Below are 57,671 nucleotides of genomic sequence, written 5' to 3'. Positions count from 1 at the left end.
TTGCCAAGCGCGTCAGTTTCGAAAATAGCCAGGTACGGCTACAGGGCTGGACCACAAATGGCGAAATTCTCTATGCCACAGACAATGCCCAAGGGCCGGCGAACTACTGGGTGCTGCGTTCGGTAAACCCGGATACTTTGACAACCCGCGATCTGCCGCTGGCCGATGCCATAGAAGGCGTGGTTGACCCAGAAGGTGAGTATGTCTACTTCACCCGCTTTGGGCTGCAAACCACAGGGGATAATGCCAAGGTGTACCGCGGCGGCGCCATGGGCGAACTGTGGCGTTATCAACTGGGGCAGGACAAAGAGGCCGTGCGGCTGGCCAAAGAGCATCAGGGCTCTCTGCGTCATCCCATGCTGTGGCAGGGGCGGGTCTATTTTGTCTCGGATGCCGATGGCAATGCCAACATCTGGTCTATGGCCAGCGATGGCTCAGATCTTAAACAGTTGACTCAATATCGTGATTTCGAAGTGCGCAGCCCCTATCTGGACGGCGGGCGCATAGTGTTCCAGCTGGGTGCCGATATTCACATGTGGGACCTGGCTTCCGGGCAGGAGCAGAAGCTGGATCTGCGTCTGGCCTCAGACTTCCCCGAGCGGCGTGAACATTGGGTTAAAGATCCGCTCGATTTTGCCACCAGTGCCAGGTTGGCCCCGGCAGGAGACAAGGTGGTCATCACTGCCCGCAGCCATGTGGCGCTGGCGACTACAGATGGTTCCCGCCTGGTAGAGTTGGACTCGGACGGCAAGCATAGAATGCGCAACGCACTGATGAGCCATGACGGCCGTTGGGTCTATGCCATCTCGGATGCTTCCGGTGAGCAGGAGATCTGGCGTTATCCCGCCGATGGCAGCGCTGGCGCCAAGCAGCTGACCCAAGATGGCAACACACTGAGAATGAGCCTGGAGCTGTCGCCCAATGGGCGTTATTTGGCACATGATGACTATGCCGGTAATTTATGGCTGCTGGATCTCAAAGACGGCAGTAACAAGAAGATAGTGACCAACAACGAAGGTCTCGGCCCCTATGCCGATATCCGTTGGTCGCCGGATAGCCGCTTCCTGGCCTTGACTCGCTCGGAAGTCGGTGCCCAGCGCAGCCAGGTAATGCTCTACTCGCTGGAATCTGCCAAGGGCGAGATGCTGACCAGCGACAAGTACGAGTCTTTCTCGCCCAGCTTCAGCCCGGATGGCCAGTGGCTCTATTTCCTGTCAAACCGTGAGTTCCAGGCCACTCCATCTTCGCCTTGGGGCGATCGCAACATGGGCCCCGTATTTGACAAGCGTAGCCAAATCTTTGCCCTGGCATTGAGTCAGGATGCCCGTTTCCCATTCCAACGTCCCAACGAGTTGCAAGGCGCTGTTGCCGGTGATGACAAGGCCGCTGACGATAAGCTGCAAGTGGATTGGCAAGGCCTGAAGTCGCGGCTGTGGCAAGTCCCCATAGAGGCGGGTAACTACCAGAATTTGCAGGTGCTGGACTCGGGACTCTATCTGCTCGATAGCGATATCACAGGCGAACAGTCGGCGCTCAAGCTGGTAAGGTTTGACCCTTTGAGCCCCAAGCTGGAAACCTTCGCCGATGATGCGCGCGATTATCAGCTCTCGGCCGATCAGAGCAAGGTATTGCTGCGTAAGCAGAGCAATCCCAAAGAGATGGTGATAGTGCCAGTGGGTGACAAACTGCCGGGCGATCTCAGCAATGCCGTGGTGCAAACATCCCAGTGGCAACTCGCCATTCAACCGCATCAGGAGTGGCAGCAGATCTTTGAAGATGCTTGGCTTATGCACAGAGACTCCTTTTTCGACAAGAAGATGCGCGGGGTCGATTGGCAAGCCGCCAAGGCCAAATATCAGCCATTGCTGGACCGGCTCACCGACAGACATGAGCTGAATGACATCTTCACTCAGATGATGGGTGAGCTCGATGCGCTGCACTCTCAAGTGCGCGGCGGTGACTTTGCCAAGGATCCCGACATGCCCAAGGCCGCCGAGCTGGGTGCACGTCTGAGTCAGGTGAAAGATGGTGTCAAGGTCAGCCATATCTATCGCACCGACCCTGAACTGCCGATGCAGGCCTCACCGCTGGCGCGTCCCGGAGTCGATGTCCGCGATGGCGACATCATCACCCATATCAATGGCCGTAAACTGGCTACCCTGGCGAAGCTCACCTCTATGCTCCGTAATCAGGCCGACAAACAAGTGCTTTTGGGCCTCAAGCGCGGCAGCAAGCAGCACAAGGTAATAGTGCAGGCCATCAGCAACCGTGATAACGCCAAACTCAGGTATCTCGATTGGGTCAATGCCAATGCCGATAAGGTGGCCAAGGCCAGCGATGGCAAGATAGGTTATCTGCATCTGTATGCCATGGGCAGTGGTGATATTGAGAGCTTTGCCCGCGAGTTTTACGCCAACTATGACAAGGAGGGGCTGGTTATCGATGTGCGCCGCAATCGTGGCGGTAATATCGACAGCTGGATCATTGAAAAGCTGCTGCGTAAGGCCTGGGCCTTCTGGCAACCCACAACAGGCGCGCCTTATGTCAACATGCAGCAGACGTTCCGCGGCCACCTGGTGGTGCTGACAGATCAGTTGACCTACTCCGATGGTGAAACCTTCTCAGCTGGCATAAAGGCCCTGGGACTGGCGCCCTTGGTGGGTAAACAGACGGCGGGCGCCGGGGTTTGGCTCTCGGGCCGCAACAGCCTCACTGACAGGGGCATGGCTCGGGTTGCCGAGTATCCTCAGTATTCCATCGATGGTCGCTGGGTACTTGAAGGCCGAGGTGTCAGCCCGGATATCGAGGTAGACAACCTACCTCTGGCCACTTTCAATGGCAAAGACGCCCAGCTTGAGCGGGCTATCAGTTATCTCAAGGATGAACTGGTACGCGAACCGGTACCAGCATTGAATGCTCGCCCCATGCCCCCCAAGGGCGAAGCGGACGATATTAAGTAAGCATGCAGTGATAAAAAACAGGGGATGCATTTGGCATCCCCTGTATAGGTGTTAGGGTGTTACCGGCCAAGTGGTTCCCGGGCCGGTGGCACCCGTTTTTATTGCTCAGAAATTGATTTCCACTTCGGTATCTGCCGCCAGTGAGTTGGCGATAAAGCAGTTAGCATGTGCCTTTTCGTGGATCTTTTCCAATGTTTCCCTATCTATCTCAGCACCTTCGGCAAAAGTCACTTCAGGATTCAGAATCATGCGGGTCACGGCGATTTTACCCGACTCTTTTTTGCCGATTTCTGCGGTGGCGTTATCCCGGTAGCTCTCGACCGGCAAACGCTTCAAGTGAGCTATGGTCAGGAAAGTCAGCATATGGCAGGACGATAATGCCGCCAGCAGGCTCTCTTCCGGGTTGACCTTGGCTTCATTGCCTTTGTATTCGGGGGCTGCTGACGCCAGCAGTTGTTGGCCTGTACCAAAGTCTATCTGATGATCGCGATTGAACTCTCCCTCGGGCGCCGGGCTGGTTTGCCAGGATACGGTCAGATGAAAACTCAATTGGATGCTCCTTGAGACGGTTTGCTAAGTAGCGGCCACTATAGCCTATTTGCCAAACCCTTGTCTGCCACTGGCTATCAGGATCCCACCTGGCTGGATTTTTCTCAATAAAATCAAGAAGGGTGTAGTGTTAATTCATTGTTTTTAAAGATGATTGTATAAATTCTCGTCATTAGTTCTTTGGTCTTAATTCTTTGGTCATTCCACCTACTTTAGTCTTGCATCTCAAGTCTGGCGGCGCTATAACAACAGTGTATGTAAATACATTGTTTCATATGTTAATAAAAATAACGTTTCGAGATAGATCGAAATACTGATCAAAGACAAATTGCAGGAGAACATTATGCAGGCATTTTACAAGCCCCTCGCAGCAGCGGTCACCCTGGCGCTGTGCGTCGGTGCACAGGCTGCAGATAATGAGCGTTATATCGTTAAGTTCAAGGAGGGGAAAGGCCCCAGCACTATGGCGCAGATGAAGGCCATGGGCGCCAAAATGGAACTGGATTTGTCGGCCCACAACGCCGCCGCTTTTTCTATTCCGGCCCAGGCTCTCAAGGGCCTGGCCAGCAATCCCAACGTGGAATATGTCGAAGCGGATGTGAAACGTTTCCCGCTTTCACAGATAATGCCTTATGGTATTCCCATGGTGCAGGCCGACCAACTCAGTGACGCCCAGACCGGCAATATGAAGGTCTGTATCATAGACTCAGGTTACCAGTTGGCCCATGAAGATCTGTCGGGCAACAATGTCGATGGCACCAATGATCCCGGTACCGGTAACTGGTACACAGATGAAAACCATCATGGTACCCATGTGGCCGGGACGATTGCCGCACTCAACAATGGTGTTGGTGTGGTAGGGGTTAACCCCAACGGCAATCTTAACTTGCACATTATCAAGGTGTTCAATGCCGATGGCTGGGGTTATTCATCCAGTCTGGTTGCCGCACTGGACAAGTGTGAGCAGGCCGGTGCCAAGGTCATCAACATGAGTCTGGGCGGCAGCTTGAAGAGCCGCACCGAGGACCGCGCCTTTGCCGCCGCCGACAGCCGCGGCATTCTGAGTATTGCCGCCGCCGGTAACGACGGCAATACCCGTCACTCCTATCCGGCATCTTATAACTCTGTGGTGTCGGTTGCCGCAGTGGATGCCAACAAGCAGCATGCGGATTTCTCACAGCGTACCAGTCAGGTTGAGCTCTCCGGCCCGGGTGTCGGCGTACTTTCCTCCGTGCCTATGGGCACTGCGTTGGTAGCTGCTGCCGCTGTTGCCGGCAATGGTTACGAAGCCATAGGTATGGAAGGCTCACCTACAGGTAGCGCCGCCGGTACTCTGGCTGACTGTGGCACAGGTGAGAGCCAGTGTGATGCCGCCGGTAAGGTGTGTTTAATTCAGCGCGGTAATATCGCCTTCTCCGACAAGGTGCTCGCCTGTGAAAATGGCGGTGGTGTTGCGGCCATTATCTACAACAATGAGCCGGGGGCCTTAAACGGGACTCTGGGTGAGGTGGTTACCGCCATTCCGTCTGTGGGTGTGAGTGATACTGATGGTGCGGCCATGTTGGCGGCAGTCGGCAGCAATGCAAGCGTTGATATCGGCGCGGGTAACTATGCTTACTTCGACGGTACTTCGATGGCGACACCTCATGTGGCCGGGGTTGCGGCCTTGGTGTGGAGTCATTTCCCTCAGTGCAGCAACAGTGACATTCGTGCGGCATTGCGTGCCACCGCCGAAGATCTCGGCGCTGCCGGCCGTGATGACGAGACAGGTTATGGTCTGGTGCAGGCCAAGGATGCAGTGGATTACCTGACCGCCAACGGTTGCTCGGGCGGTGGTACCGGCGGTGGCGGTGACACAGGTGGTTGTAAGGGCAAAGGCTGTAAGAGCCCTAAAAATCCTCGCTGATTGCTGGCTTTATTTTGAGATACGCACTAAAAAGCGCTGCAGTTGCAGCGCTTTTTCATGGCAGAGTTTGAGCCAAAATTGGTTAGATAAACCAACCCACAACAAAAACAACCGGCGCCAACATAAGCGCTTTAGGCAGACTGCGACCGAGATAGCTAAGCTGTAAAACCACAGGCAGGGCAGCCAGCGTCATCAGGCCGAAAAACAGTATGCTGCCATAACCCCAGCCATACCCCATGCCACAAAGCACAAAGCTTGCCAGCAGGGCCAACCAACCGCCCGCATACAGCAGGCGGCTTTCCAGAGTTTTGGGAGCGCGCCCCATGGCTTCACGGAAATGACCAAACATGGACATGGCCAGCAGGCCAAAGGCGAGATAAGTCAACGCAATAAGTGCAATCATCATCCGCGCACCGCCTGGAGTTTTTGGGCCTTGGCCGTTTGTTTCATTGGCTGCCTCCCCAAACGCTTGAAGGCAAATAAGCCAAGGGCAGCAAAAGTCAGCGCCAGCAGATCAAATCCCGCCAATTGCCACTGACCGGCCGCGAGGTTGCTCAGCAGGTTGGCTGGCGAGGTCAGGGCGTTCAGCAGCGGCAAGAACGCCAGTGCGGCAGTCAGCGCCGCCAGTTGAGCGCGCCACATGGCTCTGTCTCTGCGCCAGATAGCCAGCAAGCCACTGATCAGCAGCAGAATAAAGAAACTGTGAACCTCCCATTGACTGCGGCTAGGCAAAGAGGTCGGCAGCAGGCGATTGGCATAGAAAAAGGCCACTGTACCCAGAGGCAGACCGAGGATAAACATCAGGTTCAGCGTTTCCACCAGGCGCAGACCCAGGCTGGGCTTGGCGCCCTGACTGATGGCTTTTTGTTGTTTCTGGCGAATCTTTACCGCCCACATCAAGGTGCCGCTGGCTATCATCACGCAGCCGCTCAGCCCCAGAAGGAAGAAGAGCCCCCGCAGTGCGGGGCCGGAGAAACGGGCGGTGTGCAAGGACATCATGGCGTCGTGAGTCGCCTTGGCGGCGCTGATGTCATTGTTTGTGCTGTAGATAAGATCGCCATCAGTACCGCTGAACACCATAAATAGCTCCCGTTCTGTGACTTGCTCGCCTGTGTTGAAAGTGACCATGACCCGGCTGTTGGCATCATCCGGGTTGATCACTGACACCGACTTGAGCGGCAGTTCGGCAAAGGTTTGCTGCACCTTGGGCAGGAAGCTTGCCAGTGGCAATTGAGGCGCGGCTTCATTGGCGGCAGCTATGCGGGTAAAGCTGCTGCCGGGACGGGCTTCATTGATAAATTCCCGGCGGTCACTGTCATAGTTGACCAATATGCCCCAAGGCATATAGATGATCATCAGGGTGATAAGCCCGGTATAAGTGATCATCAGATGAAACGGCAGCGCCAGTACCGAGCTGACATTATGGGCATCGAGCCAGGAACGGCTACCCTTGCCGGGACGGAAGCTGAAGAAGTCCTTGAAGATGCGCTTATGGATCACTATTCCTGAGATGATCGCCAGCAACATAAACATGGTGCAGAAACCGACAATCCAGCGTGCCGTGATGGCAGAGATATAGTGCAGATCGAAATGCAGGCGGTAAAAGAAGTTACCGCCGCGGCTCTCCCGCACTTCAGTCACATAGCCGCTGTTATCGGCCTTGACTAGATGTTCACTGAAGGCGCCGCGGCGCTGCCCCGGCTCCGGCGGCTGTTGCCAGCCATAACTCAACATGGGGTGGCGCTCTGTGGGGAATTCAATCAGCCAGCGCTGGGCGTTGACCGCATTCTGCCTGAGATAATCCTCGCCCAGACTCAATTGCTCAGCAAGGCGGGTGTTATCGTAGGATTGGAACACCTCCTTGTGTAGCTCGGGCTGATTCCACAGGCTGATTTCATGGCGATAGTAGCTCAGGGTTCCGGCAAAAAACACCAGTAGCAGCACCCAACATACCAGCAGACCCACCCAGGTGTGGAGCCAGGTCATAGTTCGGAAAAAGCTGTCTTTCATCTCAAACCCCCAGCAGTTTCAGTGTGCCAAACAAGGCGACAGCCAGCAGCAGGATTTCTTGCCAGGCCCGCAAACTGCGTTTGACGCAAAATACCCTGATAACCACCAGGGCGTAGATCAGAAAAGACAGCATCATGGCGCTTACTGTACTGTCGATACGGCTCATAGGCAGGCTTACAGCCAATAGGGCACAGGCCAAAGAAGCGATAAGATAACCGCCCAAAATGGATGCCAGCGCCCTGCTGATAATGGTCAGGGCTTGGGGATGGCGCCTGGGAAACTGTAACAGAGATAGAGATTTCATCATTGTTGCGGATAGTGCATTGGCCACTAAGGGAAACTGGTGCGCTGATTCTAGCTTAATAATAATTAATGATAAACATTACCATTCGTGTTTTACCTGTAAATAACTTAGGGCCCAACCTAACCCGGTTTGATATTAAAGAGGCGAAGTATTGGTCTAATGAGCTCGGAAACCAATATAGATGGCTCAAACGGAAGTGACATCGGGGTCACCATTGGTGCAAAGCTGTTCAAAAAGATGAACTCTGGATTAATTTTGACCAAATGAGAGAGGAATAAGGCACTTATTTGAACATTGGCCCTTGTGTTTTACGCTGAAAGCCCCAAGCTCTATAAGTGAATCAGCAGAAAAAAGGAAAACCTATGAAAATTCAGCTTTCAGGTCATCATGTTGAAGTCACAGCAGCAGTACGTAGCCATATCGAAGAGAAGTTTTCCAAAATCGCCAAGCATTTTCCCAGCCTGATCGGCTTGGACATCATCATTGCCAAAGAGCATGGCGTACATCAGGTTGATATTCGAACTAATTACGAGGGGGTGGCAGTCGCGGCCTCCGGCAAGAACGAAGTCATGTATCCGGCCATCGCCGAGGCAGGCAAAAAACTGGAAGCGGCGCTTAAGCACAGAAAGGGGCAACTCAAGGCCGATCTTCATGAAAAACCCGAGGTGACCACGCCGGAAATAGCCCACGAGATCATCCAGGAAATGGAACTGCGTTAATTCAAGAACTTAACCTTGATGCAGAAATAGAAAAGGGACCAGATGGTCCCTTTTTCATATTCTAAATCTTTGAGATTATTCGATGATCTCGGCGTTGTGATAGACATTTTGCACGTCATCACAGTCTTCCAGTGCGGCAATAAACTTGTCGAACTGGGCGACATCTTCACCGGACACTTCCACCATGTTCTGTGGCACGAAAGTGATCTCTTCCATCTCAAAGTTGATCTCGGGGAAGGCTTCCAGCAATGCCGTCTTGGCCTTGTAGAATTCTGTGTTGGGGGCGTAGACACTGATCATGCCGTCTTCTAACTCGACATCGGCAACATCGACATCGGCCATCATCAGGGCCTCGAGCACCACTTCATCATCTTCACCGGGGAAGACAAATACCGCCTGGTGATCGAACATGTGGGCCACAGTGCCTGGGCCACCCAGCTTGGCATCATTCTTCACAAAGGCCTGACGAACCTCGGTGAAGGTGCGCTTGCCGTTGTCGGTCAGACAGTCGACGATCACCATGCAGTTACCCGGGCCGAAACCTTCATAGCGGGCAGTATCATAGTCTTCACCGCCACCGCCTTTGGCCTTGTCGATGGCCCGGTCGATGACGTGTGCCGGTACCTGATCTTTCTTGGCGCGCTCAATCAGGCGCCGCAGTGCCAGGTTACCGTCGGGATCGACACCGCCACCCTTGGCACACACGTAGATCTCTTTCCCGTAACGGGAGTAGACCTTGGTCTTCTGTGCGGCCGTTTTGGCCATGGATTCCTTGCGGTTTTGATATGCTCTGCCCATCTTTGCAATGTCTCATCAATGCGTTGAAAAAGAGTGGCAGATTCTAGCAGCTTTCCCACGCTAAATGCACCTGTCGGCCCGTTGGGCTGCCGGCAGTGTGAAGCCACGCCTGATCATGCTTACCGTCTCCGGCCGTAGAAGTTCATAGCCTCACTATAGACTTATGTCCAATTCGGCAGAGCGCCATGCTTTGGGTTATGCTGAAAACTCAAGGATCCCTTATTTGGTGCAAACCAACAATAAGGATAGGAAGGGAGGCTGCATGTCTGAGGAAAACCGTATTTGGCCTATGCTGGCGGGTTTGCTGCTCGGGGCGCTGGCGCTGGGTTGTGTCCAGTTGGCTTTAAGTGCCGACAATCTATTGCTTTCACTGTTTGGATGGTGTCTTGCGCTTATTGGCCCTGTATTGGCGCTGCGCTGGGCTTCCCGCCCTGTGGTTCAAAATGCCAAGCAGGCATCCAGCAAGAGCGCAGGTGATGACAAGGCGGCGCAGCAACTGGGCCGGGATGCCAGTCGTATTGCTATCGGCGCTGCCGAAGTGTCTCACTTTGTTGACCAACTTAAATTCACTCTGGATTCCAGCGGCCAGCAAGCCGGGCAAATTGCCGTGGCGGCCAATCAGCTGAGTCATACTACCGTGGCCTTGAGCGAACATGCCGAAGTGGTGCTCAATCAGGCACAGGCATCGCGCAGTGTCAGCATCGAAGGGCGTCAGTATGCCGCTAGCGGTTTTCGTGCGGTTGAAGCCTTGAGCCAGGATGTCGACAAGGCCGCCTCCGGCGTGGGGCAACTCAAGGCGCAGGCCGATGCCATAGGCAAAATCACCGAAGTGATTGACAGTGTTGCCGCCCAGACCAATCTGTTGGCGCTCAATGCCGCCATTGAAGCCGCCAGGGCCGGAGAGGCGGGTAGAGGCTTTGCCGTGGTGGCCGATGAGGTGCGCAGTCTGGCGGCCAAGACCGCAGAGGCTACTCAGAATATTGCCGCCATGTTGACCCAGATTAGAGAGCTGACCGATGGCACCTCACAGCTAATGAATCAGGTGGTTAGCCAAACGGCCGGCGCCGTGGATGCCATGAATTCACTGGAGCAGAGGTTTGACAGTATCGCTTCGGGTGTCGAGGATTCGGCGCAGGCGTTGGAGCAGATTGAGGCCGCGTTGCGTGAATATCGCGGCACGACGGCAGATATTTCCAATGCCATTACCCATATCAGCGAGTCGCTGACAGATACAGGTCGTCGCAGCGAGCAGATCTCCCGTCAGGCCTTTGGGCTGTCGCAGACCACAGAGGGTATGTTCCGGGCGCTTTCCCATTGGGATACCGGCAGTTTCGATCAGCTTATTCTCAAAGAAGCGCAGCAGGCCGCCAAGGCTTGCGGCCAGGCGCTGGAGCGAGGGTTGGTGGAAGGCAAGTTTACTGAGCAGCAGCTGTTTTCGCCGCAATATCGGCCGATAGCGGCGACTGAGCCGCCCAAATACAACACCGCCTTTGACGGTTTTACCGACAAGCACTTTCCGGCCTTGCAGGAACCGATACTGGAGCGTCACCGGGAGGTGATTTACGCCGGTGCGGTCGATAAGAAGGGCTACTTTCCTACTCACAATCAGCGTTTTTGCCAGCCGCTGACCGGCGATAGGGAGCGGGATATGCTGCAAAACCGCACCAAGAGATTGTTCAACGACCCCACAGGGATCCGCTGCGGCCAGCACACAGAGCCGGTGCTGCTGCAGACCTACAAGCGGGATACGGGGGAGGTGATGCACGATCTCTCTGTGCCCATCTATGTTAAGGGTAAACACTGGGGTGGCTTTCGGATAGGCTTCAAGGCCCAGTGATGCTGTAGTGCGACTGCGCCTTGGGCGCTCAAGGCTGGCGGTAGGCTCAGAGACTCAGATGCTCAAACAGCTCTGTGGCCAGAGCGCTGAGTTCGTCGGCGCTCGGGTGAGTGTGGGCATAAGTGCGCAGGCCATAAATACCCATCATCAGAAAGCGGGTCAGCTGCGCCGGATCTTTATCAGCGGCCAGTTCACCTTGCACCTGGGCTTGCTGCAGTATCTGCTGCAACGCCGTTTGCCATTGCTGTAGATGTTGGCTCACTCTCTGTTGTACAGCCAGATCTTGCTCACCCACTTCGCTCAAGGCCTTGACCAAAAGGCAGGCCTGGCTGGCATCACAGCTGAGGCACTCGCTGACTATGTTGTCCAGATAACGCCGCAGGCACTCGAGTCGTGAACCCTCGGCCGGGAAAAAGCTTTGCAGTTGTTGCTCGCGATCGGCGTGGTACTGGTCAATCGCTGCCAGAAACAGCCCGTGCTTATTGTCAAAGGCACAATAGATAGACCCCGGATGCAAGCCGGTTGCCCGGGTCAGATCCTGCATACTTGTCTTGCTGTAACCCTTGGCCATAAAGGCATTCATGGCGCTGCGCAGCACTTTCTCGCGATCGAATTCGGCGTTTCTCATAAGATGATTTCCCACTGTGATGCGCCGAGTTTACTGCAATTTGAATATTTGTTCAAAAAAGGCTTGAATGATCATTCAACAATCTTTATCTTGAACGAACATTCAAATAGGGGCTCAGCTCCTCAGGCTCTGAATAAGGCGAATGCCAGTGACTGAGCCGTTAACTCGCCAAGGGCAGGAACCATGTACCAGAACTTGTTTGAACAGTATCGTCTCAATGACAGCATCACACTCAATAACCGCTTTATGATGGCGCCGCTCACCCGTTGTATGGCCGATGCCGATTTGGTGCCGACCGATGCCATGTTGGCTTACTACGCCCGCCGCGCCGAGGCTGGGCTGATCATCAGTGAAGCCACCATCATTCGCCCGGATGGGCAGGGCTATCCCAACACTCCTGGGCTCTTCACCCAGGCTCAGATTGCCGGTTGGCGCCGGGTAACAGATGCCGTGCATGAAAAGGGCGGTAAGATTTTTGCCCAGCTGTGGCACACAGGCAGGGTCGCGCATCCGCACTTCTTTAATGGTGAACATGTGTTGGCGCCATCAGCCGTGGGCGTTGAAGGTACAGTGCCGAGAATGCGCGAGCTGAGCTACCAAACCCCAAAGGCGGCCAGCAAGGCCGAGATTGCTGAACTGGTGCGTGATTACGCCAAGGCGGCAGAAAACGCCATTGAGGCCGGTTTCGATGGTGTGGAGATCCACGGTGCCAACGGTTATCTCATCGATCAGTTCCTGCATTACGACAGCAACCGACGTGAAGATGAGTACGGTCAAACGCCTGAAAACATGAGCCGCTTTGCCCTGGAAGTTGTGGATGCCACCATAGCCGCCATAGGTGCAGATCGCACGGCGCTGCGTTTGTCACCCGGGGCATACTTTAATATGAGCGCCGATCCCCGTGACCGTCAGGTGTTTGATTATCTGCTCGCCGAGCTTGGCTGCCGCCGATTGGCCTATCTGCACGAGGGCATGTTTGACGACAACATGCGCTTCGACTTCCTCGATGGCCGGGTATCGGACTACATGCGCCGCCACTACCAGGGAAATCTAGTGGGTGTGGGTGGCTACAGCCCGGAAACGGCCGCCGAGGCGATTGCTGCCGGGCGTTTTGACTTGGTCGCCATAGGCCGTCCCTTTATTGCTAACCCTGACTATATCGCCAAGGTTCGCAGCGGCGAGCGCCTGCAGGATTACTCGGATGAGATGCTGGCCACTCTCGACTGAAGCAGAACATCCCGTTCGGAGTCTTATCCTTAACCCGCTTAGCCATGGCGCCATCGAGATGCAGTATTGGCGACGCCCGGCGTCCTTGTAGAATTGCCCCATATTTGGCGAGTATTTTGGCATACTCGCCGTTTTTTTGATTGTCTCCAGTCCTAGATTGAACTACAGCATTAATTCAGGGACATCTGATTTCAAACAATAAATTTGTTGAGAATGGCATCTTGTTCCCTGACATGCTCGGTCTGGGTCTGCATCGCCGAGTTGGCCTGCATTGCCGAATCAGATACCTGTACCGATAGATCCTTGATCCTGACAGTGTTGTTGTTGATCTCTTCGGCCACCAGACTCTGCTCTTCGGCGGCCGAGGCAATTTGCAGATTCATGTCGGTGATCTGTTGAATGGCATCGCGGATCCGGTTCAATGCTTCGTTGGCGCCTTCGGCCTTGGTAACGGCTTCTTGAGTGGTGTCCTTACTTTGATTCATCACATCGGCCACGGCGCGGGAACCGGCCTGCAACTGCTCTATCATGGCGCGAATTTCTGTGGTGGATTCTTGGGTACGCTGTGCCAGAGTGCGCACTTCATCGGCCACCACGGCAAAGCCGCGGCCCGAGTCTCCGGCCCGGGCGGCTTCGATGGCAGCGTTGAGTGCCAGTAGATTGGTCTGATCGGCAATATCATTGATAACACTCAGAATCGTTGCGATATTGCTGGTGGCGGTTTCCAGTTCTTTGACCTCTTGTACTGCCATATCTATCCGCTCTGATAGGGCGTTAATTGCATCTGTAGTGGCGCTGACCACTTGAGTACCAACACTGGTGGCGCTGTCGGCGTCTTTGGCCGCGGTGGCTGCGCCCTGGGCATTACGAGCCACATCCGATGAAGTGGTGGCCATCTCATGCATGGCGGTGGCAAGCTGCTCCAATTCATGCAGCTGGGACTTCATGGCGTTTGTGGATTGCTGCAGTTCGGCGGAGGTCATTTCAGAACTCTGCAATATCTGCTGTCCTATGTTCTTGGACTGGGTGATGAGTTGCTGCAGACTGGCGGTAAAACTGTTGAAACCAGATGCCAGAGCCGAAAACTCGGCATCAGTGTCTGTATCCAGTCTCTGGGTCAGATCGCCTTCGCCTGAGGCCACGTCCTGTATCGCCTTGTTGAGGGTTTCCAATGGTCGCATCAGGGCTTTGATCAACATCAATAACAGTGAAATACTGATGATGACGGCGATAATGCTATACAAAACGGAACTGTTGCGTAACTCGCTGACGGCGGCATAGGCGATCTCTTCATCCAGCAGGGCGCCAACATACCAGTTTTCACCGCTAACCTTGGCAAAATCCAGAGTATAAGGTTTTCCATCAATTTCTATTGATTGGTTGCCTTCGGTCAACGTCACTTTCGGTAGAAAATGACTCATGGGCTTACCGTTAAACTCGGATTTGGGGTGAGCGACGATAGTGCCATCGCCGGTAACGATAAATACGTAACCGGCATTGAAGAGTTGTACTTCGTTAACCAGGTTGGCCAGTCGAATCAAACTGACATCGTAGAAGATGGCGCCGATAAATTGTCCTGCATCTTTTACCGGAGTGGCAATGGAAACCAGCATTTCCCCGGAAGCCGCATCGGTATAAGGAGAGGTGATGATCAAGCCATTGGCTCGCTTGGCATCTTTATACCAGGGGCGAGTCCTGGGATCCCAATTGGCGCCAGGATCCCAGTTGGGATCATTGTTGATGTTCGAACCATCGCTTTCATAACCGAAACCCACCAGTAGAAAACTGTTTTTTATTACGGGACGGGTGATCACATCGCGGATGTGCTCAGGCGAGAGATCGGTTTCCAGCAAGCTGGTTGAATAGGCGGCCAGTTTCTTGCGCGAGTCCAGCTCGGCAGAAACCGTGTTTTTGAGTCCATCCATGATTTCGGTCACGCTGGCTCCTACCTGAGCCTGCAGCTGTTCCTGAACTGCAAAGTATTGTTTGCTGGAAAGCAGTGCAACTGTTACCAATAGCAATGCAGAGGAGGCGGCGACAATCTTGTGGCTGAACTTCATTGTTTATCCTCTGATATTTGATGTATCCCATAAATATATAGACAGAAATCAGCCCACCAGCCATTGCAGCCAGGACAATAGGCGATATTTGTTTTACAAGAATAGTGCAAGCCGAATATTGCTGCCGAGATGCCGAGGCATTGAGTGCGGTTGGTATTGAATCTTGTCCCAGGTTAGCCCCTCGCTCTGTTGAACAAGGGGCAGCATGGGTTATTGGTTATCGTCTGCCATCTGCTTGATAAAGTTAGCGACATTTTCACCGGCTATGCGACCAAAGACTATGGTATCGGCTATCGCATTACCCGCCAGGCGGTTGGCACCATGGACACCACCAGTGACTTCCCCTGCGGCATAAAGTCCTACAATAGGCTTGCCGTCTTTAGTCAATGCCCGGGTGTCAGTGGCGATTTTAAGGCCGCCCATAGTGTGGTGAACCGCAGGCTTAACCTGCACGGCATAGAGCGGGAAATGCAGATCGTCGGCCATATTCTTGCGGCCAAAATCGCTGTCCTTGCCACTGGCCTGAAAACCGTTATAGCGTTTGACGGCGGCGGCTGCCGTTTCGGCATTCATTTGGGTTTTGACGGCTAGCTCTTTGGCATCGGCGGCTTTGTAGATGATACCCAGCTCCAGCATGCCCCGCAGTTGCCCCAGACGTTCAAACACGGTTTCATCAAATACCAGCCAGGCGTCTTTTCCGGGTTGAGCCCAGATGCACTCGGAGACTTTGTCCCTGGGGCCCATCTCGTCACAGAATCTGGCACCATCGCGGTTCAGCAATATGGCACCGGCGCCGCGTGCTGTGCCGGAGATGACCATTTTACCGGCCGCTGCTGTAGGGAAGGCCTGGATTTGGTCGATATCTACAGTATCCACGCCAATGGCGGTGGCAAAGGTGAGCGCATCGCCAACATTACCTGGGTTATTGGTAGAGTCCACCCCCTTGAGATCCGGTCTGTATTTGGCGACCAAGGCATTGTTGCGGGCAAAGCCGCCGGAGGCGATCACCACGGCCTTGGCTGCCAACAGGTTCACCCCACTGTGTTTCCCTTGCACCAGTACTCCGGTGATTTTGCCTTGTTTATCTTGCACTAAGCGTATCACCTTGCTGTTGGTACGAGTTTCAACTCCAAGTTTTTCGGCCGCATTTTTCAAGGTATTGATGATTTCCGGGCCAGACTTGGCGCCGCCGCTGGGCCGGTGCAGACGTTCGGCACTGTGGCCACCGGCACTGGCCGCGGAAGTCATATCTGCGCCCAAGGCCATCAACCAATCGATACCGGCACTGCCGTTGTTGATCAGGGTATGCACCAGATCCGGGTTATTGAGTTGGTGCCCACCCTTCATTGTGTCCTGATACCAGAGCGCCTTGCTGTCCTGATAACCACGAAACGCCTGGGTCAGGGTCTCTGCCGAAGCCATGCCACCGGCGGCCAGCATGCCATTGCCACCTATATAGGGTTGTTTCTCAAGTAAAACCACATCCTTGATGCCGTGCTGGCGGGCCGATACGGCGGCGGCGTGTCCGGCGGCGCCAGCGCCAATGACCAGAAGCTCATGCTGTTCCACCGGACCTGCGGCCAGCGCCTTGTCTATGGCTTGCTGCGATACTTCGGGGAAGACATAGGTATCCGCTACCTTATCGCTCGCGGAGAAGGGGATATGAAAACTGCTCTTGAAGCTATCATGGCAGGTCTGGCAGACCATCACAGGCTCCTTGTGGCCTGAGTGGCAACTGGTGCAGGACAGGTCAATAAGATGACTGTGGTGGGGCGAAAGCGGTTGCTTTGCCTGCTGAGCCAACTCCTGCAGCGAGCCGTGGCAACTGATACAAGCCTGGTTTTCCCGAGCCTCGTTGTCTTTTACCTCTATGGGCTGACTGTGGCAGGACTGACAATCGGCGCCCGCCTGTTTGATATGGTGCTCGGCCAGACCCGCAGCAGATACCATGCCGGTATACAGAAATGCAGTACCGGCCAATAACATTATTCTTTTCATGAATATCCTCACACATGGTTTTGTTATGCCTTGATAATATTGTTAATGCATGGGTGAGTTATCAAACCAATCGTTTTCGTCTGTGACGTTAAAAAAACTAAAGTGTTAAGAGAAAATATGAGAATAATTCCACCAATGAAGGCGGTGATTTGTTTTGAAGCGGCCGCAAGACTCAAGAGTTTTAAATTGGCAGCGGTTGAACTGAATGTGACGCCGGGCGCAATCAGTCATCAAATCGCCGCATTGGAAAACTTTGTTGGTAAAGAATTATTTGATCGTAGTCACAGGCAATTGGAGCTCACTCACAGCGGCCGAAAATATTTCGCCAGAGTCGCAATTATTCTACAAAATATGGAGGAGGCCACCATAGATCTTGGGGTTCAGGGGCATAGCCCTTCATTGAAGGTGGCTGTGCCGCCGTCACTCCTGAAAAACTGGCTATTGCCAAGAATGAGCCAGAGCCATATTTATCATAAGGGGATCAGTATCGAATTTATTGACACCCTGGAATATCTTGATTTTGGTAGCAATGGTCTGGATTTGGCAATTAGATACGGTTATGACTCTTGGGATAACTATTATTCGGTACATCTTTTTGATGAGGAAATGGTTGCCGTTTGTCACCCTGAATATTATGCGGTTAATTATGAATCTTTGACGCAAAATGCCGTCGATAATATGACTTTAATATATACCAATAATAGATTGGTACAGTGGGATATAGTATTACAGTATTTTAACATTGAACGGCGGGCACAACAGTCCAGATTGGTATTTCAAAATTCAGTTCAGGCCATAGAAGCCGCGGTATTGGGCGCGGGAATTGCCTATGTCAACCGCTTGCTGGTGGAGAAGGAGCTGGAGAAACAGCGTTTGGTGATCCCGTTTGAGATCCGCATGCCTGAGCACAAATCGCCTTCATATCATCTGGTCAGCACCTTCGAGCGAATGCAGCATGAATCTACTGCGCTGATTTATCAGTCTATTCTGGAAGAGGTAAAACGTATCCCGGAGCGTTCTTCTGTCAGCACAGGTCGGCAGCGGTTGGGGGGGGCAATCCCTTTGGGATAATCAAACGCCGCCCTTGAGCGGCGCTGCTTACTTTAGCGTTGGATTACGCTTTATCTTTGACTTTTAAAGCTGACAGCCTGGCCGAGGCCAGTCCCAGTAAACTGCCATTCGGGTAGTGACCGCGCTTGTCGGCCTTGCCGGTTTCCATATCGCTCAGCAATGCCATCGCCTCGGTTACATGCTCGACTGTCCAGATATGGAATTTGCCCTTGCTGATGGCGTCCACCACAGGCTTTTTCAGCATCAGGTTGTGGGCGTTGGCCGCGGGAATGATCACCCCTTGGGTATGTCTGCGCCCCTTGATGGCACAGACATCGAAAAAGCCTTCAATCTTTTCATTGACCCCGCCTATGGGCTGGGCTTCACCGAACTGGTTCATTGAACCTGTGATGGCAATATCCTGGCGCAGGGGAACCTGGGCGATTGCAGAAATAATGGCGCAGCATTCGGCCATGGAGGCACTGTCGCCATCGACCCCGGAATAAGATTGCTCGAAGGTCAAGGAGGTGGTCAGCGGAATATCGGCCTCGCGTCCCAACAGGGTTTTGATATAGGCCGAGAGGATCCACACCCCCTTGGAGTGAATACGGCCGCCGAGGCGCACCTTGTGTTCAATGTCCAACACTTCGCCTTTGCCAAAGGCTGTGGTCGCGCTGATACGGTTGGGCAGGCCAAACTGATGATCTGTGGTGGCGATGACCGACAGGGCGTTGACCTGGCCACAGACCTTGCCGTGCACATCAATCAGGGTGGTGCCCTTGTGAAAGCTCTGCATCAGTTGATCCCTGAGACGCGATACCCTTTGCTCCTGCTGCGCCAGTGCCTGCTCCACATGTGCGAGGCGAATACTGCGGGCGTTGGCCGCCTTGGCGCAGTAGTGGGTCTCCCGCAGCAGATTGGCGATATTGGCCGAATGCAGTGACAGTTGGGTTTGGTCATCGGCCTGGCGCGAGCTGAATTCGATTATCCGCGCAATGGCGCTGCGATCGCAGTGCAGCATCTGGTTGTCGTGCACTATCGAGGAGATAAATCTGGCATAGAAACATTCGGCCTTCGGACTTCTTGGCATCACATCTTCAAAGTCGGCGGTTACCCGAAACAGCTCGCTGAAGTCTGGATCATAATGCTGCAGTAACTGGTAGGTCTGGTTATCACCGAAGAGCACGATTTTGACATCCAGAGGGATAGGCTCCGGCGCCAGTGAAACTGTGCCGGACAGGGAGACTTCACGCTCCAGCGAGCTGAGATCCAGACTGCGGGAACGCAGTGCCCGCTTGAGTCCGTCCCAAACATAGGGCCGTTCCAGCACCTTGACCGCATCCATCAGCAGCACCCCGCCATTGGCCTTGTGCAGGCTGCCGGGGCGGATCAGCGAAAAGTCGGTAAAGACAGTGCCGCGGTAAGTGGCGTTTTCCACATAACCAAACAGGCCGTGATAGGTGGGGTTTTCCTCTACCACCACAGGGAATTTCTGCTCCTCCTGACCCACCAGCAGGTTGACCTGATAGCGCCTGGGCATTTTCTTTTCCAGCGAGGCATAAGCCAGCGCCAGTTGGTCTTCACTCTCCTCAAGGAAGATATCCAGATTGCCGAGCATATCTTTTTGCATCGCCGTCAGAAAAGAGCGGATTTCCGGCAGACTGCGGTATTCATCCTTGAGCGGCTTGAAGAAATGACTCAGTACTTCGCGGGCCACCTGTTCATCGTGCTCCTGCTGCTTGGTGCTGAACTCCTCTTCCCATTCGGTCAATTGGCGGATAATGCCCCGCAGGCGCGATTCCAAGTGTTTGATATTCTGTTCAAACGCCTGTTGTTCGGCTTCTGGCAGGGCGTGATAGGTTTCCTCGGTATGCGGCTCTTCACCGTTCAGCGCCATCAACTGATACTCGCCCTGAGTGTTGATGGAGAGGCTTATTTTCATCCCCTTGGCTTCTTCGCTCAGAGCCAACAGCGCCGCTTCCTGTTTTTGCGCCAACTGACTCTTGAGCTTGTCGGCGCGGCGGTAATACATCTCGTTGTCAAACGCCAACGGCAGCGCCTTGACCAGCCTGAGAACCAGTTTTTCCATCTCTTTCTTGAAAGTGACGCCCTTGCCGGCGGGCAGTTTGAGCACCTTGGGGGTACGGGTCTGGTCGAAGTTGGCCACATAACACCAGTCGTTAAGTGTCTTGTCGGTAAATTCATGGCGCTTGAGATAACGCAGCATCATGGTGCGTTTGCCCAGACCATTTTGGCCTATGGCATAGATGTTGTAGCCCTTCTCCTTGATGGACATGGCAAATTCCACCGCACTCTGGGCCCGCTCCTGGCCTATGATGTCATCCAGCGGCTCCAGTTCGCGGGTAGACTTGACCTCATCTCCCAGATTGTCGAGATTGGCGGGACGATATACCTGACTGGCATCTAAGCTGGTGACGGCCATGGGCGCTTCCTTGTTCAAATAGGGCAGAGAAAAGTAAAACTGCTTTTTATGACAATAAGATGCGCTGCAGCCTAAAGCAAACGTCAAGCCGAATAAGTCTCTCGGGCGGTTAATTTTTCACCCGTAAGCAACGTTTGCTGCCTGAACCCAGGGATAACACCTACCTGTCACCGGGTAGCAGAGTATAATGGCGGTTTGCCCTAAGCTTTATTTTTGAAGGACTCTCCATGGAATTTGCCGCTTTTTCTCTGCCCGAACCGCTACTGACCAATCTGGCCGGACTGGGTTTTAGCAAGGCAACCCAAGTGCAGGCAGAGGCCATTCCTTTGGTGCTCGCCGGCAGCGATCTCCTGGTGCAGGCACAGACGGGCACAGGGAAAACCGCCGCCTTTGCTTTGCCGCTGCTGGCGCGTTTACTGCCCGCCACGGCTGAGAGAGCAGTAAAACCCGCAGCGCCCAAGGCTCTGGTGCTGGTGCCTACCCGGGAGTTGGCGCAGCAGGTTTTCGATAACATTAAAAGCTATGCCAAGGGCTGCGAGCTGAAGATTGCCATTGCCTATGGCGGTGTGCCGCTCGATGGGCAGCTAAAGAACTTCAAGGATGGCGTCGATCTCTTGGTCGCCACGCCCGGGCGCCTGCTGGATCACCTTAAAAAGCGCAGTCTCAGGCTGGATAAGGTTGAGACCTTGGTGTTTGATGAGGCCGACCGCATGTTGGATATGGGGTTTGAAGATGAGATCTCGGCGCTGATGAAAAAGATGGCCAAACAGCGCCAGACTCTGCTGTTTTCCGCCACCTTCAACGACAACATCTGGCGTCTGGCAAAGACTTTGCTGCAGTCTCCCAAAGTGCTGGAGCTGCAAGCATCAGAGCAGGATGGCGGTATCAAGGAGCGATTGATTGAGCTCGATAGCGAGCGTAAGGCCGCCGCCGTTGCCGCCCTTTGTCGCCGGCACGACTGGCGTCAGGTGTTGCTGTTCAGCCGCACCAAGGAGGGCGCCGACAAACTGGTCTGTGAGCTCGGTGCCGAGGGCTTGGCCGCCAGTGCGCTGCACTCAGATCTGAGTCAGGCTCAGCGGGAGCAGACCTATCAGGCGTTCAAGGCGGGTGAATGCCGTTTGCTGGTGGCCACAGATGTTGCCGCCAGAGGCCTGGATGTAGCGGCCTTGCCTTGCGTTATCAATCTGGAGCTGCCGTTCAAGCGCGAAGATTATCTGCACCGCATTGGCCGCACCGGCCGCGCCGGCATGGAAGGGCTCGCCATCACTCTATTCAGTCGTGACGACGAGCGCCTCCTCGAAGAGCTGGAAGCCATGCTCGACAGGCGCCTCCCCAGAGAATGGCTGCCCGGGTTTGAGCCGGATCTTAACCGCAGTTTCGACGCGCCGAGAAACCAGAGTAAAGCTGCCCAAAAGCAGCGGGCCCGCAAGAGAGCGCTTGGTAAAAGATAGCAAGTCCGATTTAGTAGAGCCATCAGGGATGATTTCACGGCGTGCCAAGAAGCCGTTAGGGCGAAAGCCCACGGCAGGTGCTTGAGAGTTTTGCCGAGTGTAAACCTATGCTGTTCAAGCCGTTTGAGTCGATGCATCCCCTTTATCTTTGGGGGGACCGATAGGTAGGAAACGCTATTGGGTTCATTCGCCAAAGTGGGTCAGTTGCGCTAAGCTAGTGGCCCGGTTTTCAAGAAACAGTCTCCTGGGGGAGCCATGTTCGTAGTCGATACCCATACCCACACAGTTGCCTCTACTCACGCCTACAGCACGATCCATGATTATCTGGCAGTCGCCAAGCAGAAAGGGATCCGTTTGTTTGCCACCACAGATCATGGTCCGGCGATGGCCGATGCACCGCATTTCTGGCATTTCGTGAATCTCAGGGTATTGCCGCGGATAGTCGATGGCGTAGGGATATTGCGCGGGATTGAAGCCAATATTACCAATCTGGAGGGGGAAATCGACTTCTTTGGTGAGTTTCTGGAGGAGCTGGACTTGGTGCAGGCCGGGTTTCACGAGCCGGTATTCCCTCCCGCCGACAGTGACAGCCATACTCAGGCGCTGCTGAACTGCATTCGCAGCGGCAAGGTCGATATCATTACCCACCCAGGCAACCCCAAATATCCATTGGATCAGGAGCTGATTGTCCGCACCGCCGCCGAGCATAATGTGGCGCTGGAGATCAATAACTCCTCTTTTGCCTGCTCCCGCAAGGGCAGTGAAGACAGCTGCCTCAATATTGCCAAACTGGCGAAACGATTCGACGCCCAATTGGTGATGGGATCAGATTCCCATGTGGCCTTCAGTCTGGGGGAGTTCCCGCTGGCGCTTGAGATAGTGGATGCCGCCTGTTATCCAAGAGACAGGCTGCTCAATCGCGAGCCATTGGCACTGCTGAATTTCCTGCAGCAGCGAGGCCACAAGACGCTTGATGAGTTAATCGACTACTTTGAGAGTGAGGCGGCCGCGGGCTAACCTGGTTCGCCTGCCTTAAGGATACGAGCCACAAAATCCATCAACTGATTAGCCATGAATCCCGAATCGTGACAGCCAAGACTACCCGAATATTGATCACCGGCGCTCATGGCCAGCTCGGACAGGCGCTGCTGGCGAATTTGCCTTGGCTGCCCGAGTTTTCGCCTTCCAGGCTGCGAATGGAGATACCTGAGGCAAGCCTGGTACCCGGCAGTGCTGTAGAACCCCGCAGTGCTATAAAATCTGGCAGTGCAATTGAAATTGTGGCGCTCGGGCATCAGCAGCTGGATTTAACCTCTGCAGATTTGCCCGAGCGGCTCAGTGAAATCAATGCCGATGTGATAATCAACTGCGCCGCCTACAACGCCGTGGATGCGGCCGAGCAGTATATGGCTGCCGCCATGGCGCTTAATGCCGAAGCGCCGGAGCGTTTGGCCATCTGGTGCCGGCAACAGGGTGCTTGGCTTATCCATATTTCGAGCGACTATGTCTTCGGGAATGTCTTCGGAAATGTCTTCGGAAATGTCTTCGGGAAGGATTTGGGAAATGCTCTTGGAAACGTTTCTGGAAATGCAACTGCCAACATGCGCGGGAATGCGCCCAGAGCCTTGACCGAGAGTGATGTTTGCGAGCCTTTGAGTATGTACGGCCAGAGCAAGCTCGCCGGCGAGCAGCGCTTGCTTAAGGCCAATCCCGGCGCCCTGGTGCTGCGAACCTCTTGGCTTTACAGCCGTTTTGGCAGCAACTTTGTGTTGACCATGCGGCGATTGCTGACCGAGCGCCCCGAGCTCAAGGTGGTAGCGGATCAGGTCGGCACGCCAACCTGGGCCGAGGCGTTGGCGCGGCTTATCTGGCAGTTGCTCATCTGGTTTCATCTTAAGCCAGAGCAGTCCGCGGTGCTGAGCGGCTGCTTTCATTACGCGGCAACGGGGCGGTGCAGCTGGTATCTTTTCACTAAAGAGATAGCCGAGCAAATTGCCAAGCCGCAGTGCAATTCTGCGCCAAGCTCTCAGGCGGCGGTGCTATTGCAAACCGCGTCGCCATCTCAGGCCGCGTTGCCATCTCAAGCTACATTGCATGCTCAAGCTACATTGCATGCTCAAGCTACATTGCATGCTCAAGCAAACCCGGCGCCAATCACGCCAGGGTGCCGGATAACGCCTGTCAGCACAGCAGAATACGGCGCCTTATTGAATCGAGCACAGGCGCCGCGCCCGGCGTATTCGGCGCTCGACTCAAGCGCTCTCAAAGATGCCATGGCGGCTATGCCTTCGGCGTTTCGCTGCTATTTGCCAAAAGATTATCCGTCACCCATCTGGCTTACCTGGCAGGCGCAGCTGGCGCTGATGCTTTCGGGGCTTGGTGCATCTTCCTTGGATTGAATCGGCTTAAACAGGATGAAAAGTAAGGCAAAACCGGCTGTAGATTATAACCAGTAGCTAAAGGTTATACCCGCCAAAGCCGAGTGGCTGGCATAATAAACTATCTTGTTGATCCAAAGGATGAAACCTTGTCGAATAATCCCCCCAAGACCTTGCTTGATGCCAAGCAGCTGACACTCTTGGCCGAGATGGCCCGCGCCGCCGGAGAGGCGATAATGCACTACTATCAGGGCGGCGAACTGGCGATTGAGCACAAGGCCGATGACAGTCCGGTCACGGCTGCCGATCTTGCCAGTCACGCCGTGTTGCAACAGGCGCTGGCGCGTGAGTTTCCAGCCTGGCCACAGATGTCGGAAGAAGCGGCGGATATCCCCTGGGCGCAGCGGCAGGGCTGGGAAACCTATTGGCTTATCGACCCACTCGATGGCACCAAGGAGTTTATCAAGGGCAACGGCGAATTTACCGTCAACATTGCGCTTATTCACCGAGGCCAGGCGGTTGCCGGTGTTGTCTATGTGCCCGCCACAGCCGTGTGCTATTTGGGCGCGCTGGGACTCGGTGCCTGGCGTGAGACCCCAAATGCGGCTGGGTACCAGCGGGTGGAATTGAATGCCAGGGCCGGAGTTAAGCGCCAGATCCCTGTGGTTGTCGGCAGTCGCTCGCACTCGAGTCCGGGGCTTGGCGAGTATCTGCAGCAGCTTGGCGAGCACGAAATGAAGAGTGTCGGCTCATCGCTCAAATTCTGCCTGCTTGCTGAGGGCAAGGCGGACATCTACCCCAGACTGGGCCCTACCAGCGAATGGGACACGGCGGCGGCTCAGGCCGTGCTTGAGAGTGCCGGTGGCCGAGTTTTGGAATATCCAGCAGGCAACAACTTAAAATATAACCAAAAAGAAACTATCCTCAATCCTTGGTTTATCGCATACAGTGCCGATTGGCGGTGCGATTGAAGCAGATATACACACCGGAGTTGCAAGCATGATGCGTATCGGCGTTGATTTGGGCGGCACTAAAATTGAACTGGTGGCTCTGGGTGATTCCGGGAGTGAGTTGTTTCGCAAGCGAATAGCCACCCCCAGAGACTATCAGGCGACCCTTGAGGCCATCTGTGCCTTGGTCGATGAAGCCGAGACGCAGCTGAAAATGACAGGAACCATCGGCATTGGTATTCCCGGGGTGATCTCACCCTTTTCCGGTTTGGTGAAAAACGCCAATTCCACTTGGTTAAATGGTCATCCGCTCGATAGAGATCTCGAGCAGCACCTGGGGCGCAAAGTGCGGGTTGCCAATGACGCCAACTGTTTTGCGGTCTCCGAGGCGCTGGATGGCGCTGCCGCAGGCAAAGAGGTGGTGTTCGGGGTGATTATAGGCACAGGCTGCGGTGCCGGCATTGCCATCAATGGCAGGGTGCATCAGGGGGGCAATGGTATAGGTGGTGAGTGGGGCCATAATCCCTTGCCCTGGATACGCGCCGAGGAGTTCAACAGCACTGAGTGTTTTTGCGGCAAGCATGACTGCATCGAAACCTTTATTTCGGGAACCGGATTTGTCAGCGACTATAATCGGGCCGCCGGGGCGCAGCTCAGCTCGGGCGTCGAGGTGATGGCATTGGTGGAGCAGGGGGATGCCGAGGCTAGCGCGGCCTTTGAGCGCTATCTTGACCGTCTGGCCCGTTCTCTGGCCCATGTGATCAATCTGCTGGATCCTGACGCCATTGTACTTGGCGGCGGTATGTCCAATGTGCAGGCCATCTATCCGGCATTGCCGGAAAGGCTCAAGCACTATGTGGTCGGCGGCGAGTGCCGAACCCCTGTGTTGGCCAATCTCTACGGCTGCTCCTCCGGGGTACGCGGCGCCGCTTGGCTGTGGGGCCGGGACTGAGTTTGGCGAGGCGCCAGGACCGTATTACTGATATTCGACTTAGGCGCTTTAGGCACTTTAGACACTCTAGGCACTTTAGAAAAAAGTGAAAAGCGCTCGAACATGTATTGGGGCAAGTGAGTCCATCGCCCTTTGCCAATCACTGGTCAGCCGAGTAACGCTTCTGTAAGCTATGGCTACTTTTGCCAACCTTCGGATATCAAGCGTGTTCTGGCTGAAAAAAATCCTCTCTCAATTCTTTATGCCCATCCCTCTAACCTTGGTCACTCTGCTGCTGGCCTGTTTTTATATCCGTCGCAGGCCGGGTGTAGCGCGCGCCTTGGTGGTTTTTGCCATCACTTGGGTGCTACTGCTTTCCAGCTCTATCGGCAGCAATACACTGCTTGCCGGGCTTGAGCGTCAGTATCCACTTTATACCGCAGCGCCGGCGCGCTCTTGTGTGGTGATGGTACTGGGTTATGGCCATGATGATGAGGTTGGCGGACTCGCGCGACATATGTTGTCGGCAACGGCGCTTGAGCGTCTCAGTGAAGGGGTGGCGCAACTCAAGGCGGCCAACAGCAAAGATTGCCTGCTGGCGGTCAGTGGTTGGAGCGGCGGCCTTGAGCAGCAGAGTCATGCCCGGCGTATGGCCGAGGCCGCCATCGAGTTGGGGGCCGAGCCATCGCGAATTCTAATGTTGGAGTCGGCCCGCGATACCATAGAAGAAGCCCTGGCGCTGCGGCAGGCCTTCGGTGCCGGCGCTGATGATAAAGGGATAGATGCCTTGGGTGGCAGACAACTGATCCTGGTCACCTCCGCCAGCCATATGCCAAGGGCGATGCGAATATTCCGCTCGACTGGGCTTGAACCTCAGGCGGCACCGACCGACTTTCTGCTCAGGCGCGATCACTGGTGGCGCCTGACCACATCCAATCTGGATAAATCACAAAAGGCGCTGCACGAATATCTGGGATTGGCCTGGTTGACTGTTACCGGCCGCTAATGGTCCTGAACCCTGGTTATAGAATGAATAAACGGCTGACAAGCCGCTGACAATAGAGCAAAAGCGTTATGGAAACTATCACAATAAGGCCGGGCAGCAAGCGCAATGGCATTACACTGACTCTGGCCGGAGGGCTGGGCATAGTCCTGGGTTTGGTGTTGTTTATCGGTTGGCCCTGGATGTTTGCCCCGGGCATAGTGTGTTTTGCCCTCGGGGCCGTGTCTTTGGTGCTGGGTATTGCCAAGCAGCTCGAGCCCCATGTCAGTCTTGAATTCAGCGCCGAAGGGCTGAGGTTCTTTCATCGCCGCGGCAGCTTGTTTGTGGCCTGGGATAATATTCAGCGGCTGGATCAGCCTAGAGTCATCCAAGGTATGGAGCAACTGACGCTGCCCTATGTCGGGTTCAAGCTCAAACGTATCAATCCGCTGCTGGATGCCATTTCGCCCAGGTTGGCGACCGGGCTCTTGTCGGAGCAGCGGCCCTTGCTGATGACAGCTGCCGCCCAGGATGAAGAGCTGCAAACACTGGAAGCGGCACTCAGCGCCGAGTTTGAACCCCTTACGGTCAATGATGAGCGTTACAGAGGCGTATTGGCCATGTTTGGCCGCCGTTGCCTGACGCTGGACAAGTACTTGGGTTATCACCTCTATATTCCCGTGGACGCATTGGATCAACCGCCGGAGAGCTTTGTTCGTAAACTGCGGCAACTGTGGCAGCAGAGGGTGTCGGCTACAGAGTTGTAAGTTATGGCTTGAGTAAGTTGAGAAAAGGCAAGGGGACCCGGTTGGGTCCCCTTGTTGTTGCAGAGTTGAGGGAGGGCCTTGCAGGGACAGCCCTCAAGGTACGGTACTAGTGAGCACCCCCTGCGTGTACCTTATCTATGCCATAGGTCTTGCCTTCGGCGTGACAGGTGGCACAGGACTCAACCGGCAGGTTGGCGTCTGTGGCAGCATCACCGGCAACTAAGGCACCATTACTCTTGAAGTGGGCCAGAGCGGCCGCATCAGAGTGAGCGTGACAGGTACGGCAGGATTCGGCAACCGGAGAGATATACTCGCTAGCCGAAATCTTGATTGCACGCTTGGCGGATGTCAGGCCACCATCGGCGGCGAACAGCGGTGTCTCGTCTTTGTGGCAGGCGGCACACTCGGTTTCCACACCTGGGTAGCCGTGCAGCTCGCCTGAAGCGTCACGGAAGATGGCAGCTTCACCCCAGTTACCACTGTGGAAGCGGTGGGCGACTGTCATCAGATCGCGGTTGGCATACAGGAGTCCGGGGACTTCGGCAAATATCGGCTTGCCATCGGCGTCCAGATTACCCGTGTTGTACTCTGAGGTGCCATGATAGGAGCCGTAATAGCTGTTGTTGTGGCAGTCCATACACTGATCGAAGGTGTAGGTGCCGTGGCGGGTACCCTTGATGTAGTCCAGGGTGCCGTGACAGGCATTACACTTGGCTTCACTGGCGCTCATCCGCTCTGCAATGGCAAAGCGGGCTGTGACAGCATCACCACCGTCAAGGTTATAGAACTTAACGCTTGAAGTGGCGCCAATCGGATTGACGGCATCGAAGGGCATGCCTTCGGCACAGGCGGCTATCTTACCTGAGTTATCGACACAGAAGTTGGCCTCGGTACCGACGTAAATGGTGCCCATCGCCTGAGCTTCCGGTACATCAGCAGTCAAGGTTAGCACGCCATTGACGGCGCTGCCGCTGGCAAGACCTGGCCTGCTGCCCCAGCGGGTGACTTCGCCTCTGGTATCCACATTGCCTATCAAAGTAGCGTCTTTATTGAGCACCGCCAGTTGAGCTGCATCTGTCAGTGGTTGACCATTGAAGCTGACATTGGCTGTGATGGTAACCAGTTTATTGCCCGCCGTGGTAGAAGCCGCCGCAGTGGCCGAGGTGAACTCCACAGTCAACAGCTCGGCATATTCAGCCCGTTTACCCACCTTGTGAGCCTGCATAGGGCTGAGTGCTCCGCTGCCATGGCAAGACTGACACTGGCTGTCGTCGGCCTGAGCCAGGTTGAAGTCTGAGTGGCCTACGCCGGTTTCAAAGTTGACATTGATATGACAGCCGACACAGGCTTCGCGGTAGATATTGGCGTTCCAGGAGTCACCGTTGTTGTGGCAACTGGCGCAGTTGTTGAGTTCTGCCGGGAAGCCGATTTCACCGAAGTACTCTTTGGCTTCACCGGAGAGGAAACCCGCGATGTGATGGCCGGCATGCAGCCTGTGAACCATGGGGCCGAAATCAAATACCCAACCTTCGGCTTTTTGGGCTTCGTCCGGTACCAGAGCCGGGTTGTGGCAGGCAACGCACTTCTCAGTGCTTTGGTAGTTGTGGTGCGCGTTTATCTTGGCGATGCGGCCTTCGACTTCGCCGTGGCAGGCGATACAGGCGGCATCTGTTACCGTATCTTTACCTGTGGGTTCAACCAGCTCGCCGGATGCCGGAATATAATCCAGCGGTGTAGAGAGCACCTTGTCTGCTATGGCTGCGCCGCTGGCATCCTTGAGGTTATAGGCGCGCAGGAACAAGCGATGAGGTGCGTTGAGGTCATCATTGGCATTCATAATGGGAGCGACGCCGTCATGTTCCCAAGTGCCGGTATAGGTACCTGGCTCGGCCGGATCTTCAACCAGGAGACAGGCATCGCCAGTCTGACCTCTGGAGCTATAGGTGCCATCCAGGGTGCAATACATGGAGCTGCCCAGTTCCTGAGCCGTGGCATTATTGACCCATTGCAGCGGCGCACCGCTGCCGGAACTATTGCTCATGGCGGTAATAGAGTAGAGGGCGACCTGATCCAGGCCTGTCAGTGGGACTCGCTCCCCTGAGCCATTGGTGGCCGAGGCCTTGAACTTGAGGGCGAAGGCTTCGCCGCCTGCCAGTGTGTTGTCGGCCGGCACTATCTCGAAACTGACATCGCCGGCACTGATAATGGTGGAAGTACCTGAACCTGCGGGGGCTCCTGGCTGTCCGGGTTCGCCTGGTATGCCAGGTTCACCGGGGGCTCCGTCTTTTCCGTCCTCACCGTCCCCGCATGCGGTAAGGCACAATAGACTGGTCAGAGCCAGCGCCAGTAATGACTTATTATGGTTTTTCATCATAGCGTCCCTTTATTCAAATTATGGGTACTGCTTGTGCAGTAACTTGAATATAGAGATACCTAAAAAGATGTATTCAATTGAGTGCTGTATTTGTGAATCATGGGTTAAAAAATTGATAATGAAATGGCTGGAATTGAAATCGATAATTGCGTTTTTTGAAATTGATGACGCCGGGCGCTGAAAATCAAAGGTTTGATGCCAAGGTTAATCTTGGAGAATAGCAGGGGGTTTTACTGAGAGAATGTGTTTATTGCAGCCGAGATGAACTCGGCTTGTCAGCACTATTTGGCCTGGGGACTGAGTTCTTGGGCGAGCAGCTGCAGCAACTGTTTCCTTTGTGGTTCGGAGTAACGGCGATATTCAGGCGCTTTTTCCACCAAGGTATAGCTTGGTAGTGAAAAAGCCCGCTGGAGTTTAGCCACTTCGGTTTCCGGCAGATGTTGCACCCGCAAACCCGGCATACCCTCGATAAGTGCCATTTCGCTAGGGGTAATAAAAGCCACGCTGCCCATGGTCAGTAGGTGGGCATACCACTCTTCCCTGTCGTGCACTGCGTGCACCTGGGGTAGCGGTATAGCTTGTTGCTGACAGAAGAGTTCCATGCGTTCATTGAAACTCTTTATGCCCATATGGACGAAGGAATATGGGCTGATATCTTCGAGCGTGGGCGTTGATGTACTTTGCCACAAAGGGTGGTCTTCGCGGCAGGCTAAACAAACGCCCATGGTTTGGCCAAGCGAGCTCAATATCAGCTCCCACTGCTCAGGAGGCTCGAGGCTGATCCCCAAGTCCAGTTGTCCTTGGTGAATCTTTTCCGCCGAGTCTTCCTGCCAGGGATAGAGTCTAAACTGCCCCCACTGTTGCTGTGCGTTTTCTCTTCCCAGCTTGATTGCCAGTGAGGAAAGCAGTCCATGCGCCACGGCAATATGGATACAGATGTCGCTCGAGGGTAGACGGCTCTGATGAACCTGTTGTTCCAAACGATGTACTGAATGGATAAAATCGCAGACGGGTAGGTAAAGGTTTTCAGCCAGAGGTGTAGGTTTGAGCTGTTGCTGGCGGCGATAGAATAGCTCATCATCGAAGGCTAATCTAAGAGCCGCCAGGCAGCGGCTTACCTTGGGGGCAGAGACTGCCAATTCTCTAGCCGCGCAGTTGGCGTGACTCGTCTCATAAATGTTTTTGAACACCATGAGGGTAAAAATATCCAGCTCACACAGCTGTTTCAGTAATTGACTCGTCATTCCCTCATTCCATAGGTTGATACCTATTTAGTGGTTGAGGTTAGTTGTTTTGTGACTCAATTACTGTGACATGGTGCAATTTGGTAAAATTTTTGTGAACAATAATCAACTATTGAAACACTCGGTTCGTTTATTTGCCATTTATTCTTGAGTTTGAAATTCGAGACTCGGAGATGACTCGATATCGCTATTTAACTCTTTGATAAGGTTGACTTCTTCTTTGACTCTCATGCCGATAAACTGGCCGCCTTCGAAGATTTCCATCGACTTGCTGGCCACTTCCCCTTCGACTGTTCCTGTGCTGCAGATAATCAATTTTTCACAGCAGAGTTTGCCGCGAAATAGTCCGGAAACCTTGAGTTCCTGGCAGTTAAGTTCGCCATCAACCAAGCCGTTGGCTTCAATGGTCAGCTTGCTTTCGGCGTTGATTTTGCCATAAATGGCACCACCGACCAGGGTCTCGCCATCGAAGTGACTCTCGCCGGTGATCTTGCTGCCCTGGGCAATATAGGTGAGCCCGGTTGTTTTTTTTCTTTTACCAAACATAATGCTTTTTAACAGTTTTTTCTCGGGGCTGCTGATGTTACCCCTTATTGAAAAAGAACAAAACCACTAAAATTTGGCGCTAAGGAGTCAGATTTTTGGCTCTTGACTGAGAGTCAGTCAGGATTCGGCTCTCGTAACTCGATGGCTGAGGCGGGGCAGGGGGCAACGCAGGCGCCGCAGCCGCTGCAGCGCTCGGCATCCAGTACCGGCAGGGCGGTAGCCCCTAAAAGGGGCGGAAAGCGGATCGCCCGCTCGTCGCAGGCATCCTTGCAGCTCTGGCAGACAATCCCCTGGCGGGCGAGGCAACTGTCGGCAAATTGGGCTATAAGCCGCCAAGGCGTTTCACCAAGAGGCCTGAATACCGGCTGTTCACAGTGGGTGACACAGGCCTGACAAAAGCTGCATTCGGCGCGCTGAAAGTCAAGCTCCGGAAAGCCGCCATCCCCCTTGATTATCACTTGAGTCTCGCAGGCATCCACACAGGCGTCGCAGCGAGTACAGGCGTCGGTAAATTCCGCTTCCGGTTTGCTCCAGGGCGGACGAACCACACCACTCTTGCGGCGACTGAACAGGCGTCTGCGGGACAGATCCATGACTAACCCTTGTAACCGTTAGGATTGTTGGATTGCCAGTTCCAGCTGGAGTCGGCCATATCCTGCAGGCTACGCTCTGCTTTCCAGCCCAGCTCTTTGGCGGCATGGGAGGGGTCGGCATAACAGGCTGCGATATCGCCGGGCCGACGCGGGGCAAACTCGAAGGGGATCGCCTTATTGCAGGCTTTCTCAAAGGCTTTGACCATCTCAAGTACGCTGTAGCCCTGGCCAGTTCCCAGATTATAGGTGACCAGACCAGGATTGGTGGCAAGCTTGTCCAGAGCTTTGAGGTGACCTATTGCCAGGTCCACCACGTGGATATAGTCGCGCACACCTGTGCCATCTATCGTGGGATAGTCATTGCCAAATACGCTGAGTTTCTCGCGCTTACCGACGGCAACCTGAGCGATAAAGGGCATCAGATTGTTAGGGATATCGTTGGGATCTTCACCGATGCGGCCGCTCTTGTGGGCGCCGACCGGGTTGAAATAACGCAAGCGGGCGATATTCCAGCTGGCATCGGCCGCGGCCAGATCCGCCAGAATATGTTCCACCATCAGTTTGGACTGACCATAAGGGTTGGTGGCGCCGGTGGGGAAGGCCTCGGTGATCGGCAGACTGGCGGGATCGCCGTAAACTGTGGCCGATGAGCTGAATACCAGGTTGCGAACGCCATATTCTTTCATCACCTGACACAGAATAAGGGTGCCGGTGACATTGTTTTCATAGTATCTCAGCGGTTGGGCGACAGATTCACCCACTGCCTTGAGGCCGGCGAAGTGAATCACGGCTTCGAAGCTGTGGTCACTGAAGACTTTCTGCAGGAATGCCTTATTGAGAATATCGCCCTGATAAAAGAGCACGCTCTTGCCGCTGATTTCTTCGACTCTGGCCAGAGCTTCGACACTTGAGTTGCTCAGGTTGTCAATCACCACCACCTCTTTGCCCGCGGCCAGAAGTTCAACCAGAGTGTGGGTGCCAATATAACCGGCTCCGCCGGTGACCAAAATTGTCATGCTTTACTTCCTTTAACCAAATCGCCCAGATAGGCGGCAAATTCACGTCCAAGCTCGGGGTGGCGCAATGCATGTTCCACCGTTGCCTGCATATAACCCAACTTGTTGCCACAGTCATGGCTCTTGCCACGCATGTAGTAAGCATTGACCTGCTGGCTTTGCATCAGCATGGCAATGGCATCAGTGAGCTGGATTTCATCACCGGCTCCGGCCGGGGTTTTGCCAAGCAAGGGCCAGATAGCGGCAGGCAGCACATAGCGACCCACTACAGCCAGGTTGGAGGGGGCTTCGTCGACATCCGGTTTTTCAACCAACTTAAGCAGAGGCTGGGATTCGCCCGGCTTAAGGTCGTGGCCGTTGACATCGGCTATTCCGTATTGGTCTACCTTCTCGTGAGGCACACCCTCGACCATGATCTGCCCGGTTCCTGTGCGATCGAACAGGCTAACCATTTCGGCCAGGTTATCGCGGGAAAGATCGCTGGCGGCATCATCTATCAACACATCCGGCAGTAGCACGGCGAACGGCTCATCACCTACTACCGGACGAGCACAGAGAATGGCATGTCCCAGCCCTTTGGCCTGAGCCTGGCGGACGCTGATCACAGTGACATTTTGCGGGCAGATGGACTGCACTTCATTGAGCAGTTGCCGCTTTACCCGTCGCTCAAGCTGGGCTTCCAGTTCAAAACTGGTATCGAAATGGTTTTCAATGGAGTTTTTACTGGCGTGGGTAACCAGCACGATCTCCTTGATGCCGGCGGCAATGGCTTCGCTGACAACATATTGGATCAAGGGTTTATCTACTACCGGCAGCATCTCTTTGGGAATGGCCTTGGTGGCCGGCAGCATTCGGGTGCCAAGACCCGCAACGGGGATTACCGCCTTGCGGATGGTGGTCGATTTTATCGGCATTCAGATACCTTGGGTGCTCGGGATAAATCAGCCCCTATTGTAATGCAGTGGCACCGAAAAGCCATTTGCAAAAAGGGCTAATTTCCCTGGGGATATGCAAAAAAGCCTGTTTGGAGCACAAAAATAAGCTTCTGACTTCACATGGTTAAATACTAATTTGTAACTCAATCTTTACAAATTTTCTTCACTTGGCGCCGGAAATAAAGTGTGACCTGGTTAACAAAAGTGCGGCCTTGAGTGAACATGAAATCAGAAACGATTCAGGCAGTGAGTATGGACCATGAGTAAAGCAACTCAATATGTGGCTCGTCACCCAGGCAGTGATGGCCGAATAGATTACCCGCAAGATGAACACGTCATCTGGCAGGAGCTGTATGCCCGCCAGGAACACAACTTGCCAGGTCGCGCCTGCGACGAATACATGCAGGGGCTCAAGGCGTTGGACTTGCCCAAAGATAGGATCCCGCAACTGGGCGAGCTGGATGCCGTGTTGCAGGATACCACGGGCTGGAAGACAGCGGCGGTGCCGGCGCTTATCTCATTCGGGCGCTTCTTTGAACTCCTGGCGAATAAGGAGTTTCCGGTGGCGACTTTTATCCGCAGCAGGGAGGAGTTTGATTACCTGCAGGAGCCGGATATCTTTCATGAGATTTTCGGTCATTGTCCCTTGCTGACCAACCCGGCCTTTGCTCATTTCTCCCATATTTATGGTCAGTTGGGGCTGGATGCCAGCAAGGAAGACAGGGTCTTTTTGGCGCGTCTCTACTGGTTTACCGTGGAGTTTGGTTTGCTGCGTACCCAGACCGACGGCCTGAGAATTTACGGTGGGGGCATTTTGAGCTCGCCTGGCGAGACGCTGTACGCCTTCAGCGACACACCGGAGCGCAGACCCTTTGAACTGCTGGATGTGTTGCGCACTCCCTATCGGATAGACATTATGCAGCCCATCTATTACGAGATAGAGCATATCGATTTTCTGGATGAAATCGCCCGCATGGACATTATGAAGGCGGTTACCCAAGCCAAACGACTGGGACTCTTTACCCCCAAATTTCAACCCAAAGCCAGCTGATACTGGCGGTAATGGCCTGTGTGCAAGCATGCTGGCCACTTTCAAGGAGATGTTATGACTGAACTGGCCAATATGAAGTGCGAAGCATGCCGCGCCGATGCTCCCAAGGTGACAGATGCCGAGCTTGCCGAGCTTATTCGGATGATCCCGGATTGGGGCGTGCAGGTGCGCGATGGCATCATGCAGCTGGAGCGGGTTTACAAGTTTAAAAATTTCCGCCAGGCGATGGCCTTTAGCAATAAGCTGGCGGACTTGGCTGAAGAAGAGTTTCACCACCCGGGGATCCTGACTGAATGGGGCAAGGTGACTGTGACCTGGTGGTCGCACTCCATTAAGGGGCTGCATCGTAACGACTTTATCATGGCTGCCAAGACAGACCAGTTGTTGGATTAATCTTTTTCTAATATATTCAGTGTGTTGATTATCCCTTCACACTGAATCCTTTCCCTTTGTTACAAATCCGCTGTAAAGCGAGCTTGCCACTTGTCTCAGAACCTTCTAACGTATAGGGCGCATTTTTACATCGTCTGCCGACCTCTTTATGCAGGCGATAATCCCAAAGAATCTGAATTATAAAAGGGAATGACAGTTATGCGCTTGGAAGTCAGTTGTCAGGATCGCGTTGGTTTAGCCAAGGATATTTTAATGGTGCTGGAGCGATACGGGATTAACCTTATCGCTATCGATGCCAGTAACAAGGGATTCTTATATTTGCAGTTTGCCGAGGTCGGCTTCGAGACCTTGAGTGAGTTGATGCCCCAGATCCGTAAGGTAGAAGGGGTGCACGACGTCAGAACCGTTTCCTTTATGCCCTCGGAGCAGGAGCATTACGCCCTCAAAACCCTCTTGAAAACCCTGCCGGATGCCGTGTTCTCCCTCGACGGTAAGGGGCGAATTCGTATCGTTAACGAGTCGGCCTTGCTTATTCTGGACATGGCCGAACATGAAGTGATAGAGGAATCCCTCAATCATTGGGTGCAAGGTTTTAATTTCGGCCGTTGGCTCAGCGAGCCCCAGGTGTTGGCGCAGGCCACTCGGGTCTCTATTGGCAACAATGAATATCTGGCCGAAATGCTGCCCATCTATCTACCGGATGAAAACGACAAGAGTATTCTCGCCGGCGCCGTGGTGGCACTCAAGTCGCCAGCGCGGGTGGGCAAACAGTTCAACGCGCTGCAGAGCCAGAGCAGTGGCTTCGATTCAGTGCTGGCCGTCAGCGACAAGATGAAAGAGGTACTCAAGCAAGCCAAGCGTATGGCGCAGCTGGATGCGCCTTTGCTGATCACCGGGGAAACCGGCACAGGCAAAGAGCTGATGGCCAGAGCCTGTCACGATGCCAGCATGCGAAGGGAGAAACCCTTTATCGCCATCAACTGCGCCGCCATGCCCGACAGCGCCGCGGAAGAGGAGCTGTTTGGTTATGTCAGCAACGGAGAAGTGGTTAAACGGGGTTTCTTCGAAGAGGCCAAGGGCGGCACCGTCTTCCTCGATGAAATAGCCGAGATGTCCAAGGCCGCTCAGGTCAAATTGTTGCGTTTACTGCAGGATGGCAGCTTCCGCCGTATCGGCGGTGATGTAGAGGTGCGCGCCGATGTCCGTATCATCTGTTCGACTCAGAAGAATTTGGCGGAGCTGTGTCAGACCGGCGAGTTCCGTGAAGATCTCTACTACCGCATTCATGTACTGAGTTTCCATATGCCGGCGCTGCGTGAGCGCAGGGTCGATATTATTCCGTTGACGGAAATGTTTCTCGAACACTACAGCCAGCAACTGTCCAGCCCGGTGCGGCGGATCTCGGCGTCCTGTCGTGATCACCTGTTGACCTATGCCTGGCCCGGTAACGTGCGGCAACTGAAAAACGCCGTGTTCAGAGCGGTATCCATGTGGGATGGTTCGGCCGAATTGACCGTAGAGCAGTTGAAACTGCCTTCCTATGCCGAAGGTTTTGGCTATTTCGACAAGGAGTTTGAAGGCACCTTGGATCAGGCCATGAAACAGTTTGAAGCCGGTTTGCTGCGGCGTCTCTATCCGGCGTACCCCAGTACCCGCCAACTGGCGAAAAAGTTGGGGGTATCCCATACCGCCATTGCCAATAAACTCAGGGAATATGAGATCAGCAAGAAGCGCTGAAGCCCTGTAAAGCGGATTTGCCGCCGGAATGGCTGATATTTAGCCATTCCTTGAGCGCAAAGCCTTTGCCGGCGCTTGCGGGGCGCAAGTGTCAGTGAAAGTTTACAAACCCGTTCTTAGAGCGGCTAAATGTGAAGTGAGTCACAGAGTTTTCATTGCCCGCGGCATGAGGTATTACTGGCGGGATAACAGAAACGGATTGAGTTGGGCACATAGCCTGATGAAAACCATTAATCCGGGCAGAGACAGGAAGGAGCAGGTATGAAATTAGCGACATATGACAATGGACGCCGCGATGGTCAACTCATGTTGGTCAGCCGAGATTTGAAGAAGACAGTGGCTGTCCCCGCCATAGCCCAGACCATGCAGCAATTGCTTGACAGTTGGTCACTGCTGGAACCTCAGCTCAGAGAGCTTTCCGATGCCCTGAATGCCGGCATGTTGGACAATACTCAGGACTTTGACGAGAGCCGTTGTTTGTCACCTTTTCCCCGCGCTTACCAGTGGGCCGACGGCAGCGCTTATGTCAATCATGTTGAGCTGGTACGTAAGGCCCGCGGCGCCGAAATGCCGGAGTCTTTCTGGACAGATCCCCTGGTCTATCAGGGCGGTTCAGACAGCTTTATCGCTCCCAGAGCCGATATCCCGCTGGCAAGCGAAGATTGGGGCATAGACTTCGAATCGGAAATTGCCGTGGTTACAGATGATGTACCCATGGGCGTGAGTGCTGAAAACGCCGCCTCTCACATCAAGCTGTTGATGCTGGTTAACGATGTGTCGCTGCGTAACCTGATCCCGGCCGAGTTGGCCAAGGGCTTTGGCTTCTTCCAGTCCAAACCTTCCAGCAGTTTTTCGCCGGTGGCAATCACACCGGATGAGCTGGGGGATAAATGGCAGGACACTCGGGTTCACCTGCCGCTGATCACCCATCTGAACAACGAACTGTTCGGCAAGCCCAATGCCGGGGTGGATATGACCTTCAACTTTGCCGAGCTGATCGCCCATGTCACCAAGACCCGCCCCCTGGGCGCCGGTGCCATCATAGGTTCTGGCACTATTTCCAACTATGACAGAAGCGCAGGTTCCAGCTGTTTGGCTGAAAAGCGCATGCTGGAAGTGATTGCCGAGGGCAAGGCGGTAACGCCATTTATGGGCTTTGGAGACAGGGTCAGAATCGAAATGCTGGATGATGCCGGGCACAGCATTTTTGGCACGATAGATCAGCAGGTAGTTGAGTATATAGTCGAGTAAAATAACTCGGTAACAAAACGGGGCTCTCAATAAAGATGAAGCCCCGTTGGTTTTTATACCGGCTTGGTATTGCCTTCGAATGTGTCAGCGTTAAGGCTTTGGATAAAACATCACCAGGGCGGAGTCGCAATCTAAGGTTAGCGAGCTTTGGGAGAACAACTTATGTTGAAATTATATGGTTACTGGCGCTCCAGCGCCGCTTATCGGGTGCGAATTGCACTCAACCTCAAGGGGCTTTGCGCCGAGCAGCTCTCGGTTCATCTGGTGCGCAATGGCGGCGAGCAGCATCAGGCCGCTTTCAAGGCGCTTAACCCGCAGGAGTTGGTGCCGGCTTTGGTGGTGACGGATGACACCGACGAGCGCGCCGAGTTGGTGTTGTCCCAATCGCTGGCGATCATTGAATATTTGGATGAAGCCTTTGGCGGTGAGGCGCTGTTGCCGGGTGATATTGAGCAGCGGGCATTGGTCAGGGCCATGGCGATGGGGATTGCCTGTGAGATCCATCCTTTGAATAACTTGCGGGTGTTGCAGTATCTGACCGGGACGCTCAAGTTGGATGACGCGGCCAAGAATGATTGGTATCGCCACTGGGTCGAACAGGGATTTGGTGCATTGGAGCAACAGCTGCAGCAGTACTCGGGCAGGTATTGTTTCGGTGACCAGGTCAGCCTGGTGGATATCTGTCTGGTTCCTCAAGTTTATAATGCCAAGCGTTTTAATATCGACTTGTCTCCTTACCCCAATATTTGCCGTATTAATGATGAGTGCCTGACTCTGCCGGCCTTTATTGATGCAGCACCTGAAAATCAACCGGATGCCCAGTAGTTTTATTATTTTATAGTCATCTATGCGGTGACTATAAAACAACCTTAAAATTTCCCCGCGTTTGAAAAACCTCTCTTATAAAATGATACCTTTCTGTTAATAATCGGCTTTTTAAAAATAAAGCCTGTTCAGCAATTTGTAACTAATTATTTAAACAATATGCTGTTTTTATTATGTTTATAATCTGTTCTCGATGCATAATTGTTTTTATATTCATCAGCTTATGGGTTCATTGTTTAGCTTATCATAAAGCACCTCAAATAACGTATTCCGTATTATATTTAGGATTTTTCCTGCTTGTTACTTTTCTCTTGTTGAATTGATTGTTACATGTGATACATATGTTAACGCTTGATTTTGACCAAGCTATAACAATAAAAAGTACGCCATACCTATTAAAAATCTGCTTCCGAAAACCTGTTTTCGGCGGTATGGCGTTTTATTATCAAAAGGAAAAGAAGTATGCATAAGTCGATTATTGCGCTGAGCATAGCCGCAGTCTTATTGGCGGGGTGTGGCAGTGACAACAACAAGGCACCTGAGCCGGTTAATACAGCCCCTGAGAGTCAGGATGTGACCTATGACGTTCGTCAGTCGGTACGCCTGGATGGTCAACTGGAAGGAAGAGATGCCGAAGGAGGGATAACCTTTTCGTTAGTGGATCCCGGCGAAGTCAAGTTAGGGACTTTGACCATCAATGATGCGGCCAAGGGCAGCTTCAGCTATCAGACCGATGCGTTGGAAGGCACTGAAGTCGTGCGCTTCAAAGTCAGTGACGGCAAGAGCGAGTCTGTCTCAACGCTGACATTGCGTATCGACGGTGGCGACCCTTTGTATCAGCATCAGTGGCACTTGAAAAACACCGGCCAAAACGCCTTTGCCAAGAATCGCGGTGTGGCCGGTGAAGACATGAATGTCAGTGATGCTATTGCCTCAGGTGTTACCGGTAAAGGCGTTATTGTTGCTGTGGTAGATGATGGTCTGGAGATTAGTCACCCGGATCTCAAGGCCAATGTTATTGAAGGCGGCTCCTATAACCTGATCACCGGCACTATCGATCCTACGCCATTTGCCGACAGTGCTTCGCACGGTACTTCTGTTGGTGGGATCATAGCCGCTGCCGGTTGGAATGGCCTTGGCGGCCGCGGTGTTGCCCCCGATGCCAATCTTATCGGCTTTAACTTCCTTGATAGAGATCCCAGCGGTAAGGTCAAGAGCGTACAAACCTTTGAGAACTTCGCCAAGTCCCACGGTGCCAGTGCTTACAGTGACAATGCCAGGGTGTTTAACCAGAGCTATGGTTATTCAGTGCCTTTCCCCCATGGATTTGATGAAGATGAAAATGAGGTCTATGGTGCTATTACCAAAGACAGTTTTGACGGCAAGGGCAGCATTTTTGTCAAGTCTGCCGGTAATGGCTACAAATATTACAAGGCGTTCAATACCTTCTGGATCCCCGGTGATTATTTCAGTGCGCCAAAAGAAGGCAAAGTGCCCAACCACGGTTTGCCCTTCCATAATGCCAACATGTCCTCCGACAATGCCAATGTATATAACCTCCTGGTATCGGCAATCAATGCAGCCGGTAAGCGCTCAAGTTATTCTTCTGTAGGTTCCAATGTGTTCGTTACTGCGCCGGGTGGGGAATATGGTGAAGATGATCCTGCCATTGTGACCACGGACAGAGCCGGCTGTGACAAGGGGAGTTCGGTTACCGAAGAGCGCCCATCAACGCCTTTTGACGGCGGCCTGCATCCACTCAATCTGGAATGTGACTATCGTTCTACCATGAACGGAACATCGTCAGCAGCGCCCAATACCAGTGGTGCAGTCGCCATGATTATGAGTGCCAACCCCTCTCTTTCCTGGCGTGATATTCGCCATATCTTGGCTTCGACTGCCACCAAGGTGGATGCCGATATACCCGCCAAGACGGTTGCTATCGGTGAGGGGGACAAGGCGCCTGTCTATGAGGCTATCTCAGCCTGGCAGGACAACGCCGCAGGATTTCATTTCCACAATGAGTATGGTTTTGGCAGGGTAGATGTCAGTGCGGCTGTAGCTATGGCCAAGGACTACAAGGCAGACTTGGGTGAGTATCTGTTGACTGACTGGATTGCCAGTGAAAAGGATCTTGATAAGGCGATTCCGGATGCCAGTCTTGCCGGGGTTTCAGACTCTCTTGAGGTTGCCGAGGATTTGGTGGTGGAAGCGGTGCAGATTGAGCTCAGCGCCGATCATCTGCGTCTTCCTGATCTGGCGGTTGAGTTGGTGTCTCCGGCAGGTACCCGCAGTGTGTTGATGACGCCTTTCAATGGCTTGGTGTATCAGGGCGTGATGGATCCCAACGATCCGGATGACCTGGTCAAAGGCTATGATAAGACGCCTATGCTCTCAAATGCTTTCTATGGTGAAAACACCAAAGGTGTGTGGACCATTAAGCTGATAGATGTGAACAGCGGTGAATATCAGTTCCTCAAATATGACAAGGGCTATATCAGTATTCCCAATGAGAGTAACGGTATGTTGAAGGGCTGGTCCATTCGTTTTCATGGCCACAAGGCCAAGGCAGCATCTTAAGGAGTAACAGATGAAGATTTCAACAGCAATGATGGCCATGGGGCTGACACTTTTGGCGGCTCCTACGATGGCGCATGATAAAAATCCTTTTGCAGATAACGGCGAGCAGTATCAGCAACAGGGCGATAGAGCCGACTTCCTCGGACTGAAGGATACTTTTTATGTCAAGACAGACAAAGGTGTGCAGAAAGCCAGCAGGTTGAGCCAGGGAGAGCAACTGGTGACTGAGGCCGGCGAGCCATTTGCGACAGTGACCGGAAAGCTGGTGGTCAAACTCAAGCCTGGTGTTGATGCCGCGGCCTTTGCTGCCGATTCAGGCCTGAGGTTGGATTGGCAAAATGACACTCAGCTGCTGGTGTTGGCCGCCAGTGAAGGCAGCGATCTCCTGGCTGTGCTTGAAAAGCTGAAGCGGGATCCGCAAGTGATGAGAGTCAAGCTGGATAGGGCGGTGCTTAAACACGAGCCCATGTGATCCGCTGAGATGAGCCACTAATACATCGAAAGGCCCGGGTTCCGCCGGGCCTGTTATTTATTGGCCAACAAAAACTCTACAAAGGCCCGGTCGGCCTGGCTCACCGGGCGCTGCTTCTTCCAGGCAATATGCAGGTCGAGATGTACAGGCGGTGAGAAGGGCAGGGCTATGATGTCATCCCTTTCATTGACCACCATTTCCAACACGCTGGTGACGGCAAATCCTTGACTGACAATCTGTTTTATCAGGTTGATCAGGTTAGTTTCAAAGGCGATCCTAGGCTCGAGTTGCAGCTCTCTGGCTCGGCTCAGCATCCATTCACGATGAAAATAACCGGGTTTGAACATCACCAACTCGTGGGCGAAAAACTGCTCTAGCGTTACGGCCTCGTTCGTGGCCAAGGGGTGTTCAGGGCTTGAAGCCACCACCATCTGCTCTTTGACCAGTAGACAGGATTCGAATTCGGGCTTGAGGTCATTGGCGGTAATGATGGCTATGTCTACCTCTTCCTGCTCCAGCATCCTCAGGGCATCGCGGGTACCTCCCTCAAACAGCGACAGCTTCAAGTCCGGGTACTGATGGCGAAAAGCCATCACTCGTGATGGCAGGTAGAAAGAGCCCAACATACCGGGCACGGCAATTCGCACTTCCCCCTTGGCCAGCTCGGCCATGGCCCGAATATGCGCCTCGGCCTGACTCAGCTGTTTGAGGATCAATACCGCATGTTGATGCAGCGCCAGCCCCTCGGCAGTGAGGCGAATGCCACTCTCCTGACGACTGCCACTGCGATCGACCAGAGTGACACCGAGGGATTGTTCCAGTCGTTTGATACTCTGACTGAGGGCGGGTTGGGCCAAGTTCAGTTTCTCTGCCGCCCGGGTAAAACTGCCGTATTTAACCAAGGTATCTAAGTGTTTTAATTGTCTGATATCCACGTCTTGCCTTACATCGCCATTTATTCTTGGGAGTCTGTTTTTTAGCATAACAAAAATTGATGAAAACGATATTATTTATCTATTATTGTTATGTTTGGCTCGGTGCTAACCTTTACCGCAGTAGTAGTTTTTGTATTGAGGACTAGAGTGAGAAAGGTGGAAACGGCTGGACGACAGCTAAGGGATACCCGTTTGATTTGGGCGCTGTGTGTGGCATCTGTGGTGGTTTATATCAACTTGTATCTGATGCAGGGGATGCTGCCCCTCATTGCCGAGCATTTTCAGGTAACGGCGGCCAAGTCGACTCTGGTGCTTTCAGTTACCAGCTTTACGCTAGCGTTTTCCTTGCTCGGTTATGCCATCGTCTCGGACAGGATTGGTCGTCATCAGCCGATTGTTATCAGCCTCTGGGTTCTGGCGCTGTCCAATATTTTGTTGGTCTTTGTCAAAGACTTCAATGCCCTGGTGGCGGTGAGGTTGCTTCAGGGGATCTTGCTGGCGGCGGTGCCAGCCATTGCCATGGCTTACTTCAAGGAGCAACTCAGTCCACCGACCATGCTCAAGGCGGCGGCAGTGTACATTGCCGCCAACAGCCTTGGGGGGATCAGTGGACGTTTATTGGGCGGGATTATGTCGCAACATCTGTTGTGGCAGGATGCCATGTGGTTGCTGCTGGCGGTGAGTCTTTTCGGAGTGGCGCTGGTCAGTTACTTGTTGCCCAATGCGGTCAGTGCCGCCAAGCGAGAACGGTTGCCAAAACAGTGGCGCTTCTGGCGCGGTGGCCGGGAAGACCTACGGGGCTTTGTGTATCATCTCAACGACAATCAAATGCGATTGGCTTATTTAATCGGTGGATTGGCGTTTATGATGATGGTTAACCAGTACAGCTTTATTCAACTGCACTTGATGGCATCACCGTATAACTGGAGCCGGTTTGAGGCAACGTTGATCTTTCTCTGCTATTTAAGCGGCACGCTGGCATCTTATTATACGGCTCGATGGATCACCCGCTATGGGCAGTTGCCGCTGTTTAGGATCGCCCTACCATTGATGTTGTGTGGCAGCCTGCTGACTTTGCTGGATACTCAGGTGTGGATATGTGTGGGCTTTTTACTGACCTCCTGCGGTTTCTTTATCACCCACAGCTGTTGTAACTCCTTTGTGGCTATGCGTGCCAGCAGCCATAGAGCCAAGGCGACTTCTCTGTATCTGTGCTGTTATTACCTGGGCGCCGCAATGGGCGGGCCCTTCCTGATGCTGTTCTGGCAGCGGGGAGAATGGCAAGGTGTGGTGACTGGGTCGATGATTTTGCTGTTTTTGACTTCATTGGCGGTCTGGCGCCTTAGTTGGCGGCAAAAGCAGCCGCTCAAACAGGAGCTGGACACGCCTCAGGGGGTATCGTTGAGGTAGTCTTTATATGCAAAGTCATATCTATGCATCTTGTCGGTAGGGGTTGGATAAAAACCTCGACAGTTTGTGTATCCTTTTGAATAAGCCCTTGCCTGGAGCAAGGGCTTATTCAATCTGCAGCCATTTTGGAAACGCGCTTCTATTAGGTTAACAATATGGTGCTTCGACAGCCATCACAGCTGCCGATAGTGCTTTTGACTTCAATGATTAAAATCCTCGCAGTGAATCCAAGTATTCAGGCAAGAACAGGGACACTTGAGGAACATAGGTGATCAGAATAAGGAACCCCAGTAACAGCAGCAGCCAAGGTAGGCACGCGTGGATTACCCAACCTATGCTCTTGCCTGTGATCCCCGAGGTCACAAACAGATTAAGCCCCACCGGCGGCGTCAGCATTCCTATCTCCATATTGACCACCATGATGATCCCAAGGTGAATGGGGTCGATCCCCAACTGGGTGGCGATGGGAAAGAGGATAGGCGCCATGATAAGCAAAATGGCTGATGGCTCCATAAAGTTACCTGCGGCCAGCAACAACAGGTTGACTATGATGAGAAAGCCCCAGGCCGGCAGGCCCATGCCGACTATGTTTTCGGCAATCATGTGAGGGATCCGCTCTGTGGTCAATACATGGGCGAACAGCATGGCGTTGCCTATGATAAACAGCAGCATGATACTGACTTTGGCGCCATCCCTGACGACGGCGCGTATCTCTCTGTCGGCCGGTGTCTTGAGTAACCCCAGTAAGCTGTACCCCAGATTGCGGCCTATGGCTTTGACTATTGGCTCACCAGGATTGCGCCAGGCGACATTTTTCAGTGGCCCGATATCGCGATAGCCGAAGACGGCAATGAAATAGGCATAGATACAGGCGACCGCCGAGGCTTCCGTGGGGCTGGCGACCCCGCCGTAAATGGAACCCAGCACTATGACAATCAGCATCAGGCCACCCAGCGCCTTGGCCGTTGAGATAGAGAGCTTGCCAATGCCGGGGAAGGGCAGGGAAGGTAATCCCTTGATACGGGCCACTATATAGATGGCCAGCATGATCAGCATCCCCGCCAGTAACCCCGGGATCAGTCCGGCCATAAACATCCGCGCTGCGGACACTTCAGTGGCCGCCGAATACACCAGCATCACAATCGATGGTGGGATCAGTATTCCCAGGGTACCTGAGGTGGTAATGACCCCGGCGGCAAATTTTTCCGGATATCCGGCGCGGATCATGCCGACGATAACTATGGAGCCGATAGCCGCCACAGTGGCTGGAGAAGAGCCGGAGACGGCGGCAAACAACATACAGGCCATGACCGAGGCCATTGCCAAACCGCCGCGGATATGGCCGACACTGTCCATGGCAAAGTCGATGATCCGCCTGGCAACGCCGCCGGTAGAGAGAAAGGCCGAGGACAGAATAAAGAAAGGGATCGCCAGCAAAGTGTAGTGCTCTGAAGTGGACTCATAGAGCTTCAGGGCCACAGAGGCCAGCGAATCGTTGGAAAACAGTAAAATAGTCAGCATGCTGGAGAAACCCAGTGCAATGGCAATGGGCATGCCGAGCAGCATACAAACAAATAAGACGATAAAGAGGGTCGCTATTGTCATGGCATTACCTACTCATGCTTGGAGTTGTTTTTGTCTTCGCTGGCTTCGTTTTCGTCTGCCAGGTGCATGCTTTCCTTGGCTTCATCGTGGAAGTTGAATCCTTGTGAGCGGTTGGTCAGAATGGCAAAAAACAGTTCAATGAAACGCCAGGTCAACATGGCAAAACCGATAATCAGAATGCTTTGGGAGATCCACAGTGGCACCGCCGGATCTTCCACATCTATGCGCAAGGTCTCCCAGGCAAAGTCGGGGTCCAGTTTGGCCACCAGGGCATGGGGGAAGTCGATATCTTCCATGGGTATCCCAATCTGATACATCTGGCTGAGGTAATCCCAGCTGCCTTTAAGGAACAGGCCGCAATAGATCAAACAGATGACCGCAGCCAGCATGGCGGCGTATTTGCGGCCTGTCCTGGGAAGCTTTTTGACGAAGGCATCGACACCTATATGGGCACCGACTTTAACGCCGTATGACATGCCAAAGAGGACAAACCAACCACAAAGGGTCAATGTCAGCTCCTGCATCCAGAGAAACCCTGTATTGAAAAAGAAGCGGGCAACGACTTCGACAAAGACAAGTACCGTCATCAGGGTGATCAATAAGTTGAGAAAGCCTTCCTCAAAGTAGCCCAAGGCGCGTGAAATCATATTGCTCTCCGCAGAAATTGCGGGGGCCGGAGCCCCCATACTGACTTACTGGTTGGCGGCCACGGCGGCATCTATCACGTCTTTGCCGATTTGGTCTTCAAATTTGGCCCATACCGGCTTCATTGCATCAACCCAGGCCTGGCGTTGCTCAGGGGTGAGCTCAACTACCAAAGAGCGTTTGGAGTCGATGATCAACTGGCGGTCCTGGTCATTCTTGTCACCGGCAATCTTGTTGCCATAGGCAATGGCTTCATCGAGCGCTTCCTTGATGATTTTCCGCTTATCGCCGGGCAGGCTCTTCCAGAACGTGTTAGAGGTCACCACCATGTAGTCGAGTACACCATGGTTACTTTCGGTGATATGGCTCTGCACCTCGAAGAATTTTTTGGAGTAAATATTGGACCAGGTGTTTTCCTGACCATCTATGGCGCGGGTTTGCAACAAGGTAAACACCTCGGAGAAGGGCTTTTTCACTGCAGTTGCATCGACGGCGGCAAACTGAGCCGCCAGCACGTCAGAGGCCATAACCCGGAATTTTTTGCCGCTGGCGTCTTTGGGCAGCAGCAGCGGCTCATTGGCAGAGAACTGCTTCATACCATTGTGCAGATAGCCGAGACCAACAACGCCTTTTCGTTTCATGGAGTTCAGCAGTTTTTGCCCGGCTTCACTCTGCTGGAACTTGTCGACAGCGGCCATGTCTTTGAACAGAAAAGGCAGATCGAACAACTGCAGTTTTTTGGTGTAACGCTCGAACTTGGAAAGTGATGGCGCAACCAACTGCACATCGTTGAGCAGCAGCGCGGCCAGCTCATTGTTGTCTCCGAAGAGTTGTGAATTGGGGAACACACTGACCTGATATTCACCCGGCAGGCGTTCTTCGACCAAGGCCTTGAACTTGAGTGCCATCTGGCCCTTGGGAGTGTTTTCTGCCACAACGTGGGAAAACTTTATCTCTACCGGTTCTGCCAGAACCGAGAAGCTCGCCAATGCGCCGGCCAAAGCCGTCACTTTGGCAAGGGTTTTCAGTGGCTGGGTAAAGAGTGTGGAAGGATTGAATGCACTCATGATGTGTCCTTTTTATATGCTCTTGAGTTATTGAAAAATACGTACCCCAAAGTGCGTATCTCCAGCGGGAATACAGCCGACTTTCCCTAAGGTCTGTATTGGGTAACGCAAAGTCGTGCGCCAACCCTGGGACTTGGTTGTAACTTGTTGGTTGCTAAAGTGTAGTTCATTTGATGTTGCTTACGGCTTTTTGCTGTACGCTGAGACCCAGCTCACAGTGTTGCCGGTGATGGGCACTAATGGGGTTGGAGATTACTTGGGTGGGTCTATACGCTTGAGTACAGCGTCACTGGGTAACAGCTCAAGGTGTCCCTGCTCATCAAAGTACCAGCCGGTAATAAAACCTTTTTGACGCATGGTCACCAGATTATGCATCACTTCTCTGGCTTCTTTTTGCGCGGTTTGCTCGTCGTAGTCGTTGGTGTGCTTCAAATAGGCCGCAATGCTGGCGAGGGAAGCCGACTGACTGATTCCTGTCATCGCTTCTATTCCAAAAAAAGATGCTTTCTTGAAGCGTAGTTGAAAATTTAGTCAACGTGAAAGATGCATTGGGATTATGGTCGATAGAGCTAAAGTCTCCGCTGTCCGAGCTAAGGCTCGGCTGAACATGCTATGGGAGCAATACCTATCTCGGAGACTGTCGGCCAGAGCCCTTTTCCCCTGTAGGGTTAGGCTGCTAGAATATGCACACTTTTCATTTGCCTGCCAGACAGGCGTTTATTCTTAAGGTTAGTGTTCAATTATGACCACCAAGACGCGTTTTGCTCCCAGCCCTACCGGCTTTCTTCATGTGGGCGGTGCCCGTACGGCTCTATACTCCTGGTTGCACGCCCGTGCCAATAATGGCGAGTTTGTGCTGCGTATCGAAGATACGGATCTTGAGCGTTCTACTCAGGAGGCGGTTGATGCCATTCTGGAAGGGATGGAATGGTTGGGCCTGAATTGGGACGAGGGTCCTTACTATCAGACCAAGCGCTTCGATCGTTACAATGAGATCATCGCTCAGATGCTGAAAGAGGGCACAGCTTACAAGTGTTATTGCTCTCGTGAGCGCATCGAAGCTTTGCGTGAAGAGCAGGCTGCCAAGGGTGAACGCCAGAAGTATGATGGTTGCTGCCGTGATGCCGCTCCTCGTGATACTGATGAACCATATGTCGTGCGTTTCAAGAACCCCCAGGAAGGCAGCGTGGTTTTTGATGATCATGTTCGTGGCCGGATTGAAATTGCCAACGAAGAACTGGATGATCTAATCATTGCCCGCAGCGATGGTACACCTACCTATAACTTCTGTGTGGTAGTTGATGACTGGGATATGGGTATCACTTGCGTGGTTCGCGGTGAAGACCATATCAACAACACTCCTAGACAGATCAATATCCTCAAGGCCCTCGGTGCACCTGTCCCTGAGTATGCCCACGTATCCATGATCCTGGGTGACGATGGTGCCAAGCTTTCCAAGCGTCACGGCGCCGTGAGCGTAATGCAGTATCGTGATGACGGTTATCTGCCGGAAGCATTGCTGAACTATCTGGTGCGTTTGGGCTGGTCCCATGGCGATCAGGAGATCTTCTCTTTGGAGGAGATGAAGCAGTTCTTCAAATTGGACGATATCAATAAGGCGGCTTCGGCATTCAATACCGAGAAGCTGATTTGGTTGAACCAGCACTATATGAAGTCGCTGGATCCAGAATATGTAGCCGGTTTCCTCGAATGGCACATGCGTGATCAGCAGATAGATACCAGTAATGGCCCGGCCCTGGCTGAAATCGTTACTGCATTGGCAGAGCGCAGCAAGACACTCAAAGAGATGGCTGCCTCCAGCCGTTACTTCTATGAAGACTTCGAAGCGTTTGATGAAGCACAGGCCAAGAAACACTTGCGCGGGGTTGCATTGGAGCCCTTGCAACGGGTACAGCAGAAGTTAGCGGCTCTGTCTGAGTGGACCGTGGAAGCGATTCACAATGCCATTGAGTCAACGGCGACCGAACTTGAGGTGGGAATGGGTAAAGTCGGTATGCCTTTACGGGTGGCCGTGACAGGTGCCGGTCAGTCTCCAGCTGTGGATTTAACCTTATTTCTCATTGGGAAAGCTCGTTGCGAGCAAAGAATCTCCAAAGCGGTTGAATTTGTAGCAGCTAGAATAAATTCCTAAAAAAGGCGTTGACACATTTGGGTGTGCTGCATAGAATGCGCCTCGCAGTTGAGACACAGGGCAGCAAGTTGCTGGCAGTACACTCAAATGTAATGAGAGATAGCTTGGGGCTATAGCTCAGCTGGGAGAGCGCTTGCATGGCATGCAAGAGGTCGACGGTTCGATCCCGTCTAGCTCCACCAACTTCTCTCAATAAGCTCTTTTTAAGCCGAGTTTAAATGCTTAAGTCCGGGGTCCCCTTCGTCTAGAGGCCTAGGACACCGCCCTTTCACGGCGGTAACAGGGGTTCGAATCCCCTAGGGGATGCCAATTTTCGCAGCGTTTCGTAAAACCTGTACTCTTATCACGGAGTCTAAACAGTGAGTCCGGGGTCCCCTTCGTCTAGAGGCCTAGGACACCGCCCTTTCACGGCGGTAACAGGGGTTCGAATCCCCTAGGGGATGCCAATTTTCGCAGTGTTTCGTAAAACCTGTACTCCTTATCACGGAGTCTAAACAGTGAGTCCGGGGTCCCCTTCGTCTAGAGGCCTAGGACACCGCCCTTTCACGGCGGTAACAGGGGTTCGAATCCCCTAGGGGATGCCACATTTTCGAGAGATTTTGTTTTTTGACAGAATTTCGGGGCTATAGCTCAGCTGGGAGAGCGCTTGCATGGCATGCAAGAGGTCGACGGTTCGATCCCGTCTAGCTCCACCAAATACTCCTATCACAGAGTTTAAATAGTGAGTCCGGGGTCCCCTTCGTCTAGAGGCCTAGGACACCGCCCTTTCACGGCGGTAACAGGGGTTCGAATCCCCTAGGGGATGCCACATTTTCCGAGAGATTTTGTTTTTTGACAGAATTTCGGGGCTATAGCTCAGCTGGGAGAGCGCTTGCATGGCATGCAAGAGGTCGACGGTTCGATCCCGTCTAGCTCCACCACTCACCTTTAATAAGGTGAATTAAAACCACCTTCGGGTGGTTTTTTATTATCTATCCCTCCTTATGTCCATTGTTTCATCATGACTCGGTTAGCTATCCAGGTGCCGCTGTGGCTTGCCGTTACATTTCGGCGTGTATAGCCCCAATTACCCGGCAATGGTTTAAATAAAAATTCTGCAACCACATCATTATTAAGGTGGTCAATTAAATTATGACAAGTACCAATCAATTTGGAATTGAGGTACTTTTCACTTTTGACTCGGCGAGTCAACACGTATGCGAAATGATATTATGCCCGTATATAGTTGCTTATTATGTCATTGTTGATGGATATTGAATTTCTACCTCTACCCGGCCTTATCCTGTTTACAGCAAAGATGCTTAAGGATGAGCGAGGCTCTTTTATGGAGTGTTTCCGCGCTTCGGTTTTTGAACAAGCCTTAGCGGATTCTGCTCAGCCCCCAGTGACTCTGGTGCAGGAAAATCACAGTTGCTCTGGCGCTGGAGTGCTTAGGGGGCTTCATTTTCAGTGCCAATATCCCCAGGGTAAGTTGATTCGGGTTATCAGCGGTGAGATTTACGATGTCGCCATCGATATTCGTCCCCAATCTCCCACCTTTGGAAAGTGGCACGGTTTGTATTTATCGGCACAGAACCGCTGTCAGCTGTGGATCCCACCGGGGTTTGCCCATGGTTTTTATGTGACCAAGGGCCCGGCCGAGGTGATATACAAGTGCAGCGATTATTATCAGCCCGGAGATGAAGGCGCCATTGTCTGGAACGATGCCGACTTAGCGATAGACTGGCCGCTGAATACTGCACTGGGTGAGCCATTACTCTCTGCCAAAGACAGACAGGCCAAGCCCTTTTGCGCTCAAAAGTGGGTTTAAACACGAATATTTGATAGCAATTACTGACTTCCAATCTTTGGCTTAGAGAATGGCTTAGAGAATGGTTAAGTAGAATGGCTTAATAGCAGGTTTATGTTTTTGAGCTGGCTGAAATGGTGTCAATCTCACCGGGTTAGGAATGCACCGGAGATAGTTGGATAACTATAGAACATCATTCTCTAAATTAGATGACGCTTCTTTTTAGATTACGACAATCTGATTTAATCGTTAGTCGCGAATAAGTTTCCTCATTACTTTGGAGTGAGCAGCGGCAGGCCGTATTCGCCGCTGTTTAACTGTGCTCGTTTGTTAAGGCGCGCTTACTAAAGGCGCCGGCATTCGCGGCACTTTAATCTGGGGAGTGGCTTATCCCCCCCTTCACCAAGGAAGAGGACTTCCAACATGAAATCAAGTATCCCATCTCTGACCGCGGTGGCGCTGTCTGTTGCCATGGTATTTGGCGCAGCCAGTACCCAAGCGGCGCAGTCGCCATCGGCCGCTCAGTCTCAGGCCGCAACAACCAACGCCTACTGGTGGCCGCAGCAACTGGATCTATCGCCACTGCGCCAGCACGGCGCTGAATCCAATCCCTACGGCGCCGATTACGACTATGCCAAGGCCTTTGGCTCTTTGGATTTGGACGCCGTCAAAGCCGACATCAAAACCACGTTGACCACTTCCCAGGACTGGTGGCCCGCCGACTATGGTCACTATGGCCCTTTCTTTATCCGTATGGCCTGGCACAGTGCCGGTGTTTATCGCATCTTTGACGGTCGCGGCGGTGCCAGTGGTGGTCAGCAGCGTTTTGAACCTCTCAACAGTTGGCCCGATAACGTCAGTCTCGACAAGGCTCGCCGCTTACTTTGGCCAATTAAGCAAAAGTATGGCAGCCAGATCTCCTGGGCCGATCTCATGGTGCTGGCCGGTAACGTATCCCTGGAGTCCATGGGCTTTAAGACCTTCGGGTTTGCCGGTGGCCGCACTGATGACTGGGAAGCCGAAAAGGTTAACTGGGGCGCCGAAAAACAGTGGCTCGACAATAAACGCCACAATGAAAAGGGTGAATTGGCCAAACCCTTGGGAGCCACCCAGATGGGGCTCATCTATGTGAACCCGGAAGGTCCCAACGGCGTGCCCGATCCCTTGGCATCCGCCCAGGAAATACGCGATACCTTTGGCCGTATGGCCATGAATGATGAAGAAACTGTGGCGCTGATCGCCGGTGGTCACACCTTCGGTAAGGCTCACGGCGCCCATGATCCTGCCAAGTGTGTCGGCGCAGAACCCGCTGCCGCCGGAATAGAGGAGCAGGGCCTTGGCTGGAAAAACCGCTGCGGTAAAGGTCACTCGGAAGATACGGTTTCCAGCGGCCTGGAAGGTGCCTGGTCTTCCAACCCCACCAAGTGGACCATGGAATACTTAACCTGGCTCTATACTTTCGATTGGGTACAAACCAAGAGTCCGGCCGGCCACATTCAATGGATCCCTGCCGATGGCAAGGCCGCCAATTTGGTGCCTGACGCCCATATCCCCGACAAACGTCATGCTCCCATCATGTTCACCAGTGATATCGCGCTGAAGGAAGACCCCATTTACCGCGAAATCACGACCCGTTTCCTCAACAATCCGGCCGAGTTTGAGCTGGCCTTCGCCAAGGCCTGGTTCAAGTTGACCCACAGAGATATGGGGCCGAAGACCCGCTACCTGGGCAAAGATGCGCCTGCTGAAGATCTGATCTGGCAAGACCCTATCCCAGCGGTCGATCATGTTTTGATCGATGCGGCCGATACCAAACAACTGAAAGCGGCCATTTTGGATTCAGGCCTCAGCGTGCCTGAGCTGGTGAAAACGGCTTGGGCCGCGGCGTCATCTTTCCGTGGCACAGATATGCGTGGCGGCGCCAATGGTGCCAGAATCGCTCTGAAGCCCCAGAGCGATTGGACGGCAAATGACCCCAAGGCATTAGCGAAAGTCATTGGTAAACTTGAGAAAATCCAAAAGAATTTCAACAAGAAAGCCAAGGGCGGTAAAAAGGTGTCGCTGGCCGATCTCATTGTCTTGGGCGGCAGTGCAGCCATAGAAAAAGCTGCGGCCGATGCCGGGTTTAAAGTCAATGTTGCCTTTCATCCCGGGCGGATGGACGCGACTCAGGCCCAAACAGATGTAAATTCCTTTGCCGTGCTTGAGCCCAAGGCCGATGGCTTCAGAAACTATTTCAGTGATCAAAGCCCGGCATCACCGGCCGAAGCTCTGATTGAAAAGGCGAACTTCCTAAACCTGACGGTTCCTGAAATGACGGTATTGGTCGGCGGTCTCAGAGTGCTGAATGCCAACAGCGGCGGCAGCAAGCATGGGGTGTTCACCCAAAGCCCAGGCAAGCTCAGTAACGACTTCTTCGTTAACCTGCTGGATATGTCCACTCGTTGGGAAAAGGGCAAGGAGGCTGGTCTCTATCAGGGCCTTGATCGTCAGTCCGGCAAACTCAAATGGACGGCTACGCCGGTCGACTTAGTGTTTGGTTCCCATTCAGAACTCAGAGCCGTTGCTGAAGTGTATGCCGCAGACGATGGCAAGACCCGCTTCGTTGAGGACTTTGGCAGAGCCTGGACCAAGGTGATGGAGCTGGATAGGTTCGATTTGCAGTAATCGTTGACGGCTGATGTAAACAAGTAAGATAAGGGGATAATCCACCCCATGATATCGGCGCAGGCTTTGGCCTTGCGCCGATTTTTCTTGGGGCTTTCCCAAGTACTATTTCTATTGGATTTGGGGATAAGGTATTTGGCCAATAGAACAACTTCAGCTGCCGGCTCGTCGCATACGCCGTTAATCGTTTGGAATCTGACTCTATTGATTCACATATCAACGGGCGTGCAATCGAGTCAGATAAAGTTTAGCCCATAGCCGAACAACCAAATTGGCTGATTGGATTGATAAAAAGGGCATAAACCGTGTGGATAAAGCCATTCGCCGCTATTGAGCCAGATTGGGGGATTGCCTACAATATCGCGAGTTTTATTTACCCAAGATGATGATAATGACCGATACCAAAGTACCCCCCGCTCTGCCGGATCGCCTTTCTATCAACCCACGCAGCCCACACCATGTGGCCGAAGTGTTTGAGTTCGATGTGGGCATTCGCATCAATGGCAAAGAGCGCAATGACGTGGAAGAATACTGCATCAGCGAAGGCTGGATTAAAGTCGCCTCTCACAAAGCGCTCGACCGCCGCGGCCAGCCCCTGCTGATGACCATCAAAGGCACAGTAGAAGCTTTTTACAAGTAAGCTTATCTGCCAATTAACCCCTGAGGGCTATCCGTAAGGATGGCCCTTTTTTGTTACTTGGAAATTGAACTGCCAAGGTCACTGACCATAGGGAGTGCTGCCAAACCGTGAGCTGGAAGCGGTTGTAGTGGTCGACTAATTCCGGAACGAATGTCTGAACCAGCACTGGTTCAGAACCTTGGACGAGGCCAGATACGAAATCGAGAAGTGGCGTGAACACCACAACCATGTTCGCCCTCATAGTTCACTGAACTATATGCCGCCTATTGCGTATGCCAAGCAAGCAGCATAAGCTGGAAAATCTCATCAAGGGGATTGGTACTAATCTCGGGGAAAGGTCAAGTGCTTCCTCGTAGATTAAACTTGTTGCAGGGATGGCTGAGATGAAATTAGGTGTACCTTTCGGGCAGGATAAAACCACTGGCGAGTGGAAAGACGTTGCAGAGGTCGAGCGGGGCCTTGCCTGCGGCTGTATTTGTCCCTCCTGTGGCTTGCGCTTGTCAGCCCGCCATGGTGATGAGCGCGAGTGGCACTTTTCTCACCATACCCGCAACATTCCCAAAGAAGAGATAGTCGATTGCGAGTACTCGTTTGAAGTGTCGCTTAGGATGATGGCCCACCAGCTGCTGAATGATGGCGCAGGGTTAACCGTGCCTGAGTATCAAATTCCGGTCACCATCCCCGCCAGCTTGCAGCACCGTTTCAAGCCTGAGGTTAAGTGTGCCCAAGAAGTCATGTTAACCTCTGCCATGGGGAAGCTGACCGTGGATGCCGACTTTATGGGGCACAAGGTTGATGCTCTGTATGAATTTCCCAAATCGTCTTTGATAGTATATTTCGTCTACCAGGGCCGCACTTTCCCGATCGAAAAAAGTCTGCTGCGGCAAATGAGGGCTGGTGCGATACTGTTGGACCTTGAGGCCTTATCCCACCACTTTTATCGTGACCCCATGGCCGAAGGGAGTGTGCTTGGCACTGCCAAAGCACAGTTGCTCGGCTGGCTCAACACTGGCACCCGGGCCAAGTTTTGGCAGTACCATCCCAGAGAGGATGAACGCCTTGCCAACAAGCATCAACTGATACAAGCCGCAATCGAAGAGCAGAAATTGACTGACAGTCATATCCAGGAATCATCGGATTTGGGTGAGCTGATAGCGGAAGTGGCAGAGCAATCCAGTAATGGTTGTAGCATTGATCCTAAGAAGTTGGTGCGGTGCACCTGTGCTTGCGGCAAGAAGTTCACCGGCTTTAAAGGTAAAGCCAATGCCTGTCCCATCTGCTGTACTCACCTATATGTTAGCCAACAGCACTTTATTCCCCCGAACTTTGGGCGCTGGAGGATCCCCTCATAATTCGGGCCTCCCAGAGGTGTTAACCAGTTTAAGAAATTCACCCCAAGCCCAGCGAAAATGCGATTCTTTGATTGAGTATTCCGGACGTCGTCTCACCTCTTTGCCGAGCCTGAGCACAGATAGCACGTTTCTGTCACGTATCGTATTGGCTTGAAACCTCCGCTGCCATCCCAGATGCCTGGCAGCCAGACCGATGCACCAAAGCAGGATTTCTGCCAACAAAGCTATCAGCAACAACACATCATAACGGCGTGGACAACGACTGCGGCTTTGTCTGAGTCCCATGCCGTATTGGGGACTTTTGAGGTCGCGAAAGGTTTCTTCTATCTGCATCCGTCTGGCATAAAGTTTGACCACCTGCGTTGACGAGAACGCCTCAGTAGGCAAGTTGGTTGCCAGTAACCAAGGCTCTTTACTGCCAAGACGGTAACTTTGTTGTGCCGT

At 53.3% G+C, this 57,671-nt stretch carries 47 protein-coding genes, 7 tRNA genes and 1 pseudogene (2 of these 55 running past the window's edge); 34 read left to right on the top strand and 21 right to left on the bottom strand.

Features of this window, described 5'->3' with window-relative positions:
• Positions 1-2,960, top strand: partial view of a S41 family peptidase gene (locus tag K5621_RS13830; RefSeq protein ID WP_221049518.1) — the 3' portion only. 307 nt of this gene lie to the left of the window's left edge; only the last 2,960 of its 3,267 coding nucleotides appear in the window; its start codon lies beyond the left edge, outside the window; the stop codon is at positions 2,958-2,960.
• A 105-nt stretch (positions 2,961-3,065) separates the two neighbouring features.
• Here the strand turns inward: K5621_RS13830 and K5621_RS13825 are convergent, their stop codons facing one another.
• Positions 3,066-3,509 (bottom strand): OsmC family protein, encoded by a 444-nt coding sequence (locus K5621_RS13825; protein ID WP_100145248.1) that lies wholly within the window; start codon positions 3,507-3,509, stop codon positions 3,066-3,068.
• Positions 3,510-3,852: 343 nt separating this feature from the next.
• Here K5621_RS13825 and K5621_RS13820 point away from each other — a divergent pair, with 343 nt between their 5' ends.
• Positions 3,853-5,415 (top strand): S8 family serine peptidase, encoded by a 1,563-nt coding sequence (locus K5621_RS13820; protein ID WP_221049517.1) that lies wholly within the window; start codon positions 3,853-3,855, stop codon positions 5,413-5,415.
• An 82-nt stretch (positions 5,416-5,497) separates the two neighbouring features.
• Here the strand turns inward: K5621_RS13820 and K5621_RS13815 are convergent, their stop codons facing one another.
• From K5621_RS13815 to K5621_RS13805, 3 genes are read right to left on the bottom strand one after another with little or no spacing between them, the layout of a single operon-like run.
• Entirely contained in the window at positions 5,498-5,821 is a 324-nt protein-coding gene (locus tag K5621_RS13815; RefSeq protein ID WP_044734831.1) for a DUF3325 domain-containing protein, read from the bottom strand.
• Entirely contained in the window at positions 5,818-7,425 is a 1,608-nt protein-coding gene (locus tag K5621_RS13810; RefSeq protein ID WP_221049516.1) for a PepSY-associated TM helix domain-containing protein, read from the bottom strand. The genes K5621_RS13815 and K5621_RS13810 overlap by 4 nt, the downstream gene beginning before the upstream one ends.
• Position 7,426: 1 nt before the next feature.
• Entirely contained in the window at positions 7,427-7,732 is a 306-nt protein-coding gene (locus K5621_RS13805) for a hypothetical protein (protein WP_221049515.1), read from the bottom strand.
• Positions 7,733-8,091: 359 nt separating this feature from the next.
• Between K5621_RS13805 and hpf the strand changes: the two genes are divergently transcribed.
• Positions 8,092-8,448: a ribosome hibernation-promoting factor, HPF/YfiA family gene (gene hpf / locus K5621_RS13800; protein WP_039033763.1), complete on the top strand. Its 357-nt coding sequence runs from the start codon at positions 8,092-8,094 to the stop codon at positions 8,446-8,448.
• A gap of 75 nt (positions 8,449-8,523) precedes the next feature.
• Here hpf and K5621_RS13795 read toward each other — a convergent pair whose 3' ends face one another.
• The gene (locus tag K5621_RS13795) at positions 8,524-9,246 is read right to left on the bottom strand and encodes a YebC/PmpR family DNA-binding transcriptional regulator (RefSeq protein WP_071239219.1); all 723 of its coding nucleotides are present in this window, start codon (positions 9,244-9,246) and stop codon (positions 8,524-8,526) included.
• A 262-nt stretch (positions 9,247-9,508) separates the two neighbouring features.
• Between K5621_RS13795 and K5621_RS13790 the strand changes: the two genes are divergently transcribed.
• Positions 9,509-11,083 carry a methyl-accepting chemotaxis protein gene (locus K5621_RS13790; RefSeq protein ID WP_245003086.1) on the top strand — a complete coding sequence of 525 codons (1,575 nt, stop codon included), beginning with the start codon at positions 9,509-9,511 and terminating at the stop codon, positions 11,081-11,083.
• Positions 11,084-11,129: 46 nt separating this feature from the next.
• Here K5621_RS13790 and K5621_RS13785 read toward each other — a convergent pair whose 3' ends face one another.
• Positions 11,130-11,711: a TetR/AcrR family transcriptional regulator gene (locus K5621_RS13785; protein ID WP_221049514.1), complete on the bottom strand. Its 582-nt coding sequence runs from the start codon at positions 11,709-11,711 to the stop codon at positions 11,130-11,132.
• Positions 11,712-11,894: 183 nt separating this feature from the next.
• On the opposite strand from K5621_RS13785, the gene K5621_RS13780 reads away from it, so the two are divergent.
• Positions 11,895-12,938, top strand: coding sequence for an alkene reductase (locus tag K5621_RS13780; protein WP_221049513.1), 1,044 nt, complete (start codon positions 11,895-11,897; stop codon positions 12,936-12,938).
• 191 nt (positions 12,939-13,129) lie between these two features.
• Here K5621_RS13780 and K5621_RS13775 read toward each other — a convergent pair whose 3' ends face one another.
• Both K5621_RS13775 and K5621_RS13770 read right to left on the bottom strand, forming a co-directional pair.
• Positions 13,130-14,998 (bottom strand): methyl-accepting chemotaxis protein, encoded by a 1,869-nt coding sequence (locus K5621_RS13775; protein ID WP_221049512.1) that lies wholly within the window; start codon positions 14,996-14,998, stop codon positions 13,130-13,132.
• Positions 14,999-15,208: 210 nt separating this feature from the next.
• Positions 15,209-16,996, bottom strand: coding sequence for a flavocytochrome c (locus K5621_RS13770; protein WP_221049511.1), 1,788 nt, complete (start codon positions 16,994-16,996; stop codon positions 15,209-15,211).
• 117 nt (positions 16,997-17,113) lie between these two features.
• On the opposite strand from K5621_RS13770, the gene K5621_RS13765 reads away from it, so the two are divergent.
• The gene (locus tag K5621_RS13765) at positions 17,114-18,067 is read left to right on the top strand and encodes a LysR substrate-binding domain-containing protein (protein WP_221049510.1); all 954 of its coding nucleotides are present in this window, start codon (positions 17,114-17,116) and stop codon (positions 18,065-18,067) included.
• A 43-nt stretch (positions 18,068-18,110) separates the two neighbouring features.
• Here K5621_RS13765 and K5621_RS13760 read toward each other — a convergent pair whose 3' ends face one another.
• A complete protein-coding gene (locus tag K5621_RS13760) occupies positions 18,111-20,489 on the bottom strand; it encodes a Lon protease family protein (RefSeq protein ID WP_221049509.1) in 2,379 nt (792 codons plus the stop codon).
• A gap of 227 nt (positions 20,490-20,716) precedes the next feature.
• Between K5621_RS13760 and K5621_RS13755 the strand changes: the two genes are divergently transcribed.
• The 7 genes from K5621_RS13755 to K5621_RS13725 all read left to right on the top strand — a co-directional run bounded on the left by K5621_RS13755 (position 20,717) and on the right by K5621_RS13725 (position 27,948).
• Positions 20,717-21,940 carry a DEAD/DEAH box helicase gene (locus tag K5621_RS13755; RefSeq protein WP_221049508.1) on the top strand — a complete coding sequence of 408 codons (1,224 nt, stop codon included), beginning with the start codon at positions 20,717-20,719 and terminating at the stop codon, positions 21,938-21,940.
• 255 nt (positions 21,941-22,195) lie between these two features.
• On the top strand, positions 22,196-22,957 hold the full coding sequence (locus K5621_RS13750) for a phosphatase (protein ID WP_221049507.1): 762 nt from the start codon (positions 22,196-22,198) through the stop codon (positions 22,955-22,957).
• Between the two features lie 68 nt (positions 22,958-23,025).
• Entirely contained in the window at positions 23,026-24,339 is a 1,314-nt protein-coding gene (locus K5621_RS13745; RefSeq protein ID WP_221049506.1) for an SDR family oxidoreductase, read from the top strand.
• A 188-nt stretch (positions 24,340-24,527) separates the two neighbouring features.
• Positions 24,528-25,289: a 3'(2'),5'-bisphosphate nucleotidase CysQ gene (gene cysQ, locus K5621_RS13740; protein WP_221051203.1), complete on the top strand. Its 762-nt coding sequence runs from the start codon at positions 24,528-24,530 to the stop codon at positions 25,287-25,289.
• A gap of 28 nt (positions 25,290-25,317) precedes the next feature.
• On the top strand, positions 25,318-26,220 hold the full coding sequence (mak, locus tag K5621_RS13735; RefSeq protein WP_221049505.1) for a fructokinase: 903 nt from the start codon (positions 25,318-25,320) through the stop codon (positions 26,218-26,220).
• A gap of 205 nt (positions 26,221-26,425) precedes the next feature.
• Positions 26,426-27,205 (top strand): YdcF family protein, encoded by a 780-nt coding sequence (locus K5621_RS13730; RefSeq protein ID WP_342370123.1) that lies wholly within the window; start codon positions 26,426-26,428, stop codon positions 27,203-27,205.
• A 68-nt stretch (positions 27,206-27,273) separates the two neighbouring features.
• The gene (locus K5621_RS13725; protein ID WP_221049504.1) at positions 27,274-27,948 is read left to right on the top strand and encodes a DUF2982 domain-containing protein; all 675 of its coding nucleotides are present in this window, start codon (positions 27,274-27,276) and stop codon (positions 27,946-27,948) included.
• 106 nt (positions 27,949-28,054) lie between these two features.
• Here the strand turns inward: K5621_RS13725 and K5621_RS13720 are convergent, their stop codons facing one another.
• The 6 genes from K5621_RS13720 to galU form a co-directional block, all read right to left on the bottom strand.
• On the bottom strand, positions 28,055-30,322 hold the full coding sequence (locus K5621_RS13720; RefSeq protein ID WP_221049503.1) for an OmcA/MtrC family decaheme c-type cytochrome: 2,268 nt from the start codon (positions 30,320-30,322) through the stop codon (positions 28,055-28,057).
• A gap of 281 nt (positions 30,323-30,603) precedes the next feature.
• Positions 30,604-31,566 carry a LysR family transcriptional regulator gene (locus K5621_RS13715; protein WP_221049502.1) on the bottom strand — a complete coding sequence of 321 codons (963 nt, stop codon included), beginning with the start codon at positions 31,564-31,566 and terminating at the stop codon, positions 30,604-30,606.
• A 141-nt stretch (positions 31,567-31,707) separates the two neighbouring features.
• Positions 31,708-32,112, bottom strand: a complete 405-nt coding sequence (locus K5621_RS13710; RefSeq protein WP_100145285.1) for a bactofilin family protein — start codon at positions 32,110-32,112, stop codon at positions 31,708-31,710.
• 113 nt (positions 32,113-32,225) lie between these two features.
• Positions 32,226-32,705, bottom strand: coding sequence for a ferredoxin-type protein NapF (napF, locus tag K5621_RS13705; protein WP_221049501.1), 480 nt, complete (start codon positions 32,703-32,705; stop codon positions 32,226-32,228).
• 2 nt (positions 32,706-32,707) lie between these two features.
• The gene (galE, locus tag K5621_RS13700; RefSeq protein WP_221049500.1) at positions 32,708-33,721 is read right to left on the bottom strand and encodes a UDP-glucose 4-epimerase GalE; all 1,014 of its coding nucleotides are present in this window, start codon (positions 33,719-33,721) and stop codon (positions 32,708-32,710) included.
• Complete coding sequence (gene galU, locus K5621_RS13695) at positions 33,718-34,629, bottom strand: UTP--glucose-1-phosphate uridylyltransferase GalU (protein WP_100145791.1); 912 nt, start codon at positions 34,627-34,629, stop codon at positions 33,718-33,720. The genes galE and galU overlap by 4 nt, the downstream gene beginning before the upstream one ends.
• Before the next feature lie 286 nt (positions 34,630-34,915).
• Here galU and phhA point away from each other — a divergent pair, with 286 nt between their 5' ends.
• From phhA to K5621_RS13660, 7 genes are all read left to right on the top strand, one after another.
• Positions 34,916-35,707, top strand: coding sequence for a phenylalanine 4-monooxygenase (gene phhA / locus K5621_RS13690; protein ID WP_221049499.1), 792 nt, complete (start codon positions 34,916-34,918; stop codon positions 35,705-35,707).
• A gap of 54 nt (positions 35,708-35,761) precedes the next feature.
• Positions 35,762-36,100: a 4a-hydroxytetrahydrobiopterin dehydratase gene (locus tag K5621_RS13685; RefSeq protein ID WP_025010903.1), complete on the top strand. Its 339-nt coding sequence runs from the start codon at positions 35,762-35,764 to the stop codon at positions 36,098-36,100.
• 198 nt (positions 36,101-36,298) lie between these two features.
• Complete coding sequence (gene tyrR / locus K5621_RS13680; protein ID WP_100145293.1) at positions 36,299-37,837, top strand: transcriptional regulator TyrR; 1,539 nt, start codon at positions 36,299-36,301, stop codon at positions 37,835-37,837.
• Between the two features lie 261 nt (positions 37,838-38,098).
• Complete coding sequence (locus K5621_RS13675; RefSeq protein ID WP_093982647.1) at positions 38,099-39,088, top strand: fumarylacetoacetate hydrolase family protein; 990 nt, start codon at positions 38,099-38,101, stop codon at positions 39,086-39,088.
• Positions 39,089-39,253: 165 nt separating this feature from the next.
• Entirely contained in the window at positions 39,254-39,913 is a 660-nt protein-coding gene (maiA, locus tag K5621_RS13670; protein WP_025888342.1) for a maleylacetoacetate isomerase, read from the top strand.
• Between the two features lie 462 nt (positions 39,914-40,375).
• On the top strand, positions 40,376-42,493 hold the full coding sequence (locus K5621_RS13665; protein WP_221049498.1) for a S8 family serine peptidase: 2,118 nt from the start codon (positions 40,376-40,378) through the stop codon (positions 42,491-42,493).
• Positions 42,494-42,503: 10 nt separating this feature from the next.
• Positions 42,504-42,965 (top strand): hypothetical protein, encoded by a 462-nt coding sequence (locus K5621_RS13660; protein ID WP_245003085.1) that lies wholly within the window; start codon positions 42,504-42,506, stop codon positions 42,963-42,965.
• A 53-nt stretch (positions 42,966-43,018) separates the two neighbouring features.
• Here the strand turns inward: K5621_RS13660 and K5621_RS13655 are convergent, their stop codons facing one another.
• Positions 43,019-43,900, bottom strand: a complete 882-nt coding sequence (locus K5621_RS13655; RefSeq protein WP_100145297.1) for a LysR family transcriptional regulator — start codon at positions 43,898-43,900, stop codon at positions 43,019-43,021.
• A gap of 147 nt (positions 43,901-44,047) precedes the next feature.
• On the opposite strand from K5621_RS13655, the gene K5621_RS13650 reads away from it, so the two are divergent.
• A complete protein-coding gene (locus tag K5621_RS13650; protein ID WP_245003084.1) occupies positions 44,048-45,310 on the top strand; it encodes an MFS transporter in 1,263 nt (420 codons plus the stop codon).
• A 207-nt stretch (positions 45,311-45,517) separates the two neighbouring features.
• Here the strand turns inward: K5621_RS13650 and K5621_RS13645 are convergent, their stop codons facing one another.
• The 4 genes from K5621_RS13645 to K5621_RS13630 all read right to left on the bottom strand — a co-directional run bounded on the left by K5621_RS13645 (position 45,518) and on the right by K5621_RS13630 (position 49,107).
• Positions 45,518-46,915: a TRAP transporter large permease gene (locus K5621_RS13645; protein ID WP_100145301.1), complete on the bottom strand. Its 1,398-nt coding sequence runs from the start codon at positions 46,913-46,915 to the stop codon at positions 45,518-45,520.
• Positions 46,916-46,923: 8 nt separating this feature from the next.
• Positions 46,924-47,562 (bottom strand): TRAP transporter small permease, encoded by a 639-nt coding sequence (locus tag K5621_RS13640; protein ID WP_100145303.1) that lies wholly within the window; start codon positions 47,560-47,562, stop codon positions 46,924-46,926.
• Between the two features lie 45 nt (positions 47,563-47,607).
• Complete coding sequence (locus K5621_RS13635; RefSeq protein ID WP_162207324.1) at positions 47,608-48,627, bottom strand: TRAP transporter substrate-binding protein; 1,020 nt, start codon at positions 48,625-48,627, stop codon at positions 47,608-47,610.
• A 252-nt stretch (positions 48,628-48,879) separates the two neighbouring features.
• Positions 48,880-49,107, bottom strand: coding sequence for a hypothetical protein (locus K5621_RS13630; protein WP_025890110.1), 228 nt, complete (start codon positions 49,105-49,107; stop codon positions 48,880-48,882).
• A 262-nt stretch (positions 49,108-49,369) separates the two neighbouring features.
• Here K5621_RS13630 and gltX point away from each other — a divergent pair, with 262 nt between their 5' ends.
• The 13 genes and pseudogenes from gltX (at position 49,370) to K5621_RS13565 (ending at position 57,227) form a co-directional block, all read left to right on the top strand.
• Positions 49,370-50,779 (top strand): glutamate--tRNA ligase, encoded by a 1,410-nt coding sequence (gene gltX, locus K5621_RS13625; RefSeq protein ID WP_221049496.1) that lies wholly within the window; start codon positions 49,370-49,372, stop codon positions 50,777-50,779.
• 106 nt (positions 50,780-50,885) lie between these two features.
• Positions 50,886-50,961: transfer RNA gene (locus K5621_RS13620), tRNA-Ala, on the top strand.
• A gap of 51 nt (positions 50,962-51,012) precedes the next feature.
• A tRNA-Glu gene (locus K5621_RS13615) sits at positions 51,013-51,088 on the top strand.
• A gap of 61 nt (positions 51,089-51,149) precedes the next feature.
• Positions 51,150-51,225 (top strand) — tRNA-Glu (locus tag K5621_RS13610).
• 62 nt (positions 51,226-51,287) lie between these two features.
• Positions 51,288-51,363: transfer RNA gene (locus tag K5621_RS13605), tRNA-Glu, on the top strand.
• A 35-nt stretch (positions 51,364-51,398) separates the two neighbouring features.
• Positions 51,399-51,474: transfer RNA gene (locus K5621_RS13600), tRNA-Ala, on the top strand.
• A gap of 37 nt (positions 51,475-51,511) precedes the next feature.
• Positions 51,512-51,587 (top strand) — tRNA-Glu (locus K5621_RS13595).
• 36 nt (positions 51,588-51,623) lie between these two features.
• A tRNA-Ala gene (locus tag K5621_RS13590) sits at positions 51,624-51,699 on the top strand.
• 314 nt (positions 51,700-52,013) lie between these two features.
• Positions 52,014-52,589, top strand: a complete 576-nt coding sequence (gene rfbC / locus K5621_RS13585; RefSeq protein WP_245003083.1) for a dTDP-4-dehydrorhamnose 3,5-epimerase — start codon at positions 52,014-52,016, stop codon at positions 52,587-52,589.
• Positions 52,590-52,991: 402 nt separating this feature from the next.
• Positions 52,992-55,235 carry a catalase/peroxidase HPI gene (gene katG / locus K5621_RS13580; RefSeq protein WP_221049495.1) on the top strand — a complete coding sequence of 748 codons (2,244 nt, stop codon included), beginning with the start codon at positions 52,992-52,994 and terminating at the stop codon, positions 55,233-55,235.
• A 391-nt stretch (positions 55,236-55,626) separates the two neighbouring features.
• Entirely contained in the window at positions 55,627-55,875 is a 249-nt protein-coding gene (locus tag K5621_RS13575; protein ID WP_025011888.1) for a DUF3297 family protein, read from the top strand.
• Between the two features lie 139 nt (positions 55,876-56,014).
• Positions 56,015-56,167: pseudogene (locus K5621_RS13570) on the top strand (integrase core domain-containing protein); the annotation flags it as partial.
• 91 nt (positions 56,168-56,258) lie between these two features.
• On the top strand, positions 56,259-57,227 hold the full coding sequence (locus K5621_RS13565) for a competence protein CoiA family protein (RefSeq protein WP_221049494.1): 969 nt from the start codon (positions 56,259-56,261) through the stop codon (positions 57,225-57,227).
• Here K5621_RS13565 and K5621_RS13560 read toward each other — a convergent pair.
• Positions 57,222-57,671, bottom strand: partial view of an IS4 family transposase gene (locus K5621_RS13560; RefSeq protein ID WP_221049493.1) — the 3' portion only. The gene runs 753 nt beyond the window's last position; only the last 450 of its 1,203 coding nucleotides appear in the window; its start codon lies beyond the right edge, outside the window; its stop codon occupies positions 57,222-57,224. The two genes, K5621_RS13565 and K5621_RS13560, sit on opposite strands and share 6 nt — an antisense overlap.

This window comes from Shewanella carassii, from assembly GCF_019670705.1.
Classification (GTDB): Bacteria; Pseudomonadota; Gammaproteobacteria; order Enterobacterales; family Shewanellaceae; genus Shewanella; species Shewanella carassii.
This window is presented reverse-complemented; position numbering and strand designations above follow the sequence as displayed.

Coding starts and splice junctions, on each gene's coding strand:
- K5621_RS13820 (WP_221049517.1), top strand. CDS start 3,853: ATGCAGGCATTTTACAAGCCCCTCGCAGCAGCGGTCACCCTGGCGCTG.
- K5621_RS13815 (WP_044734831.1), bottom strand. CDS start 5,821: ATGATGATTGCACTTATTGCGTTGACTTATCTCGCCTTTGGCCTGCTG.
- K5621_RS13810 (WP_221049516.1), bottom strand. CDS start 7,425: ATGAAAGACAGCTTTTTCCGAACTATGACCTGGCTCCACACCTGGGTG.
- K5621_RS13805 (WP_221049515.1), bottom strand. CDS start 7,732: ATGATGAAATCTCTATCTCTGTTACAGTTTCCCAGGCGCCATCCCCAA.
- hpf (WP_039033763.1), top strand. CDS start 8,092: ATGAAAATTCAGCTTTCAGGTCATCATGTTGAAGTCACAGCAGCAGTA.
- K5621_RS13795 (WP_071239219.1), bottom strand. CDS start 9,246: ATGGGCAGAGCATATCAAAACCGCAAGGAATCCATGGCCAAAACGGCC.
- K5621_RS13790 (WP_245003086.1), top strand. CDS start 9,509: ATGTCTGAGGAAAACCGTATTTGGCCTATGCTGGCGGGTTTGCTGCTC.
- K5621_RS13785 (WP_221049514.1), bottom strand. CDS start 11,711: ATGAGAAACGCCGAATTCGATCGCGAGAAAGTGCTGCGCAGCGCCATG.
- K5621_RS13780 (WP_221049513.1), top strand. CDS start 11,895: ATGTACCAGAACTTGTTTGAACAGTATCGTCTCAATGACAGCATCACA.
- K5621_RS13775 (WP_221049512.1), bottom strand. CDS start 14,998: ATGAAGTTCAGCCACAAGATTGTCGCCGCCTCCTCTGCATTGCTATTG.
- K5621_RS13770 (WP_221049511.1), bottom strand. CDS start 16,996: ATGAAAAGAATAATGTTATTGGCCGGTACTGCATTTCTGTATACCGGC.
- K5621_RS13765 (WP_221049510.1), top strand. CDS start 17,114: ATGAGAATAATTCCACCAATGAAGGCGGTGATTTGTTTTGAAGCGGCC.
- K5621_RS13760 (WP_221049509.1), bottom strand. CDS start 20,489: ATGGCCGTCACCAGCTTAGATGCCAGTCAGGTATATCGTCCCGCCAAT.
- K5621_RS13755 (WP_221049508.1), top strand. CDS start 20,717: ATGGAATTTGCCGCTTTTTCTCTGCCCGAACCGCTACTGACCAATCTG.
- K5621_RS13750 (WP_221049507.1), top strand. CDS start 22,196: ATGTTCGTAGTCGATACCCATACCCACACAGTTGCCTCTACTCACGCC.
- cysQ (WP_221051203.1), top strand. CDS start 24,528: ATGGCCCGCGCCGCCGGAGAGGCGATAATGCACTACTATCAGGGCGGC.
- mak (WP_221049505.1), top strand. CDS start 25,318: ATGATGCGTATCGGCGTTGATTTGGGCGGCACTAAAATTGAACTGGTG.
- K5621_RS13725 (WP_221049504.1), top strand. CDS start 27,274: ATGGAAACTATCACAATAAGGCCGGGCAGCAAGCGCAATGGCATTACA.
- K5621_RS13720 (WP_221049503.1), bottom strand. CDS start 30,322: ATGATGAAAAACCATAATAAGTCATTACTGGCGCTGGCTCTGACCAGT.
- K5621_RS13715 (WP_221049502.1), bottom strand. CDS start 31,566: ATGACGAGTCAATTACTGAAACAGCTGTGTGAGCTGGATATTTTTACC.
- K5621_RS13710 (WP_100145285.1), bottom strand. CDS start 32,112: ATGTTTGGTAAAAGAAAAAAAACAACCGGGCTCACCTATATTGCCCAG.
- napF (WP_221049501.1), bottom strand. CDS start 32,705: ATGGATCTGTCCCGCAGACGCCTGTTCAGTCGCCGCAAGAGTGGTGTG.
- galE (WP_221049500.1), bottom strand. CDS start 33,721: ATGACAATTTTGGTCACCGGCGGAGCCGGTTATATTGGCACCCACACT.
- phhA (WP_221049499.1), top strand. CDS start 34,916: ATGAGTAAAGCAACTCAATATGTGGCTCGTCACCCAGGCAGTGATGGC.
- K5621_RS13685 (WP_025010903.1), top strand. CDS start 35,762: ATGACTGAACTGGCCAATATGAAGTGCGAAGCATGCCGCGCCGATGCT.
- tyrR (WP_100145293.1), top strand. CDS start 36,299: ATGCGCTTGGAAGTCAGTTGTCAGGATCGCGTTGGTTTAGCCAAGGAT.
- K5621_RS13675 (WP_093982647.1), top strand. CDS start 38,099: ATGAAATTAGCGACATATGACAATGGACGCCGCGATGGTCAACTCATG.
- K5621_RS13665 (WP_221049498.1), top strand. CDS start 40,376: ATGCATAAGTCGATTATTGCGCTGAGCATAGCCGCAGTCTTATTGGCG.
- K5621_RS13660 (WP_245003085.1), top strand. CDS start 42,504: ATGAAGATTTCAACAGCAATGATGGCCATGGGGCTGACACTTTTGGCG.
- K5621_RS13645 (WP_100145301.1), bottom strand. CDS start 46,915: ATGACAATAGCGACCCTCTTTATCGTCTTATTTGTTTGTATGCTGCTC.
- K5621_RS13640 (WP_100145303.1), bottom strand. CDS start 47,562: ATGATTTCACGCGCCTTGGGCTACTTTGAGGAAGGCTTTCTCAACTTA.
- K5621_RS13635 (WP_162207324.1), bottom strand. CDS start 48,627: ATGAGTGCATTCAATCCTTCCACACTCTTTACCCAGCCACTGAAAACC.
- K5621_RS13630 (WP_025890110.1), bottom strand. CDS start 49,107: ATGACAGGAATCAGTCAGTCGGCTTCCCTCGCCAGCATTGCGGCCTAT.
- gltX (WP_221049496.1), top strand. CDS start 49,370: ATGACCACCAAGACGCGTTTTGCTCCCAGCCCTACCGGCTTTCTTCAT.
- rfbC (WP_245003083.1), top strand. CDS start 52,014: ATGTCATTGTTGATGGATATTGAATTTCTACCTCTACCCGGCCTTATC.
- katG (WP_221049495.1), top strand. CDS start 52,992: ATGAAATCAAGTATCCCATCTCTGACCGCGGTGGCGCTGTCTGTTGCC.
- K5621_RS13575 (WP_025011888.1), top strand. CDS start 55,627: ATGACCGATACCAAAGTACCCCCCGCTCTGCCGGATCGCCTTTCTATC.
- K5621_RS13565 (WP_221049494.1), top strand. CDS start 56,259: ATGAAATTAGGTGTACCTTTCGGGCAGGATAAAACCACTGGCGAGTGG.